Source organism: Azospirillum aestuarii, assembly GCF_016632405.1.
GTDB lineage: Bacteria > Pseudomonadota > Alphaproteobacteria > Azospirillales > Azospirillaceae > Azospirillum > Azospirillum aestuarii.
In genome coordinates, this window is record NZ_JAEPIV010000015.1 from 689 (window position 1) to 57293 (window position 56605).

49 protein-coding genes and 1 pseudogene (1 of these 50 only partly in view) are annotated in these 56605 nt (G+C 67.0%); 26 read left to right on the forward strand and 24 right to left on the reverse strand.

What is annotated here, in order from left to right; genetic code table 11:
* Window positions 1-161: 161 nt before the first annotated feature.
* A complete protein-coding gene (locus JJL56_RS21725) occupies window positions 162-599 on the reverse strand; it encodes a hypothetical protein (RefSeq protein ID WP_200486230.1) in 438 nt (145 codons plus the stop codon).
* A 435-nt stretch (window positions 600-1034) separates the two neighbouring features.
* Here JJL56_RS21725 and JJL56_RS21730 point away from each other — a divergent pair, with 435 nt between their 5' ends.
* The 3 genes from JJL56_RS21730 to JJL56_RS21740 all read left to right on the forward strand — a co-directional run bounded on the left by JJL56_RS21730 (window position 1035) and on the right by JJL56_RS21740 (window position 3515).
* The gene (locus tag JJL56_RS21730) at window positions 1035-1244 is read left to right on the forward strand and encodes a cold-shock protein (protein WP_149222407.1); all 210 of its coding nucleotides are present in this window, start codon (window positions 1035-1037) and stop codon (window positions 1242-1244) included.
* 180 nt (window positions 1245-1424) lie between these two features.
* Window positions 1425-1799, forward strand: coding sequence for a DUF6481 family protein (locus JJL56_RS21735; protein ID WP_247891182.1), 375 nt, complete (start codon window positions 1425-1427; stop codon window positions 1797-1799).
* 423 nt (window positions 1800-2222) lie between these two features.
* A complete protein-coding gene (locus tag JJL56_RS21740; protein WP_247890293.1) occupies window positions 2223-3515 on the forward strand; it encodes a DEAD/DEAH box helicase in 1293 nt (430 codons plus the stop codon).
* Window positions 3516-3539: 24 nt separating this feature from the next.
* Here JJL56_RS21740 and JJL56_RS21745 read toward each other — a convergent pair whose 3' ends face one another.
* The 3 genes from JJL56_RS21745 to JJL56_RS21755 form a co-directional block, all read right to left on the reverse strand.
* A complete protein-coding gene (locus JJL56_RS21745) occupies window positions 3540-3980 on the reverse strand; it encodes a hypothetical protein (protein WP_200486342.1) in 441 nt (146 codons plus the stop codon).
* 91 nt (window positions 3981-4071) lie between these two features.
* Window positions 4072-4479 carry an EF-hand domain-containing protein gene (locus JJL56_RS21750; RefSeq protein WP_200486231.1) on the reverse strand — a complete coding sequence of 136 codons (408 nt, stop codon included), beginning with the start codon at window positions 4477-4479 and terminating at the stop codon, window positions 4072-4074.
* Window positions 4480-4610: 131 nt separating this feature from the next.
* Entirely contained in the window at window positions 4611-6500 is a 1890-nt protein-coding gene (locus JJL56_RS21755) for a tetratricopeptide repeat protein (protein ID WP_200486232.1), read from the reverse strand.
* 494 nt (window positions 6501-6994) lie between these two features.
* On the opposite strand from JJL56_RS21755, the gene JJL56_RS21760 reads away from it, so the two are divergent.
* Complete coding sequence (locus JJL56_RS21760) at window positions 6995-7246, forward strand: hypothetical protein (protein WP_200486233.1); 252 nt, start codon at window positions 6995-6997, stop codon at window positions 7244-7246.
* A gap of 100 nt (window positions 7247-7346) precedes the next feature.
* Window positions 7347-8177 (forward strand): polyphosphate kinase 2, encoded by an 831-nt coding sequence (gene ppk2 / locus JJL56_RS21765; protein WP_200486234.1) that lies wholly within the window; start codon window positions 7347-7349, stop codon window positions 8175-8177.
* Between the two features lie 20 nt (window positions 8178-8197).
* Here ppk2 and JJL56_RS21770 read toward each other — a convergent pair whose 3' ends face one another.
* The 3 genes from JJL56_RS21770 to JJL56_RS21780 form a co-directional block, all read right to left on the reverse strand.
* Window positions 8198-9628: a hypothetical protein gene (locus JJL56_RS21770; protein ID WP_200486235.1), complete on the reverse strand. Its 1431-nt coding sequence runs from the start codon at window positions 9626-9628 to the stop codon at window positions 8198-8200.
* Window positions 9628-11541 carry an esterase/lipase family protein gene (locus JJL56_RS21775; protein ID WP_200486236.1) on the reverse strand — a complete coding sequence of 638 codons (1914 nt, stop codon included), beginning with the start codon at window positions 11539-11541 and terminating at the stop codon, window positions 9628-9630. Before JJL56_RS21775 ends, JJL56_RS21770 begins: the two co-directional genes overlap by 1 nt.
* 120 nt (window positions 11542-11661) lie before the next feature.
* Complete coding sequence (locus JJL56_RS21780) at window positions 11662-12285, reverse strand: hypothetical protein (RefSeq protein ID WP_200486237.1); 624 nt, start codon at window positions 12283-12285, stop codon at window positions 11662-11664.
* A 645-nt stretch (window positions 12286-12930) separates the two neighbouring features.
* On the opposite strand from JJL56_RS21780, the gene JJL56_RS21785 reads away from it, so the two are divergent.
* Window positions 12931-13779, forward strand: coding sequence for a DUF2092 domain-containing protein (locus JJL56_RS21785; RefSeq protein ID WP_200486238.1), 849 nt, complete (start codon window positions 12931-12933; stop codon window positions 13777-13779).
* 275 nt (window positions 13780-14054) lie between these two features.
* The gene (locus JJL56_RS21790; RefSeq protein ID WP_200486239.1) at window positions 14055-14555 is read left to right on the forward strand and encodes a hypothetical protein; all 501 of its coding nucleotides are present in this window, start codon (window positions 14055-14057) and stop codon (window positions 14553-14555) included.
* Window positions 14556-14715: 160 nt separating this feature from the next.
* On the opposite strand, the gene JJL56_RS21795 is transcribed toward JJL56_RS21790, so the two are convergent.
* Entirely contained in the window at window positions 14716-15000 is a 285-nt protein-coding gene (locus JJL56_RS21795) for a glycine zipper family protein (protein WP_200486240.1), read from the reverse strand.
* Window positions 15001-15071: 71 nt separating this feature from the next.
* Entirely contained in the window at window positions 15072-15473 is a 402-nt protein-coding gene (locus tag JJL56_RS21800; RefSeq protein WP_200486241.1) for a Rap1a/Tai family immunity protein, read from the reverse strand.
* A 971-nt stretch (window positions 15474-16444) separates the two neighbouring features.
* Between JJL56_RS21800 and JJL56_RS21805 the strand changes: the two genes are divergently transcribed.
* From JJL56_RS21805 to JJL56_RS21845, 9 genes and pseudogenes are all read left to right on the forward strand, one after another.
* Window positions 16445-18667 (forward strand): DUF3141 domain-containing protein, encoded by a 2223-nt coding sequence (locus JJL56_RS21805; RefSeq protein ID WP_247891183.1) that lies wholly within the window; start codon window positions 16445-16447, stop codon window positions 18665-18667.
* A 62-nt stretch (window positions 18668-18729) separates the two neighbouring features.
* A complete protein-coding gene (locus JJL56_RS21810) occupies window positions 18730-19206 on the forward strand; it encodes a hypothetical protein (RefSeq protein ID WP_200486242.1) in 477 nt (158 codons plus the stop codon).
* 42 nt (window positions 19207-19248) lie between these two features.
* Window positions 19249-20178, forward strand: a pseudogene (locus tag JJL56_RS21815) (bifunctional enoyl-CoA hydratase/phosphate acetyltransferase); the annotation flags it as partial.
* A 7-nt stretch (window positions 20179-20185) separates the two neighbouring features.
* On the forward strand, window positions 20186-21385 hold the full coding sequence (locus JJL56_RS21820; RefSeq protein WP_247891184.1) for an acetate/propionate family kinase: 1200 nt from the start codon (window positions 20186-20188) through the stop codon (window positions 21383-21385).
* A 27-nt stretch (window positions 21386-21412) separates the two neighbouring features.
* A complete protein-coding gene (locus JJL56_RS21825) occupies window positions 21413-22510 on the forward strand; it encodes an efflux RND transporter periplasmic adaptor subunit (protein WP_200486244.1) in 1098 nt (365 codons plus the stop codon).
* On the forward strand, window positions 22507-23658 hold the full coding sequence (locus tag JJL56_RS21830; protein WP_200486245.1) for an efflux RND transporter periplasmic adaptor subunit: 1152 nt from the start codon (window positions 22507-22509) through the stop codon (window positions 23656-23658). Before JJL56_RS21825 ends, JJL56_RS21830 begins: the two co-directional genes overlap by 4 nt.
* Window positions 23655-26780: an efflux RND transporter permease subunit gene (locus JJL56_RS21835; protein ID WP_200486246.1), complete on the forward strand. Its 3126-nt coding sequence runs from the start codon at window positions 23655-23657 to the stop codon at window positions 26778-26780. Before JJL56_RS21830 ends, JJL56_RS21835 begins: the two co-directional genes overlap by 4 nt.
* A gap of 103 nt (window positions 26781-26883) precedes the next feature.
* Window positions 26884-29646, forward strand: coding sequence for an MGH1-like glycoside hydrolase domain-containing protein (locus JJL56_RS21840; RefSeq protein WP_247891185.1), 2763 nt, complete (start codon window positions 26884-26886; stop codon window positions 29644-29646).
* A gap of 130 nt (window positions 29647-29776) precedes the next feature.
* Window positions 29777-30901 (forward strand): AI-2E family transporter, encoded by a 1125-nt coding sequence (locus JJL56_RS21845; RefSeq protein ID WP_200486248.1) that lies wholly within the window; start codon window positions 29777-29779, stop codon window positions 30899-30901.
* Window positions 30902-30950: 49 nt separating this feature from the next.
* Here the strand turns inward: JJL56_RS21845 and JJL56_RS21850 are convergent, their stop codons facing one another.
* The 13 genes from JJL56_RS21850 to JJL56_RS21910 all read right to left on the reverse strand — a co-directional run bounded on the left by JJL56_RS21850 (window position 30951) and on the right by JJL56_RS21910 (window position 44416).
* On the reverse strand, window positions 30951-32060 hold the full coding sequence (locus tag JJL56_RS21850; protein WP_200486249.1) for a LacI family DNA-binding transcriptional regulator: 1110 nt from the start codon (window positions 32058-32060) through the stop codon (window positions 30951-30953).
* A gap of 44 nt (window positions 32061-32104) precedes the next feature.
* On the reverse strand, window positions 32105-33139 hold the full coding sequence (locus JJL56_RS21855; protein ID WP_200486250.1) for a M14 family metallopeptidase: 1035 nt from the start codon (window positions 33137-33139) through the stop codon (window positions 32105-32107).
* A gap of 90 nt (window positions 33140-33229) precedes the next feature.
* Window positions 33230-33574, reverse strand: a complete 345-nt coding sequence (locus JJL56_RS21860) for a RidA family protein (RefSeq protein ID WP_200486251.1) — start codon at window positions 33572-33574, stop codon at window positions 33230-33232.
* 35 nt (window positions 33575-33609) lie between these two features.
* On the reverse strand, window positions 33610-34413 hold the full coding sequence (locus tag JJL56_RS21865) for a transporter substrate-binding domain-containing protein (protein WP_200486252.1): 804 nt from the start codon (window positions 34411-34413) through the stop codon (window positions 33610-33612).
* Window positions 34414-34498: 85 nt separating this feature from the next.
* Window positions 34499-35227, reverse strand: a complete 729-nt coding sequence (locus JJL56_RS21870; RefSeq protein WP_200486253.1) for an amino acid ABC transporter ATP-binding protein — start codon at window positions 35225-35227, stop codon at window positions 34499-34501.
* On the reverse strand, window positions 35214-35864 hold the full coding sequence (locus JJL56_RS21875; RefSeq protein WP_200486254.1) for an amino acid ABC transporter permease: 651 nt from the start codon (window positions 35862-35864) through the stop codon (window positions 35214-35216). The genes JJL56_RS21870 and JJL56_RS21875 overlap by 14 nt, the downstream gene beginning before the upstream one ends.
* Before the next feature lie 14 nt (window positions 35865-35878).
* A complete protein-coding gene (locus tag JJL56_RS21880; RefSeq protein WP_200486255.1) occupies window positions 35879-36547 on the reverse strand; it encodes an amino acid ABC transporter permease in 669 nt (222 codons plus the stop codon).
* 21 nt (window positions 36548-36568) lie between these two features.
* On the reverse strand, window positions 36569-37882 hold the full coding sequence (locus JJL56_RS21885; RefSeq protein ID WP_200486256.1) for an alanine racemase: 1314 nt from the start codon (window positions 37880-37882) through the stop codon (window positions 36569-36571).
* 326 nt (window positions 37883-38208) lie between these two features.
* Window positions 38209-39798, reverse strand: coding sequence for a PepSY-associated TM helix domain-containing protein (locus JJL56_RS21890; protein WP_200486257.1), 1590 nt, complete (start codon window positions 39796-39798; stop codon window positions 38209-38211).
* Window positions 39795-40097 (reverse strand): hypothetical protein, encoded by a 303-nt coding sequence (locus JJL56_RS21895; RefSeq protein ID WP_200486258.1) that lies wholly within the window; start codon window positions 40095-40097, stop codon window positions 39795-39797. The genes JJL56_RS21890 and JJL56_RS21895 overlap by 4 nt, the downstream gene beginning before the upstream one ends.
* Window positions 40094-42580: a TonB-dependent siderophore receptor gene (locus JJL56_RS21900; RefSeq protein WP_247891186.1), complete on the reverse strand. Its 2487-nt coding sequence runs from the start codon at window positions 42578-42580 to the stop codon at window positions 40094-40096. The genes JJL56_RS21895 and JJL56_RS21900 overlap by 4 nt, the downstream gene beginning before the upstream one ends.
* Window positions 42581-42761: 181 nt before the next feature.
* Window positions 42762-43802, reverse strand: coding sequence for a FecR family protein (locus JJL56_RS21905; protein WP_200486260.1), 1041 nt, complete (start codon window positions 43800-43802; stop codon window positions 42762-42764).
* Between the two features lie 68 nt (window positions 43803-43870).
* Window positions 43871-44416 carry an RNA polymerase sigma factor gene (locus tag JJL56_RS21910; protein ID WP_200486261.1) on the reverse strand — a complete coding sequence of 182 codons (546 nt, stop codon included), beginning with the start codon at window positions 44414-44416 and terminating at the stop codon, window positions 43871-43873.
* Between the two features lie 601 nt (window positions 44417-45017).
* Between JJL56_RS21910 and JJL56_RS21915 the strand changes: the two genes are divergently transcribed.
* Window positions 45018-46139: a hypothetical protein gene (locus tag JJL56_RS21915; RefSeq protein ID WP_200486262.1), complete on the forward strand. Its 1122-nt coding sequence runs from the start codon at window positions 45018-45020 to the stop codon at window positions 46137-46139.
* Between the two features lie 322 nt (window positions 46140-46461).
* Here JJL56_RS21915 and JJL56_RS21920 read toward each other — a convergent pair whose 3' ends face one another.
* Window positions 46462-47109 (reverse strand): TetR/AcrR family transcriptional regulator, encoded by a 648-nt coding sequence (locus JJL56_RS21920; protein ID WP_200486263.1) that lies wholly within the window; start codon window positions 47107-47109, stop codon window positions 46462-46464.
* Window positions 47110-47320: 211 nt separating this feature from the next.
* Between JJL56_RS21920 and JJL56_RS21925 the strand changes: the two genes are divergently transcribed.
* The 8 genes from JJL56_RS21925 to JJL56_RS21960 all read left to right on the forward strand — a co-directional run bounded on the left by JJL56_RS21925 (window position 47321) and on the right by JJL56_RS21960 (window position 55637).
* Entirely contained in the window at window positions 47321-48190 is an 870-nt protein-coding gene (locus JJL56_RS21925) for a MaoC family dehydratase (RefSeq protein WP_200486264.1), read from the forward strand.
* Between the two features lie 4 nt (window positions 48191-48194).
* Entirely contained in the window at window positions 48195-49079 is an 885-nt protein-coding gene (locus JJL56_RS21930; protein WP_200486265.1) for a branched-chain amino acid ABC transporter permease, read from the forward strand.
* A gap of 3 nt (window positions 49080-49082) precedes the next feature.
* The gene (locus tag JJL56_RS21935) at window positions 49083-50135 is read left to right on the forward strand and encodes a branched-chain amino acid ABC transporter permease (protein ID WP_200486266.1); all 1053 of its coding nucleotides are present in this window, start codon (window positions 49083-49085) and stop codon (window positions 50133-50135) included.
* Window positions 50128-50850, forward strand: coding sequence for an ABC transporter ATP-binding protein (locus JJL56_RS21940; RefSeq protein ID WP_200486267.1), 723 nt, complete (start codon window positions 50128-50130; stop codon window positions 50848-50850). The genes JJL56_RS21935 and JJL56_RS21940 overlap by 8 nt, the downstream gene beginning before the upstream one ends.
* Window positions 50837-51538: an ABC transporter ATP-binding protein gene (locus JJL56_RS21945; protein WP_109071409.1), complete on the forward strand. Its 702-nt coding sequence runs from the start codon at window positions 50837-50839 to the stop codon at window positions 51536-51538. Before JJL56_RS21940 ends, JJL56_RS21945 begins: the two co-directional genes overlap by 14 nt.
* Before the next feature lie 55 nt (window positions 51539-51593).
* Window positions 51594-52850 carry an ABC transporter substrate-binding protein gene (locus JJL56_RS21950; protein ID WP_200486268.1) on the forward strand — a complete coding sequence of 419 codons (1257 nt, stop codon included), beginning with the start codon at window positions 51594-51596 and terminating at the stop codon, window positions 52848-52850.
* A gap of 111 nt (window positions 52851-52961) precedes the next feature.
* The gene (locus JJL56_RS21955) at window positions 52962-54566 is read left to right on the forward strand and encodes an AMP-binding protein (protein ID WP_247891189.1); all 1605 of its coding nucleotides are present in this window, start codon (window positions 52962-52964) and stop codon (window positions 54564-54566) included.
* A 75-nt stretch (window positions 54567-54641) separates the two neighbouring features.
* The gene (locus tag JJL56_RS21960; RefSeq protein WP_200486269.1) at window positions 54642-55637 is read left to right on the forward strand and encodes an MDR family oxidoreductase; all 996 of its coding nucleotides are present in this window, start codon (window positions 54642-54644) and stop codon (window positions 55635-55637) included.
* Window positions 55638-55842: 205 nt separating this feature from the next.
* Here JJL56_RS21960 and JJL56_RS21965 read toward each other — a convergent pair whose 3' ends face one another.
* Entirely contained in the window at window positions 55843-56238 is a 396-nt protein-coding gene (locus JJL56_RS21965; RefSeq protein WP_200486270.1) for a cupin domain-containing protein, read from the reverse strand.
* 132 nt (window positions 56239-56370) lie between these two features.
* On the opposite strand from JJL56_RS21965, the gene JJL56_RS21970 reads away from it, so the two are divergent.
* Window positions 56371-56605, forward strand: the 5' portion of a protein-coding gene (locus JJL56_RS21970) for a hypothetical protein (protein ID WP_200486271.1). 74 nt of this gene lie beyond the right edge of the window; only the first 235 of its 309 coding nucleotides appear in the window; it begins with the start codon at window positions 56371-56373; its stop codon lies beyond the right edge, outside the window.

A 56605-nucleotide genomic window follows, 5' to 3' on the forward strand; every position in this document is an offset into this window, starting at 1 on the left:
CCACTGCGTCGGCAACCGTCGTCATGCTCGGCATCCTCTCACAGAATGCCAACCTCAACAGCCGCCAACACAGATGATCCCGGCTGTAGTATTAGCGTGCGGCAGCCCTCCTGTTCCGGAAGCGCGTGATTTCGGCACGCCAGATCCAGTGTTCCGAATCACTACCGCCGATACGCACCCTCGAACAGATCCCCCATTGCCCGCCGCAGCAGGATCGTGAGCCGAAACTGCCGGCGATGATGCTCCCGATCATTGAGGATGTGGCATCGCTGGCACCACGCCGCGAGGTTCTTCGGCTTCACGTTGGGCGGATCGTGATCCCGGTGGCAGGCCGCCAGGATCACCCTGGTCTTCCGCATCCGGCAGGCCTCGACCATATCCGGCCAAGCCGTTTCCTTGCCGCGGGCATCCCTCCAGGTGTGCAGGTCCACATCGAACCAGCGCCCATCCGGGAGCACCCGCAGTTCGTGCCCATGGGGGCGCCCGCACCTCCAGCACCGTCCCGCACCATGGGGGCCGGCAACCTCGAAGCGGATGTGCTTAGAGATCAGTGGCCAGTCGATCGGGTACAGCGAGCGGGTTTCACGGCGGATCGGCATCCCGGAAATGTAGCATGACGCGAACCGCTGAGCATCTCTACAATTATCAAGGAATCGGGGCAAAGCGGATAGGCGGACAGCGCGGTTCCGTGACAAGTGGTGTGAATCGGCAGGGGGGGCGACCCCGATCGGCACAATAAGCTGCTGAAAGTATGAGATCCATTGGGACCCCGCCTGCGCGCCGTTTCACAGGCAACGGAGAAAAACCACAAAACCGGCCCCACATTGTGGCGATCGGGCGGCAATCAAATTATGCACAGCCGTCCAAGGGCATTTTCTGCTTGTGATATCTCAGGCCATGCCTTACTTTCGGTTAGTCGACGTTGCTCTGGGCTTTGTTATTCCGATCCCGTCCAAGGATTTGAGTCTCTTCCCGAAGTGAAATTGATGCCCTGCGCAATGTTGTGCGGGCAACGCCAGGAAGGGAACTGACCCATGGCCATCGGAACCGTCAAGTTTTTCAATTCGACCAAGGGCTTCGGCTTCATCCAGCCCGAAGACGGCACGGCGGACGTGTTCGTCCACATTTCCGCCGTCGAGCGCGCCGGGATCAGCAACCTCGGAGAGGGCCAGAAGCTGTCCTTTGATGCGGTTCGCGACCCTCGCCGCGGCAAGGTTGCCGCCGAGAACCTGCGCGCACTCTGAGCCCAGCGGGTTCAGGAAAGAAGGGTGGCTCCGGCCACCCTTTTTTGGTACCGGGAGCCGGGAAGGCTGCTGTCGCCCCCCTTGGCGGGTGCAGCATCGCCGCCTTTGGCGACCGAGACCGATCCTTAGGCTTGTCTGCCGGCCTGCCTGGGCCACGAGCATTTCCAAAAACGAAAATGGATGGACATGAACGGTTTTAAGAACGCCGGGCTTTCGGAGCGTCTGAGCACAGCGGCGGGCGCGAAAAAGGCCCTGCTCGAGAAGTTCAAGGCGCAATCGAATGTGAACGATCTGACCTTTGCGGAGCGGGAAGAAGCTCGGCGGGCCGTGCGTATCGCCCGTGAGGTTCGCGAGGCGGAGCGCAACGCAGCCCGCGAAGCCCGCAAGGCCGCCGAGCAGGAAGCCCTGCAAGCGGAACAGGCGAAGCGCGCCGCCCGCGAGGCGCAGGAGGCTCAGGACGCCGCCGAGCAGGCCGCGCGTCAAGTGGCCATGGCAGCGGAGGCGAAGGCTGCCCGCGACGCCCGATACGCAGCCCGCAAGGCCAGAAATCGGTGATGTTCCGCGGTGTCCAGGCGGCACCGCCAAACCCGCTCAGCCCAAACGTTGAGCGGCTCCGATTTCGATGGCGGGAGATGGAAGCCAGATGATGAAGGGTCTGCCATCATCCCGCTCCAAGTCGTTAACGCCCATGCAGAAAAACCTGAGCATGGCTGACAAGCGTCTGTTTTTGCTCCTGATCGCCGAATAATCTTGATATTACCGCATCATACCTTATTCTATGGATATTGATCGCTGGAGGCTTAACCGTCTCTTGAGAGAGACGCGGTAGGTTTCTTGGCGTGGCACCCTGCCGCGCTCCTCAGCAAGTCGCAACTCCCTCTTTCGACCCCCTCCTGGCGAGATAGCCGGCGCTTGACCGTTCCCCAACCGGGGGTGTGGTCCGCTTTGCGCCGTCATGCTTGTGGAAGGTCCCACTCCTTGTCCGAAGATTTCGTTTCCGAACAGATCGTTTCCGAACAGACTTTCGCTGATCTCGGCATTCATTCCAAAATCGCCCAGGCTCTGGGTGAGCATGGCTACACCACGCCGACGCCCGTTCAGGCGGCGGCCATCCCTCCGGCGTTGGCCGGCCGCGACATCCTGGCCACTGCCGAAACCGGTACCGGCAAGACCGCGGCCTTCATGCTGCCGGCCTTGACCCGCGTGGCCGAGTTGCCCGCTCCCGCCGTCGCCGCGCCGCGCATCCTCGTGCTTGCCCCGACGCGCGAACTGGCCAGCCAGGTCACCCAGGCGGCGCGCAAATACGCCAAGCCGCTGCGCATGAACATCATCGACGTGGTTGGCGGCATGCCGTACGGTGAGCAGCTTCGCATGCTGTCTCGTCCGGTGCACGTCGTGGTTGCGACCCCTGGCCGCCTGATTGACCACATCGAACGCCAGCGCATCGACCTCGGCGCCGTCGAGGTGCTGATTCTCGACGAGGCCGACCGCATGCTGGACATGGGCTTCCTCGATGACGTCGAGCGGATCGCCGACGCCTGCAAAGCCGGCCGCCAGACGTTGCTGTTCACGGCCACGCTGGACCGCCGTATGAGCCAGCTCGCCGGCAAGCTGCTGCGCAACCCGGAGCGGGTTGCTGTGCAAAGCCAGGCGACCGCGATCAACGTGGAACAACGCCTGCACCATACCGACGACATGGACCACAAGCGTCGGCTGCTGATGCACTTTGCCGGCCAGGACGAGGTCGGCAAGGCGATCATCTTCGCCGCGACCAAACGCGATGCCGACGCACTGGCCGAGGAACTGAGCGCTGCCGGCCACGCCGCCGCCGCCCTGCACGGCGACATGGACCAATCCAAGCGCAACCGCACCCTTCAGCGGCTACGCACAGGCCAAGTCCGTCTGCTGGTCGCGACCGACGTTGCAGCACGCGGCATCGACGTGCGCGACATCACCCATGTCATCAATTTCGACCTGCCGCGCTCGGCTGAGGATTATGTCCACCGCATCGGCCGCACGGGCCGGGCCGGGGCCTCGGGCATCGCGGTGTCTTTCGCATCCCGCGCCGACCGTGAGGCGCTGTCCCGCATCGAACGCTTCACCGGGGCGATGCTGGCGATCCATACGATTTCCGGTATGGAGCCCCAACGTTCCTTCTCCGGCGGCACTGGACGGCCGACAGGTCGCCCGGCCGGCAATCGTGGCGGAGCGAGGCCATGGCAGCGTGACGGCGGCCAAGGCAGGCCACAGGCCCGCGCCGGACGCTGGTAAACGCGTTCGAGCGAGACGACCAGATCAGGTGCGGTCCCGAACGGGCATTGGAATAAGGCCGAGCGCGGGAACTTCGGCTTTCCGATGCCGCGCGGCCTCATCCGCCGGCCCTCGGGGGAGATCGTCCAGGATCCCGACGAGCGGGCGCGCGACGGCCTTCAACTCGTCTTCGAGATCTTCGAGCGGCGGCGCAGCATCCACGGCGTGGTGCGGTACTTTTACGCCCACGTCCTCCAACTCCCTGATCGGGTGCGGGGCGGGCCGGCCAAGGGCGCCCTCGTGTGGGCGCCCGTCACCCGGAATGCCGTGCTGAAGTTCGAGAGTCACCGTCGGCGCGTTCCAGGCGGCCTGCAGATCGTCCGCCAGTCCGGCGGAATCCGGAACGTCGGCCACCGAAACGGGAGCCGACACGGACGCGACCTGTTCGCTGACATCGAAGCCCACTACAATCGCCAGCCAATCCATTCGGCTCTCGGCTGCATCACTCCAGAGCAGGCAGAGCTTCGGGCCGCATAACCCGGTGTCCATTCTTCCGGGCGAGGCTCAATCAGTTCATTCATCGGTTCCGCACACGATTCAGCAGCGCGACGAATTCCTGCCGATCGAGGAGTCCGTCGTGATTGGTGTCGGCCTGCTTGAAAGCAGAATCAACAATATCAAGAAACTCAAGAGTGTCTATCTTGCCATCGGTTCCGGATATACTTTTGAATGCATCGGGCTGTAGAAAGGTTTCATCAGCGGTTAAAGAAAGGTCCTTGTTGTGATCCAGAATATAGAACACCAACATTTGATTATTTTTGAACTCTGTCATTGAAACACTGCCATCCTGATCGTCGTCAAGAAGTTCGAAGATCCTGGCGTCGCGTGCGTTTTCCGCGGAAGCCGCCGCCGCGGTCGACACAATGTGCGGGAGCGCCGCCAGAGCCACAATCAATGTGAACGCCATTTCCACCTTCACGGCCATGGCCGATCCCCCCTGTCAGATCGGGATGCTCTGCTTCGCCCTGGTATCGGGCCGCAAGCCGGCGTCGCTTCAGAAGTAGCGTACGGCCGCTTTCAGGAATGCTACGGTAACGCCGCGTTGCATCACGGCGCTCAGAGCCACTCGCCGCCGGCCGTCTGCGACGGCGGAACGGCAAGCCCAGCCTTGCGCAAGCCATCCACGATCCGGACGATGATGTCCGGGTGGATGTTGCGCCGCTCGAATTCGGAAACCGCCTTGATCGGGAAGTTCGGGTCGAGCCGCAGGATCTCGGAAACCGCTTTCGCCGCCTCGGCGCGGTTCCCGGTCTGGCCCTGTATCATCGCCAGCGCGACGTGGCCAAGAATGACCTCCCGCCCCAGATTGGCCCGTCGCATCTCCTCGAGCGCGTCGTCATAGCGACCGTTCACGTAATGATACGTGGCGATCACAATGCGGTACCAGCTCGGCTGCGCCGGGTTGCGCGCGAACGCCTCGCGGATCAGCGGAATTCCGCGCTCCCACTCGCCGGTCAAGCTGTAGCAGCGCCCAAGGTCGGCGAGGATCGCGCTGTCGTTCGGATTGAGCGCGAGCGCCTGCTCGTACGCGGCGATGCTGCGCTGCGGCTCACGGCGCAACCACCAGGCAAGCCCGAGCGCCTGAAGGGACAACGCGCTGTCCGGAGCCAGCGCCACCGCGCGCTCGGCCAATTGCAATCCGTGATCGATCGGGTCGGGGCGCGCCGGACTGGGGTTGAAGCCGAGCCGGGCTTCGTCGATGGTGATCATGGCGAGCGCCGCCCAGGCTTCCGGATAGCCGGGGTCGCTCCTGGTTGTCCGTTCAAGGCAATCCCGCACCTCGGCGTGGAGAGCGACGCTGAGTTGGCGCCAGTACTGGCGGGTTCGCAGAAGGCAGGCGTAGGACGACAGATCCTGTGGCGCATGCTGGCCGCTCAACCGCGCCTCCTCGCGCTCGATCACGCCGTCCGATTGCGCCAGGGTGCGGGCAACCTGAACGGCGATGTCGTGGCGCAGATCCAGCAGCCTCGCCGGCGTGGCGGCGCGTCGGAAACTGTCCGACCACAGGTAGCGATGATCCTTCGCCGCGATCAGCGTGGCCGTGATTTGGATGTAGTCACCGGTTTGAGCGACGCTGCCCTTCAGCAGGTAGTCGACGCGGGTGGTCGGCACGGCCTCGCGCAGGGCCGGCGCCGAAGGGTAGCGGAAGCTGGTGTCGGCGCCGAAGACCAGAAGATCATCGAAGCGGACGAGCGCCGCGACGAGATCCTCGGTGATGCCGTCGGCGACGAGGTCGAGAGCCGGATCGCCGGAGCCGTTGGTGAACGGCAGAACCAACAGGGCCGGACCGCGCATCGCCCGTTGTGGCGCGTCCGGCGCCGCGGCGCGCTCCGGGGCGTTCTTCGACGGGTCGGGAGCGATGCCGCGCCACCCGGCGAAGAGCCCCAGACCGACCACGGCCAGGAGAGTGACCATGGCCGCGACGGCCAGCCAGCGGAGCGGATGGTCGATGCGGCGTCCAAGAAACAGCCGCGCGCGGTGAGGAGCCGACTTTTCATGGGTTGGTGCCGATGCCGGGCCGGAGGCGTTGACTGGAAGGTCGGTCCCGGCCGCGACCGGCACGACGGAGAATTGGGGAACGTAGCCACCCTTGGGAATGGCGATGCGCAGGGGGTCGGCGGCGCCTTCGGTCAGATAATAGTGCTCCAGGGCGCGGCGAAGACGGCCAGCCTGAATGCGGACCACCGGATCGAGCAGCGGGTCGAAGCTGGCGTCACGGTCGAACACATCCATGGCGATGGTGTAGGCCTTGATGCGATTGGCGCGCCCGGCCAGAGCCTCCTGCACAACGAATTGCAGAAAGCGGCGGCCACGGGCGGACCCGCGCAGGCTGCGGCTGGCCAGCACGCGCGCCAGCGCCGCGTCGATGAGCGGCGCCGTGACGGCGGACGCAGGCACATCGGTGGTCTGCGGTTCGCCGGAGGTGTGAAGCACGACGCCCTCCATCCGTTGAGTCCATTCCGCAGCCGCCCCCCATATCGCAAGCGGTTGCAGCAACATTCGGTCCATGCCGGCGCGGCCTGTGCCCGCCAAGCGCCTGACGCTGTGGACGTCATGATCGCGAGGCGCATGACGCAGCATCGGAAATAAATATATCAGTACATAGAAGGTTTTTAAGCGTGACTGGCGCCAATGATCATTGCAATCAATCGCGCCGATCCAAGGATGGAGGGCAGTTTAGTCCGAAGAAGTGGCGGCTGGAACACTCACCGACGATATAGACGCTTCACGCCCACGTTCTGGCTACATTACTTCGTTCGGAATCGTAGAATTTACCTTTTCGTGTAGCGCGCGAAGCCGTTCTGAACACCTGTTACGGTATCAAGGCCAACAGTTTCACGCTTCAAGGTGGCTGACGATTCGGTGCAGGTTATCGAAGGGGCAAAGTCTGGGGCAAGTCAGGCACCCCGGCGCTCTTCCAGGACCGGGGAGACTGGCCCATGTCGGATAAGCTACGGCACGTCGTGGAGCGATTCCCGGACTTGGAAGAGATGATCAAACAAAACAGCGCCGACAACCGTTTCTTTCGCAGCCTCTGTGAAGATTATGGAGAAGCCGTCGAGATTTTGCGCGGATGGGAGGCGTCGAACAGCGGGCGACGCTCGAAACGCACCGCCGCGTGCCGCGCTCTTATCGCGGATCTCGAACAGGAAATCCTGCTCGAACTTCAGAACCGGATCGATGGTGTATGACCATTCGCCAAGCCGGTCGCCTGCCGGTCACTGAGTCTGCCAATGAACCGCCAGTCCCGTTACGGATCACACGGAACACCCGTCCGCGAGGATGATGAGCATGGCAAAAAAACTGAAGACCACGCAGCGCGTGGAGTGCGCGCAACAAAAGCTCAAGCGGCGGGACTACGAACGCTCGCTTGCGGAGCTTCATGTCGAACTGGTGAAGCTGCAACAATGGGTTGTTCACAAAGGCATGAAGGTCTGTGTCGTCTTCGAAGGGCGCGACACCGCCGGCAAGGGCGGAACCATCAAGGCCATCACGGAGCGCGTGAGCCCGCGCGTGTTCCGCGTCATTGCCCTGCCAACGCCAACCGAGCGCGAAAAGTCGCAAATGTACATTCAACGCTACATCCCGCATCTGCCAGCCGCCGGGGAAGTCGTCATCTTCGACCGGAGCTGGTACAACCGCGCCGGAGTCGAGCGGGTGATGGGCTTTTGCACCGAGGAACAGGCGAAGCGGTTCCTCGACGCCGTCCCGAGCGTGGAGAAGGCCATCATCGAGTCCGGGGTGATTCTGCTGAAATATTGGCTCGAAGTCAGCCCGAAAGAGCAAACGCGTCGTCTTGAAGCACGGATCAACGATGGGCGGAAGGTCTGGAAGCTGTCGCCGATGGATTTGAAGTCCTACGGCCGCTGGTATGACTATTCGCGGGCCCGCGACGACATGTTCGCACAGACCGACACCTCCTGGGCGCCGTGGTTCGTCGCGCGGTCGGACGACAAGAAGCGGGCGCGCTTGAACATCATCCGCCACATGCTCGACCGCATCCCCTACGAAGAGCTGCCCAGGGAAGCCGTGAAGCTGCCCAAGCGCCAGGACCCGGACGGCTACAAGGACCCCAACTATCCGTCGAAGGTCATTCCGGAACGGCAATGGCCTGTGGGATGAAGCCGAACGGTCATCCGCGTTCAGCGCCGCCGCCGAACGAGCCACAGACGGATGGACCACAGACCGGCGACGAGGATTCCAGCCGCCACGGCACCCGGAAGGGCGAGGTCGCCGGCACCGGACCGTGAGGGACGGCCGCTCATCAACGCCGCGCGGACCTTCTCCAGATCCTCCCTCAAAGATGGGAGGGGGAGCGTGGAGATATCCTCCACCGGGATGGACCCCAGTATGCGTCGCGGGTCCGCCGCTGCCCGCCACCGGCTGTCCAACGGCAGGCTCTCGGCAAGCCGGCCGACCTCCCTCTCTTCCGTGAAGAATTGCGGATCGAGCGTCAGCGGGAACAGGGTCGTCTCGCCCCGCATGTGCAGCTCGATCATCGCGTTCACGTCGTTGCAGACGCCCAGCGCGTAATAGCCGCCGAACGGAAGCTCCGGATGGCGCTGCTTGATCGCGTCATAGGCGCGCACGATGACGCCGGCGAGGCGGATCGCCTCCATCGCCTCCTCCCCACGGTAGCGGTGCGCCACCCTGCCCATGACCCAGGCCTGATCGCGCGTCACGCTTGGGCGGAACACGGCCTGGCCGTCGATTCCGAAATAGAAGGACAGATCCGCGTTGACCACAGGGCCACGGACGACGAGTTCGTGCTGCGAATGGCTGACCGGAACCAGAAGGGTCCGGTCCGTGCCGGGGACCGGCAGCCGGGTGTCGATCCAGAACGGCGTCAGGACATCGCGGCCATGATAGATAAGGTCGCCGAAATTGGCGAAATACCGCGAATCGCGGACTTCCACGTCGTGGCCGTCCAGCGCCAGCGCGTCCATCAGGGCGTGGGGCGTGTCCAGCGTCCGACCGTCGAGGATGATCCGGTAACGCCGCCCCCCGTCCGGCGCATTCAGGGAGAGGCGGTTGAGCAGCTGGGCCAAACGCAGGCCATCGGCATGGCGTTCGGCCAGCTCGGGATCGACGCGGTCGCCGGCTTCCAGCCCAAAACCCAGCGGGCGCAGATAGGCATCCGGTGCCGGAGGGGTGCCGACGGCGGGAATGCCCAGCTCCTCATCGACAGCCGCCTCGACCGTTGCGGGGGCGGGTGGGAGGTCATCATCGCCGGACCGGTCCAGCATCGCTCCGGCAAGTCGCACGGACCGGCCCATTCCCTGCACGGTCAGCCCGGGAAACCGGTCCAGACCCTCGAAATCCTTGCCGAGGATCATCTCGCGCAGCCGCTTGATCTCATCCGGCCCCAGAATGCCGCCCGCCTTCGGATTGCGCCCCAGGCGCCGGTACAGGGCTTCCACGAAATCCGGATTCCGGGCCAACTCGGACATGACCTGCGAGACGGGCAGCCATGGCGCCTCGTCCGACCGCAGAGACGCGGAGCACAGCAGGATTCCGGACAGAACGAGAGCGGAAACGGCGCGCGCCAGACCCGCCATCATGGGAGCCGCCATCACCGGGTCCGGCTCGCGACGCGCGGGGCGCCAGTGCCCGGCGGCCCACACTCATTGCGTTTCGTGCAGGATTCATCCCAATGGAGGAGAAGGATGCGGCGCACCTCCTCGATGGTGTGCGGATCGGACTGCGTCGAGTGCCCGGAACGCACGACATACTCGGATTCGACCCCGTCGATGTGGGCGCTTTTGTATTCCACGACGCCATCGTCGCCGGTTTCGACGGGTCCGTCGCCGCGCACCGCGATGATCGAGTGCGCCTTGACCCCCTCGGCGATGGGTATGTGCGCCAGGGTCTGGACCAGCAGGCTGCCGGGGGTCATGGCGTGGACGCTGCCAAACCCTGTTTGCCCGGCGAGCGTGGTGCTGGCGCTGTCCAGCTGGCCGATCTCCGAGGTCACTCTCAGGATGCGCCCCGGCAACCGCACGAGGCTTGCGACCAGATGGCTGATCCGGTTGCCGGCGACGTAGCTGCCGCCGTGCGGCGTGGCGATGAAGACGAGGCGCTTGACCGACGGCACCGGCTTCACGAACAGGGCGCGGGTCAGCAGGTCGCGCGTCTCCCGGTCGAGCTGAAGCTGGTCGGGCGGCTTGCGGAACGCCGCGTTCCACAGCCGGGCGCCGGTGTTCACCGCCGCCATCTTGGTCAGCAGGCCACCCTGGCTGTGCCCGATGACGACCATCTCGCGCAGAGCCGGTTCCCGCCCGGACGGGTCCAGGGCGGCCACCGCCTCTTGCAGCGCATCGCGCAGCAACAGGGCGGAGTAGGGAACGGGATTGCCCGTCTCGTAGCTGAAGAACCAGAACTGGAAGCGGTCGCGGATGCGCGGGTCGCTCTTCAGATCGTTCAGCATCTCGGCCCAGCGCACCGGACTCGATGCCGTCCCGTGTACGAAGACGACGGGGATGCGGCCGGACCGGTATGGTTCCAGCGCGACCAGGCGGGACGGCATCTTGTCCAGCAGGCCACCGCGCAGGAAGCCGCCGAACTCGAATTCCCAGACCGGCATTCCGTTCAGCATGTAGGCCAGCGTGGAGGTGTACTCGACCTCCAGCGGCACGGGCTGACGGTCGATCAGCACCGCTTCGGTGTCGGACGAGGGATAGAGTTCGAGTTGCGCGCGCACCTGCCCGCCCGTGATCTGGCGCCGGGGATCGGGGATGCGCAGCAGCGCGGTCACGGGCGTCTTGACGCGCGGGGCGACCTGGAAGCCCTTCGCGAGGGTGTCCTGCGTGGTCCCCGCCGCCAAGGGGGCGCCGATGCCAGGCTGGCGATAGCGGGCGTCGAGGCCATGGACCTGCAACTCGGCGACCGGAAAGAAACTGGTCAGCTGGCGCCCGCCCCACACCAGTTCCCGAGGATCGAAGGCCACATCCAATTCACCGAACGGGAGCGGGTGGCGCGCCTCCCGAATGGCGATGCCGGTTCTGTCCTCCGTCGCCAGTCCGGAGGTCAGGCTACGGTTGTACAGATCGGTGGCCAGCCGGAACCGCGGGTCGTAGGGGCTGGGCGGCTGGTCCATTCCTCCCGGAAAGAGAAAAGCGTAGGCGTAGAGGGCGGACGCCAGATAATAGGGCCGTCCTCCCTGCTCCTCGGCGTGCAGGAACGACATCTCGGCCAAGGCGAAGATCTCGTCGGCGCCGCCATGCCCCTGCGCGACCACCGCGCGGAGGTCGGCCATGGCGTTCTCCGGCTGCGTCAGGAATCGGTCCGCCAACGACCATCGGCGCAGCACGTTGTGGGTCGGATCGCTGAGCGCGTGCGCCGACAGGACATTGTGCGTGAGTTGCCGGTGGACGGTGCCGTGGTCCACGCGCTCGACGCTGACCGCCGACGCACAGCCCCCGACAAGAAGCGTCCCGACCAGCAGGGCCGCGACGGCGAAGCCTTTCGGAAAGGGCGGCCGCCTCATCCCGCAGCCTCCTGCGCCACCTGTCGCCATCGGCCGGGCATCATGGCTTGCGTACACTCCCATGCCCTCCGCCCGTGCTTTCGGCCCATGCTCTTCGGATGCGTTCGCGACCGCCGCCGTTCAGAACCAACTCTTGCGCGCCGGCTCGATCGACACCGCGAGGGCTTCGCTGACGACGGCGGTGATCGTGTCGCCGACCTTCAGCGACGGGAGCTTCGCCTGGCGGGCGGGGTCCGTCACATTGACGGTGTAGACTTCGCCGCCGTTGGGATTGACGAGGTCGATGCTGTTCGCACTGAGGTCGATGCCGACGACCAGCCCGCTGAGCCGTGTCACCTGCACGCCGATGCCGCCCGGCGCCTCGGCCGGGCGCGCGACCGCCTGCTGGACCTCATCCTCGGGCACGGGGGTGCCGGGTTGGGACACCATGAAGGCCACGGAGCGGTAGAACTGCGCATCGACGGTGTCTCCCATCTTCAGCATTTCCAGGCGCACCGCCGGCCCGGCCATGACGGTGACCGGCGTGCCCGACCGACCGGCCAGCGTGACCTTCCGCTTGCCCACATCGATGGCCGTGATCTTCGCGTGGATCGTGACGGCGGCGCTTTCCGGAATGATGTTCGTCAGAACGGGCCTGCTCTGCGCCGACGCCGGATGCGGAACGGTAGCCGCCGCCAAGAGCGCGCCGCAGAGGATGCCCACTGCGGTGGCGGTGACCGTTGGCAAGGTTGCACGACGCTTCATGCTGTCCTCCTGTCTTGCCCGGCATGCCCCACGGCCGCCATTGAGGCGCGACGTTGGAGTGCGGGTCTGGGGCCATCCGGTGTGGGGTGTTGTTTCCCACAGCCAAGTTCTGTAGCCCGAGAGGCCGACGCTGACGAGTATTCTACGGTAGCCTGGCTTTCGCTGATCTCTGCCGTTTGGCCTTGTGTTCAGAACACACCCGGCACGGCGAAGAGTGTGAAGCATGGACGGCTTGGGCAATCTTGGTTACTGTAATGAATGTTACGGTAGCGTACTTGGCACAATGATGGTGTTCCGCCGTTCCTCACCACGGGCAACCGCCATCAGTACCCCCGGTTATGAGGGAGCCGGCGGTCGAACGGTGTTTCTTTCCACCAGGGCCTCGCCCCGTCACGTGCCCCGCCACCTGCGCCCTTCCGCATGGCGAGCCTACGCGCGGGCGCACCGGCAACGCGGGACAGCGTTACCGTAGCGGCCCGCATCGACGGTGGCCGCTACTTTCAATGGCTCCGCTCCATGGTGCTCAATGATCACCGGAGTCGGGCTCGCAGGAGCATGTGAAAGCACGCCAGGGATCACAGAAGCCGTTTTCCCAGGCCTTTCACCGATGCCGCCGGCGCTGCATCCGGGGCAGGAGGGATGTCGATGAACGGACCCAGGTGGCTGATACGGTCGGCGCTGTGCCCGATGCTCTGCGCTTTCGCCCTGGTCGGGCCTGCCTTCGGGGCCGAAGCGCCGCCACCCGACACGTCGCCGCAAGCGGTTGAACAGAACGAGCCGCAGGACGCCCTGATCGACGACGAGGCGATGACCGTCCTGGAGCGCATGGCCGACACGCTCGCTCAGGCCCAGCGCTTCACCGTGACCATCCGGGCCAGCTACGACGTGGTTCAGGACACGGGAGAGAAGATCACGTTCGGCGAGCGACGCGCCGTCACCCTGAACCGTCCCGACGGTCTGCGGGTCGAAGCGCAGGAAAGCGATGGGAGGCGGTCGCTGGTGACGTTCGACGGCAAGGCGATTTCCGTGTTCAACGCGGACGAGAACGTCTATGGCCAGATCGAACGGGCCGGCACCATCGACGACGCCGTGCGCTATCTGGTCCAGGATCTTCGGGTGCGGTTGCCGCTGGCGCTGTTGCTGGTCAGCACGCTGCCGGATGAGTTGGAGCAACGCCTTCAGGCGCTCGACTATGTCGAGCGGGACACGCTCACGGCGGTGCCGACCGATCACCTGGCGGGGCGGACCGAGGATATCGACTTCCAGATCTGGATCGCCACCGAAGGCCCGCCTCTGCCGCAACGGGTCACCATCACCTACAAGGCCGACGAGGGCGAGCCGCAATACCGGGCCGACTTTTCCGATTGGAACCTCAACCCGGACGTCCAGCCGGCGCAACTCGCCTTCCACCCTCCGGACGGCGCGGAACGCATCCCGGTGATGGTCCGTGTCCGCCGGACCGCGGCCGGCAGTTCGGAAGGAGCGCCGAAATGAACACGCCGTCTTCACGGCCATCGTCACGGCCATCGTCACGGATTGCCTTTTCCATCGCCGCATCCCTGCTTCTGGTGGTCGGATCGGTCGCGGACGCCTATGCCCGCGGCGGTGGTCGCGGCGGCGGCGGCGGCGGCCGAGCTGGCGGAGGGGGGTATTCCCGGTCCGGTCCGGCGGCGGGGGGCGGTTTTTCCGCTCAACGATCCACGGCTCAACGATCCACGGCGGGAGTGGGGGCTCGTCAGGCCGGCGCCACCCAGCGGTCGAGCGACCGGATGGCTTCCGCGCAGACGGCGTCCCGGCAGACCGGCGCTACGGAACGTTCCGCGCAGCGCGCCGAGACGAAGCAGACGCGCACGGAATCCCGGGCCGACACGCGCACTTCGGGCCAGCAGGAGCGGACCGAACGGCAGGGACAGCGGCAGCAGGGCCAGACCGAACGCACGGATGCCCGCCAGCAAGGCCAGACCGAACGCACGGAGTCGCGGGCCTACGCGGCGCAGAACATCGCCAACGACTGGGACGGCCATCACTACGACGATGACGACGACGATTGGGGATGGGCTCTTGCGGGTGCGGCGGTTGGAGCGACCGCCGGCTACATCGCCGGCGCCGCCACGGCGGGACCCACTTACGTGACGGTGCTTCCCTGCACCCCCACCGTCGTGCCGTACGGCGGCGTCAGCTACTACGGCTGCGGCGGAACCTGGTACAACCGCAGCTATGTGGATGGAAGCGTCACCTACGTCACCGTCACTGCGCCGCCCGGTTACTGACCGCCGTGAGCGTGATCATGGCGCGGGCCACGCGCGGACCGCCGGATCGGTTCACATTCTCACGGCCTTTTGCGACAGCACCATTCGCGACAGCACCAGGGCGGGTGGCTCCGTCCTGGTGCTGTCTCGTCGATGGGACCGCCGATCGGTCGCCGAACGGTCACTGAGTGCCGCTTCGCTGGGTGGCCCCCTGCTGCACGCCGCGCTGGTAGGCCGAGGCCTCGGTCCGCTTGTGATAGTCGTAGAGCAGACCGCCAGCCAGGCCGGCGCCCGCGCCGATGGCCGCACCCATGCCGGCGTTGCCGGCTATGGCGCCGATCAGCGCTCCGCCGGCGGCGCCTCCGGTCGTGCCGGTGAGCGCGCGCTGCTGGGTCGGCGACATGTCGGCGCAGGCCGCAAGGGGAAGCGCAACGACGGCGACGCGGAAAAACTGTGTGAGTCTCATGGTCTTTCCCATCCTGGTTGGCCCTTGATCAAAGGCCGTGGACCGCATCGGAGAATCGGATGCCGGCGGGATCAGGCGCCGCAGGGATAGCGCTGGGACAGGAAGCGGAACAGCCCATCCACCGGCGGCGTGTCCATCAACCTGGGATTTTGCTTTGCCCAGGCGATGAAAGCGGAAACGGCGTCGTTGCGCGACGGCGGTGGAGTGGGCGCACACACCAGCTGGCGCTTGCCTTCGGCGGCCGCCACGACCTGATGGTATTGATAGGCGCCGACGGCGAAGCCGTGGCAGAAATGGAGAGCCGCAATGCCGGTCGGGTCGTTTGGCGTGGCTTCGCACAGCCGCACGAGGTCGCCCGTGGTCCGGACCTGAAAATTGGTTTCCGTGGCGGTCGGTCCCATCTGCGCGTTCGCAGCGGTGATCACCGTCGCCGATAGGGCAACGGCCAGAGCGACCTTGGTTCGGTGTTTCATGGTTTGCTCCCAGCGCCTTTCATGGACGGCTTTTCATGGACGAGGAGACGACTCCCCCTGACGAACCGGCTGGCCCGATACGAAATCGATGGACAGCCGATTGGATGGACAGTGTGCAGAGGTCGGGGGGGCAATTTAACTTGCAAAACACTGTGCTTTGGAAGGTAGCATTCCTCCAAGCCAAAACGCAGTCATGCTACGGTAACGCCCACCGTATCGATCATGTGAAGAAGTCTGTCTTCTGTCCAAAATGCCAATGAATAGTCAGAATTGATGCCTTTCGTGGGATGCCTTATCTCATAAAGAAAAGAAATGCATCAGATATTTTAAAATAAATCAATTCGATTGAGCTTTCATTGACTCTTTTCAAAATTGAATTTCATTCACGGAAAATCCGAAACCGGGATCTGTGCCGGACGACGGCGCCGCCACCCCATTTGGGGCATGAGCCAGCAAGGGGGCGTGGCTTGATACGGTAACAAGGCCAACAGTTGCATGCTTCAACGCGGCGGGTGGTCTGGTGCAGGGTTTTTCTGCGTCTAAGCCAAGGCCTCAGCCACTTGGCGTTTGCGATAGGGCTCTTGCGATGGGGCGTTTCGGCGCCTCCGGCGATGCGACACCTTCGCGCATGCAAAGAGGCCGGTCAGCACTGCAAACGCACAGCCGATCCAAGAGCGTACAGCCAGAGAGGACATGTGATGAAGACTCGGCGGGAACGCCCCCCGACTGGACAACAGCCTCTGATGCCTTGGCTTTCCGCCTGGACTGCGGCATTCCCCTCCCTTGGCTCCTTTCTCGGCCCCTTCATCGAACCCGCAGGGGGTGGAGCCGCTGCAAAACCGGCTGGGACGAAGCCCGTTGGAGAGACGGCGGCCGGGAAAGGCGCGGATGGTTGGCCAACGCCGACTTTTCCCAACCCGTTCAACCTTCCCAACCCGTTCCAGGACGCCGTCGACTACGGCGTCGATGCCATGCAGCGTTGGGTCCTGTTCCTGGATGTTCTGCGGCGCCGCGGCGACCAGTTCATGGAGCACGCCGATAAAGGAAAGCCGCCCGTCCTGTCCTTCCCGTACGAGGTCGTGATGGAAGGGCGGAAGCTGAAGCGGCCGTGCAACTACATGCTGCTTCGCATCCTGCCGGACCCCGCCGTCGGCACCGACCCGGCCAAGCGTCCGTTCGTGATCGTCGATCCGCGCGCCGGTCACGGGCCGGGCATCGGCGGCTTCAAGCCGGACAGCCAGATCGGCACGGCTCTGCGCGCCGGCCACCCCTGCTACTTCATCGGCTTCCATCCTGAACCGGAGCCGGGCCAGACCCTCGCCGACGTAGGGGAGGCCGAGGCCTTCTTCATCGAGCATGTCGGAAAACTGCACGACAATGCGGGCGGCAAACCGTGCGTCATCGGCAATTGCCAGGCCGGCTGGGCGGTGATGGCGCTGAGCGCGGTGCGGCCCGACCTGATGGGACCGATCATCATCGCGGGCTCCCCGCTGTCCTACTGGGCCGGCGTGAAGGGGCGGAACCCGCTGCGCTACCTCGGCGGGCTGTATGGGGGGGCCTGGCTCGCCGCCCTGGCCAGCGATCTCGGCAACGGCCGCTTCGACGGGGCGCATCTGGTCGGCAACTTCGAGAAGCTCGACCCGGCCAACACCTATTGGAAGAAGGCGTACAACCTGTACGCCTCCATCGACACGGAAGCGGACAGGTACCTTGAGTTCGAAAAGTGGTGGAGCGGCTTCTTCCTGCTGAACGGGGAGGAGATCGAGGCCATCACCGACGAGCTGTTCGTCGGCAACAAGATGACCAGCGGCGGCATCGTTCGGAACGGGCGCCGGCTGGACTTGCGGAACATCCGCTCGCCCATCCTGGTCTTCGCGTCCTTCGGCGACAACATCACGCCGCCGCAACAGGCGCTGGGCTGGATACTCGATCTCTACAGCGACGTCGAGGACATCCGGGCCCACGAGCAGACCATCGTCTACAACCTCCATCACGACATCGGGCATCTGGGCATCTTCGTGTCCGGCCGCGTCGCCCGCAAGGAAACGTCGGAGTTCGTCGAGAACATCGACTTCATCGACCTGCTGCCGCCCGGTCTTTACGAGATGATCCTTCAGCCGAAGGACCCGAACGTTCCCGGCGCCGATCTGGTCGCGGGCGGCTACGTGACGCGGTTCGAGCCGCGCACGCTCGACGACATCCGCGGGCTCGGCGGCAACACGCCGGAGGACGACCGTCGCTTCGCCGCGGTGGCCCGCATCTCGGACATCAACAAGGGCCTGTACGCCACCTTCGCGCGGCCCTCCATCCAGGCCACCGTTACCGAGCCCTTCGCCGAATGGCTGCGGATGATGAACCCGGCGCGCAGCCAGTATTACCTGTTCTCGCACCTTAACCCCTTCATGGCGCCGGTCGGACCCATGGCCGACTGGGTGCGCGAGCACCGCCGCCCGGTGAGCCTGGACAACCCGTACCTGAGCGCGCAGAACCGCGTTTCGGACGAGATCGTGCAGGGGCTCGACCGCTGGCGGGACGCGCGGGACGGCGCCGTCGAGCGCCTGTTCATGGGCCTCTACAACGCTCCGATCCTTCAGGCTCTGGTCGGTCTGGCCGCGCCGGGCGAGGAAGCGCGGCCGCCGCACGTCCGCGACGAGGCGTTCGAAGCCCTGTTCGAGAAGCGGATGGCCGAAATCATGGCCCGTGTGGAGGAGGGCGGGGTGCGGGAGGCGCTGTTCCGCGTCCTGATTCACGCGCGGCGCGGCGAAGGCGCCCTCGACGAGCGCGCCTTCCAGATGCTGCGGAAAATCCGTGAGGAACACCCCGCCACCCAGCACCTGTCCGTGGACGTCGTCCGCGCGGTCTTCCGCGACCAGGTCTTCCTGATGCTGATGGACGAAGCCGCGGCGATGAGCGCGCTGCCCAAGCTCCTGCCCGGCGAGAAGGAGCGCAAGGAGGTGATGGCGCTGGCGGAACGGGTTCTGGAGGCCTCCGGACCGCTGACTCCCGAACAGCGCGCCCGCCTGCGGCAGGTGGACGCCCTTCTGCAGAACAAGGAGCAGCGGATCGAGGCCGAGCGCGAGCCGCCTCTGCGCGTGATGCCCGGAGCCGGCGGATCGCCGCTGGGCAAAGCCGCCTCCGACCTCAGCAGGATGGAGACGCAGCAGGCGCCGATGCGCACCGCAAAGGTCAAGTGAATCCGCTGTCGTCGCACGAGGCTGACAGGAAACAGCTGACAAGAAACAAAGGGGAACCCGTCATGAGCAACGTCGATCAGACCAAGGCGGCCAAGGCCGTCCCCAACATCGGTGACGACCTGATCACGCCCGACGAACTCCGAAAGCTCACCGAGGAGCATGAGATGGCGCTGCTCCAGGAAGCCCTGGAGCGGGAAAAGAAGCACATGAAGGAACAGGACACCGTCCGCGACGCCTTCATGAACCAGCACATCCGCCCCGATGCCAAGGAGCGGTTCACGCGCGCGGTGCGCGACGCCGCCTCGCGCGGCATCAAGGAGATCCAGGTGGCGCGCTTCCCGAGCAGCTACTGCACCGACGGTGGCCGGGCGATCAACAACTTCGAGCCGGACTGGCCGAATTCCCTGACCGGCTACGCCCGCGAAGCCTACGAGGTCTTCGACAAGAATCTGAGGACGAAGGGCTACAAGCTGCGGGCTCAGATCCTGGACTATCCCGGCGGAATGCCGGGGGACGTCGGGCTCTATCTGCGCTGGTGAGGAGGGCGCGTCATGGCCGACAGCCAACCACCTCCCACGCGCCGTCATGAGAAGTACGAACGGCTGGTCGCCGCCTGCCGCGACATCTCCCCCGTCCCCACAGCGGTGGTGCACCCCTGCGACGCCTCGTCCCTGGGCGGCGCCGTCGATGCGGCCCGTCAGGGCTTCATCACCCCGATCCTGATCGGCCCAGCCGCGCGCATCCGGGCGGTGGCGGACGAGTCCGGGCTCGACATTGCCCCGTACGAGATCGTGGACGTGCCACACAGCCACGCCGCCGCCGCCACGGCGGTGGAACTTGTGCGCCAGGGGCGTGCCCAGCTTATCATGAAGGGAAGCCTGCACACGGATGAACTGTTGCGCGAGGTGGCCAGGAAGGACAGCGGGCTGCGGACGGAACGGCGGATCAGCCACATCTTCATCATGGACGTGCCGACCTACGGGAAGCCGCTGTTCATCACCGACGCCGCGGTGAACATCGCGCCGACCCTCGAGGACAAGCGCGACATCATCCAGAACGCCATCGATCTGGCGCGGGCGCTGGGGAATCCCCAGCCGAAGGTGGCGATCCTGTCGGCGGTCGAGACCATCAACCCGAAAATCCCCTCCACCGTGGAGGCCGGCGCGCTGTGCAAGATGGCCGACCGTGGGCAGATCACCGGCGGCCTGCTGGACGGGCCGCTGGCGCTCGACAACGCCATCAGCCCCGAAGCGGTGAGGATCAAGGGTATCGAGTCCCCGGTCGCCGGGCAGGCCGACATTCTCGTCGTGCCGGATCTGGAGGCGGGCAACATGCTCGCCAAGAACCTGACCTTCCTGGCGAACGCCGATGCCGCCGGCATCGTGCTGGGCGCGCGGGTGCCCATCGTGCTAACCAGCCGGGCCGACAGCGTCATGACGCGCATGGCCTCCTGCGCCGTGGCGGCGCTGTACGCGCACCGGCAACGGGTCGAGCAGCCGGTGAAGGGGTGAGGTCGCCATGACCGAGACGATCATGACCGAGACGATCCTGGTCATCAACGCCGGTTCCTCCAGCATCAAGTTCCAGCTGTTCGATGCGGCGGACGGGACGCTGCCGGTGCGCCTGCGCGGCCGGATCGAGGGGATCGGCACGACGCCCCGGCTGGTCGTTCAGGACGGCAGCCAGGACGGCGGCGTCCCCTTGCCGGCGGAGTCCGGTGACGGGGTTCCCGGCGCGCTGGCCTTTCTCGGCGCGTGGCTGCGGGAGCGGCTGGGCGGTGCCATGCCGGTGGCGGTCGGGCATCGGGTGGTTCACGGCGGACCGGCCTACGACACCCATGTGGCGGTGGACGACGCGGTGATCGGGACGCTGGAAACCTATGTCCCGCTCGCCCCGCTCCACCAGCCGAACAATCTGGCGCCGATCCGGACGATCCGGAAACTCTTGCCGGACGTGCTTCAGGTGGCCTGCTTCGACACGGCCTTTCACCGGCACCATTCCGAACTGGCCGACCGCTACGCCATCCCTGACGCCCTCTACCAGGAAGGCGTGCGGCGCTACGGCTTTCACGGCCTGAGCTACGAATACATCGCCGGGCGCCTGCCGGACCTCGCTCCCGAGATCGCCGGCGGGCGGGTCGTCGTCGCGCATCTCGGCAGCGGGGCCAGCATGTGCGCCATCCGGGACGGGCGCAGCGTGGACAGCACGATGGGATTCACCGCGCTGGACGGGCTGCCGATGGGGACGCGGCCAGGGCAGCTGGACCCCGGCGTGGTCCTGTATCTGATGGACAAGGGCATGGACGCCCGCGCCATCGAACGGCTGCTTTACCACGACTGCGGTCTGAAGGGGTTGTCCGGCATCAGCAACGACGTCCGTGACCTGCTGGCCAGCACCGATCCGCGCGCCAGGCTCGCGCTGGAGTGCTTCGCCTACCGGGCGAGCCTCGCCATCGGGTCGCTGGCCGCCGCCATGGGGGGCATCGACGGGCTCGTGTTCACGGCCGGCATCGGCGAACGGGCGCCGGCCATCCGCAAGGCCATCGCGGAGCGGGCGCGCTGGCTCGGTTTCGACCTCGACGAGGCGGCCAACGCCGCGAACGCGCTGTGCATCACGACGCCGGACAGCCGGGTCAAGGGCTGCGTCATCCCGACCGACGAGGAACGGATGATCGCGCTCCACACCCGCAAAATCCTCCGCCGCCACCGCTCCGCGTGACACGGTCCTGGGAAGGAGAGAGGCGCCATGTCCTGGTCAACTGGGTTCGGGTCATCCAGATCGGCAATTTTCGCCGGCCTCCTGCTTCTCGGCTGCGAGCAGCCGGTGCCGCCACCGGCCGAGGCGACGCTGATCCGCGCGCTGCCGGTGCAGGTGAGCCAGTTCGACCGCACCGCCGCGCTGACCGGTGAGATCCAGGCCCGCCACGAGAGCAACCTCGGCTTCCGCGTCGGCGGCAAAGTGGTCGAGCGACTGGTGGACGTCGGGCAGACGGTCACGTCCGGCCAACTGCTGGCGCGGCTGGACAACCAGGACCAGACCAACGCCTTGCGGTCCGCCGAATCCGACGTGGCGGCGGCGCAGGCCGCGGTCGAGCAGAGCCGGACGCAGGAGGAGCGCCAGCGCTCCCTGCTCGCCAACGGCTTCACCACCAGGGTCCAGTACGACAACGCCCAGAAGCGCTACCAGCAGGCGCAGGCCGAGCTGAACTCCGCCGAGGCACAGCTGGGCTCGGCCCGCGACACGCTGTCCTACACCGAACTGCGCGCCGACCGCGACGGGGTCATCACGGCGAAGATGGCGGAGCCCGGCCAGGTGGTCGCCGTCGGCCAGACGGTGCTGCGGCTGGCCGATCCGGGAGAGCGGGAAGCGGTCTTCCAGGTGCCGGGCGCCAGCATCCGGCTGGAAGGACGGGAGGGCCTGCCGACGGTGGAGGTGCGGCTCGTCAACGATGCGAAGACCGTCACCGAGGGAACGATCCGCGAGGTGTCTCCGGGGGTCGATCCGGTGACCCGGACCTACACCGTGAAGGTTTCCCTGCCCAACGCCCCCGACGCCTTCCTGCTGGGCTCCTCCGTCGTCGGGCGGGCCAAGCTGCCGGCGCGGCCGGTGGTCAATCTGCCGTCCTCGGCGCTGTTCCAGACGGAGAATGGACAGCCGGCGGTGTGGGTCGTGGCGCGGCCGGCCGACACGGTGAGCCTGCGCCCCGTCTCCGTCCTGCAATACGACACAGGCACGGTCACCGTCTCCAGCGGCCTCGACAACGGCGATCTGGTGGTGGTCGGCGGCATTCAGAAGCTGCGGCCGGACCAGAAGGTCACCATCAAGCAGGGGAGCGGCGTATGACCCGCATCGCGCGACCAACCACGCGGCCCCCAACCACGAACCCGCTTCTCATCGCGCTGCTGGCCCTGGCCCCGGTGCTGGCGGCCTGTCAGCCGCAGGGCGGCCATCACGCCGACGCGGCGCCGGTGATCCGCCCGGTGCGGACCATCACCGTGGAGCCGGTGACCTTCCGGATGGGCGGCTCCGCCACCGGAACCATTGAGGCGCGGGCCGACGCCGACCTTGGCTTCCGCATCGCCGGAAAGCTGGTCGAGCGCAAGGTCGATGTGGGCAGTCTGGTCAAAGCCGGCGACGTGCTGGCGCGGCTGGACGACCAGGACCAGCGCAACGCGCTGCGGACCGCCGAGGCGAACCTCGCCTCCGCGCAGGCCGATCAGGTGCAGGCGCGCAACGAGGAGTCCCGCAAGCGGGAACTGCTGGCCAACGGCAACGCCCCCCAGGCGCAGTACGACGCGGCGCTGCTGGCGATGCGCACCGCCGACGCCAAGGTCGTCGCGACGCAGGCGGCGCTGCAATCGGCCCGCGACCGGGTCGGCTACACGGAACTGCGGGCGGATCGGGACGGCGTGGTGACCACCATCGGGGCCGAGCCCGGACAGGTGGTCGAAGCCGGCCAGATGGTGGTGCGCGTCGCCCAGCCGGAGGAGCGCGAAGCCGTCTTCAACGTCGCCGAAACCGGCATCCGGGCGGCGCCGAAGGACCCGGTGATCGAGGTCTCGCTGGCCGGCGCACCGGACATCGCGGCGGTGGGCCGCGTCCGCGAGATCTCGCCCCAGGCCGATCCCGTCACCCGGACCCACACCGTCCGGATCGCGCTGGACAACCCGCCCGACGCCCTGCGCCTCGGCGCGACCGTCGTCGGCCGCCTGAAGCAGCCACCCGCCCCGGTGGTCGAGCTGCCGGGAACGGCGCTGTTCGAGGAGGCGGGGCGGAGCTTCGTCTGGGTCGTCGATCCGAAAGCCCAGATCGTCCGGCGCCAGCCGGTCGTGATCAGACCCAGGGACGGCGCCAGGGACACCGATGGCCCGGTCATCGTCACCGAGGGGCTGACCCGCGGCGACATCGTGGTCACCGCCGGGGTGCACAGCCTGAGCGACGGCCAGCGGGTCCGGTACAACCAGAAAATAGAAACGGCGGCTGCACCATGACCGGCTTCAATCTCTCCGAGTGGGCTCTGCGCCACCGTTCCTTCGTCTGGTACCTGATCATCTCGCTGACGGTGGCGGGAGGCATGGCCTACATGCGCCTCGGCCGCGAGGAGGACCCGGCCTTCACGATCAAGACCATGGTGGTACAGGCCAACTGGCCCGGCGCCACCATCGAGGACACCATGAAGCTGGTGACCGACCCGATCGAGAAGAAACTGGAGGAGATCCCCTATCTCGACTACGTCAAGAGCTACACCAAGCCCGGCATCTCGGTCGTCTACGTCAACCTGAAGGATTACACGCCGGCCGAGGCGGTGCCCGACCTGTGGTATCAGGTCCGCAAGAAGATCGCCGACATGAAGGCCACCCTGCCGCAGGGCGTGCAGGGGCCGGCCTTCAACGACGAGTTCGGCGACACCTTCGGCACGGTCTTCGCCTTCACCGCCGACGGCTTCAGCTACCGCGAGTTGAAGGACTACGCGGAGACCGCGCGGGCCGATCTCATGCGCGTGCCGGACGTCGGCAAGATCCAGTTCGTCGGCGTCCAGAACGAGCGGATCTATCTCGACTTCTCGACGCGCAAGCTGGCCGCGATGGGGATCGACCGCGAGCAGGTCATCGCCGAGCTTCAGGCGCAGAACGCCGTGGCCCCGGCCGGCGTGGTGCAGGCGGGCGACGAGAAGATCTCGGTCCGGGTCAGCGGCGCCTTCACGTCGGAGGACAGCCTGCGCGCCATCAGCCTGCGCGCCAACGACAAATTCTACCGGCTGGCCGACCTGGCGGACATCCGGCGCGGCTACGCCGACCCGCCGTCGCCGCTGTTCCGCTACAACGGGCAGCCGGCCATCGGGATGATCATCTCCATGGCGGCCGGCGGCAACGTGCTGACGTTCGGCGAGGGCATCCGCGAGCGGATGCGGCAGGTCGAGGCGAACCTGCCGGTGGGCATCGGCGTCCACCTCGTCGCCAACCAGTCGGTGGTGGTGGAGGAATCGGTCGCCGGTTTCACCAAGGCGCTGAAGGAAGCGGTCGTGATCGTCCTGGTGGTCAGCTTCATCAGCCTGGGCCTGCGCGCCGGGCTGGTGGTGGCGACCTCCATCCCGCTGGTGCTGGGCATGACCTTCATCGGCATGGAGTTCTTTGACATCACGCTCCAGCGCATCTCCCTGGGCGCGCTGATCATCGCGCTCGGCCTGCTGGTGGACGACGCCATGATCACCGTGGAGATGATGATCACCAAGCTGGAGGAGGGCTTCAGCCTGGATAAGGCGGCGACCTTCGCCTACACCTCCACGGCCTTTCCCATGCTGACCGGCACGCTGATCACCGTGGCCGGCTTCATTCCCATCGGCTTCGCCCAGGGCGGTGCGGCGGAATACTGCTTCACGCTGTTCGCCGTGGTGGCGATGGCGCTGCTGTTCTCCTGGATCGTGGCGGTCCTGTTCGCGCCCCTCATCGGGGTGAACGTGCTGCCCAAGACCATGAAATCGAAGCATGGCGGCGAACCGGGGCGCCTGATGCGGATGTTCCGGGGCAGCCTGCGCCTGGCCATGCGGGCGCGCTATCTGGTGATCGTCGCCACGCTGCTGCTGTTCGGCCTGTCGGTCTTCGGCCTGCGCTTCGTCCAGCAGCAATTCTTCCCCGCCTCCGACCGCCCGGAACTGCTGGTCAATCTGACCCTGCCGCAGACGGCCTCGATCCGGGCGACCGAGGAGGTGGTGGATCGCTTCGAGAAGGTGCTGGCGGCTGATCCCGACGTCGAGCGCTGGAGCTTCTACATCGGCCAGGGCGCGGTGCGCTTCTACCTGCCGCTCGACGTGCAGCTGGCCAACGACTACTTCGCGCAGGCCGTGGTGGTGACCAAGGGCTACAAGGTCCGCGAGGACGTTCGCGCCCGGCTGGAGAAGGTGCTGAACGAGAACTTCTCCGATCTGAACACGCGGGTCAGCCCGCTGGAGATGGGGCCGCCGGTCGGCTGGCCGATCCAGTACCGCGTCTCCGGACCCGATGTGGGCGAGGTGCGGGCCATCGCCGCACGGATGGCCGACACCATCGGCACCAACCCCTACACGCTGCTGGTCAACTACGACTGGAACGAGCCGTCGAAGGTGGTGCGGGTCGACGTGGACCAGGACAAGGCCCGCCTGCTGGGGATCAGCTCCAAGTCGCTCAACCAAGCGCTGAACGCCACGGTGTCGGGCGCGGCCTTCACGCAGGTGCGCGACGACATCTACCTGATCGACGTGGTCGCCCAGGCGACCAACGCGGAGCGCAGCTCCATCGAGACGCTCCGCAACCTCCAGATCGCCATTCCGGACGGCCGCACCGTGCCGCTGGGCGAGGTCGCGACCATGCGCTACGACCTGGAGCAGCCGGTGGTCTGGCGGCGGACGCGCCTGCCGACCATCACCGTCCAGGCCGATCTGGTTCCCCCGCTGCAGGCCGCGACGGTGGTGCAGCAGCTGGCCCCGGCGGTGGACGAGCTGCGGCGCAGCCTGCCGCCCGGCTATTCCATCGAAGCGGGCGGCACGGTGGAGAACAGCGCCAAGGGCATGGCCTCGATCACCGCCGTCTTCCCGATCATGATCTTCGTCATGCTGACCATCCTCATGATCCAGCTTCAAAGCTTCCAGAAGCTGTTCCTGGTCATCAGCGTGGCGCCGCTCGGCCTGATCGGCGTCGTCGCGGCGCTGCTGCCGACGGGCACGCCGCTGGGCTTCGTCGCCATTCTGGGCGTGGTCGCGCTGATCGGCATGATCGTCCGCAACTCGGTCATCATGATCGCCCAGATCGACGAGCATCTGGAGGCCGGGGAGCATCCCTGGGATGCCGTCATCAACGCCACCATGCACCGCGTGCGGCCGATCCTGCTGACGGCGGCGGCGGCCAGCCTGGGCATGATCCCCATCGCGCCCGAGGTCTTCTGGGGGCCCATGGCCTACGCGATCATCGGCGGCCTGATCGTGGCGACTCTGCTGACGCTGCTCTTCCTGCCGGCGCTCTACGTCGCCTGGTTCCGTATCCGGGAACCGGCGGCGGAGGAACGCGCCAAGCCGCGGTACGACGAGGCCATGCACCCGCCGGGGCCGGCGCCGACCAAGGGCGTGACGAGCGGTGTGTGACCATCCACCGATCCGCCCCCTGACGCGGCGCGTCTCCGAGAACGTCTCCGTCGGCGCCGGATGAGCGGGAACATCGATGAACGATCCAGCGAGGGAGGGGGAAATGCCTGACCGGGGTGAACGGCTGGAGGGCGGTCGGACCGCCGAGCAGGTGCGGCTCGATCAGGCGCGCGAACAGGGTGTCCCCTGGAAGATGTGGGGTCCCTATCTCAGCGAGCGGCAATGGGGCACCGTGCGCGAGGACTACAGCGAACACGGCGATGCCTGGAACCACTTCCCGCACGACCATGCCCGCTCGCGCGCCTACCGGTGGGGAGAGGATGGCTTGGCCGGCATCTCCGACGACCGCCAGCGGCTCTGCTTCGCGCTGGCGCTGTGGAACGGGCGCGACCCCATCCTCAAGGAACGGCTGTTTGGGCTGACCAACGGCGAAAGCAACCACGGCGAGGATGTGAAGGAATACTACTACTACCTCGACAGCACGCCGACCCACTCCTACATGAAGTATCTCTACAAATATCCGCAGGCGGAATTTCCCTACAACGATCTGGTCGAGACGAGCCGCCGGCGGAGCCGCCAAGACTTGGAATACGAGCTGCTCGACACCGGCGTGTTCGGCCAGGATCGTTATTTCGACGTCTTCGTGGAGTACGCCAAGGCATCTCCCGAACAAATTCTGATCGAGATCACCATCCACAACCGTGGGCCGGAGGCGGCGGACCTGCACGTCCTGCCGACGCTGTGGTGGCGCAACCAGTGGTCACGGGACGACGGTTCCGAGGACACCGCGCGCAAACCCACGCTCCGCGAAGCCGTACCGGGCCGCCGCATCGCCGCCCTCGATCCCGAGGAGGGGGAGAAGGCCCTGCATTGCGACGGCGGTCCGGAGCTGCTGTTCACCGGGAACGAGACCAACCGACAGCGCCTGTACGGTGTTCCGAACCGCACCCCCTACGTCAAGGACGGGATCGACGCCTGCGTCGTGCGCGGGCAGGCGGAGGCGGTGAATCCGGACAAGTCCGGCACGAAGGCCGCCGCCCATTATCGCCTGACCCTCGCCCCCGGCGGGAGCCGGACCATCCGCCTGCGCCTGGACGCGGACAAGATGGCTGGAGAAGCGGCGGGCGACGATGTCTTCGGCACCGCCTTCACCGACCTGTTCGACGCCCGCCGCCGGGAGGCCGACGCCTTCTACGCGTTCCTCACCCCGCCATCGTTCAGCGCGGACGAGGCGCTGGTGTTCCGTCAGGCCCTGGCGGGCATGTTGTGGAGCAAGCAGTATTACGAATACGACGTCGGCACCTGGCTGAAGCAGCACGGAGCGAACCCGTTCGCGGCGGCCCGCCGGATCGGCCCGCGCAACAGCCAGTGGCACCACATGCACAACGCCGACATCGTGTCGATGCCGGACAAGTGGGAATACCCCTGGTACGCGGCCTGGGATCTGGCCTTCCACGTGCTCGCCCTGACGCTGGTCGATCCCGACTTCGGCAAGCAGCAGCTGGAGCTGATGCTGCGCGAACGCTATCTGCACCCCAACGGGCAAATTCCCGCCTACGAGTGGAATTTCGGCGACGTGAACCCGCCGGTCCACGCCTGGGCGACCATCTTCACCTACCGGCTGCTGAAGCCGCGGGGCGACGAGGCGGATCGCCGCTGGCTTGAGCAGACCTTCCACAAGCTGCTCCTGAACTTCACTTGGTGGGTCAACCGCAAGGACCGCGAGGGAAGGAACGTCTTCGAAGGCGGCTTCCTCGGGCTCGACAACATCGGCGTGTTCGATCGCAGCGCGCCGTTGCCGACCGGCGGCTGTCTGGAGCAGGCGGACGGCACGGCCTGGATGGCGCTGTTCTCCCTGAACATGCTGGAAATCGCGGCCGAACTAACGAAGACCGATCCGCTCCATGCTGACATGGCCGTCAAATTCGCGGAACACTTCCTGTGGATCGCCTCGGCGATGACCCGCATCGGCGACGACACCGGCATGTGGGACGAGGAGGACGGCTTCTTCTACGACGTGCTGCGGCTGCCGGACGGACGGACGGAGCGTCTCAAGGTCCGATCCCTGGTGGGTCTGCTGCCGCTGTGCGCCGTTTGCGTCTTCGACGGCGACGTCCTGGCCGAGCACCCGGACATCGCCAGGCGTTTCCACTCCTTCCTGGACGATCGCCCGGAGTTGGTGGGCGCCATGCACGACCCGCGGCAGATCGGGTTCGGCGGGCGCCGGCTTGGCGCCATCCTGAACGAAGGCCGGCTGCGCCGGGTTCTGACGCGCATGTTGGATGAACGGGAGTTCCTCAGCCCCTACGGCATCCGGTCGATGTCCCGGCATCACGCCGACCACCCCTACGTCTTCGTCGTGGGAGGCGAGGAATTCCGCGTTCCCTACCTGCCGGCGGAGTCCGACAGCGGCATGTTCGGCGGCAATTCGAACTGGCGCGGGCCGATCTGGATGCCGATCAACGCGCTGATCGTTCGCGGGCTGCTCCAATACTACGCCTATTTCGGGAACGGCTTCCTCATCGAATGCCCGACCGGGTCGGGGACCATGATGAACCTCTATGAGGTCGCACGGGACATATCGCGGCGCCTGGAGAGTATCTTCCTGCGCGACGAACGCGGCAATCGGCCGGTGTTCGGCGGCGCCCGGACGTTCCAGCAGGACCCGCACTGGAAGGATCACATCCTCTTCTACGAGTACTTCCACGGCGACATCGGCGCCGGCATGGGGGCCAGTCACCAGACCGGCTGGACCGGGGTGGTCGCCCGCCTCATGCATGTCTTCGCAACGACCACGGCGGACGGCTTCCTCGACAGCGCGAAGGGAGCCCACGCCGACAGGGCCGTCCACGAACAGCACGTGTGAGGATGCGCCGGCTCTCCTGCCGTCATGTCCGGTCCAACAGCATGCGTGCGCAGCGGCATCCCCACCCGATGAACGTCTGCAAGATCGACAAGGGTATTTGGGCCATCGCGCCCTGAAGGGATCACAAGCCATGGCGGACTTCATTCACGACCGGCTCATGCCGCACGCCGACGCCTCGGAATCCCCGGAGCGGTACGAGATGAGCTATGTCCGCAAGGCGCTCGTCCTGTCCATGATGCTGATCCTGCTGATCGGCTGCTTCGTGGTGCTGCGCCCCTTCATCGCGGCGATCCTCTGGGCCGTCATTCTCTCCTTCAGCACCTGGCCGCTGCACCGGCGCATCGAGCGAGCGCTCGGCGGCCGCACCACGCTGGCGGCGGCGATCATGACGCTGATGATCATGGCGATCCTCGTCGGCCCCCTCGCGGCGCTTGGAATAAAGCTGTCGGAGAATGTTTTCCGCGTCGTCGAAACGGTTCACGCGGCCATGGACCGGGGACTTCCGCCCTTGCCGGACTGGCTGATCGGCGTTCCGATGCTCGGCGACCGGCTGCAGGAGACGTGGAGCGTGCTGGTGAGCGGCGAGTCCAATCTGCGCACGACGCTCCAGCCCTACATCGGCCAGATCCGCGACTTGGCGCTGGCGAGCGGTGGGCATCTTCTCTCGGGGACGTCGCTGATCGCGCTGAGCGTCCTGATCGCCTTCTTCCTCTACCGGGACGGCCGCACCGCCGTGCGCCGGCTGCGCAGCATCGTGGGGCGGATCGCCGGCGCCCGCGCGCGTCAGTCCCTCGACGTTGCCGCCGAGACGATCAACGGAGTCGTCCATGGCGTGCTCGGCACCGCGCTGGTGCAAGCCATCGCCGCCACCGTGGGCTATTGGATCGCCGGCATTCCCGGCGCCCTGCTCCTCGGCTTCGTCTCCTTCTTCCTGGCGCTGGTGCCGATGGGGCTGGCGCTGATCTGGTTGCCCGCCGCGATCTGGCTGGCCAGCCAGGGCCGCACCGGCATGGCGATCTTTCTGGTGGCCTGGGTCGGCGTGCTGGTCGGCAGCCTCGACAACATCCTGCGCCCGATCCTGATCGGTCGAAGCAGCGATCTTCCCTTCATCATCATTTTCCTGGGAATCGTCGGCGGTCTCGTCGCCTTCGGCCTGATCGGCATTTTTCTCGGCCCGACGCTGCTCGCCGTGGCCTACGGCCTCATTCGGGAATGGAGCGGGGGAAACGAGCCGGGCGACGCCGTGGCGGATTAGGCGCCGGGGAGTCTCACACGAACAGTATCGGCCATTGCTCCCGCGCGCATCAACTGCTGCCGCGACGGGTCAGCGTCAGCTCGACGGCGCGGGTCGGTTCCGGCGGCATCTCGCCGCGCATCCTCTGCAGGATCATCGATCCGGCTTGGCGGCCAAGGTCGCGGCTGTCGATCCCGATGGTGGTCAGGCCGGGCGGCAGCTCTTCGGCGATGTCGTTGTGGCCGAAGCCGAGGACGGCGATGTCGTCGGGCAGGCGCATGCCCAAGCGGCGTGCCTCCAGCAGCGCGCCGGTCGCCAGCAGGTCGTTGGCGCAGAACACCGCCTCGACCGCCGCGTTGCGCGACAGGAGGTCGCCGAGCGCGCGGCGGCCGTCGACCATGCTGCTGACCCCGTCGACCGACAGTTCGGCGACGATGTCGAGCCCGGCGGCGCGGGCGCCCTCGCGGAAGCCGGTGAGGCGAAGGGCGCCGCGGCCGCTGCGGCGGCCGATGAAGCCGACGCGACGGTAGCCGCGCTCGGCGAAATGTTCGGCCGCCAGACGGCCGCTGTCGATGTTGGAGAAGCCGACCAGCATGTCGATCGGGTCGCGGGGATAGGCCCAGGTTTCCATGATCGGGATTCCCAGCGCCCGCAAAGCCCGCCGGTTCTCCTCGATCTCGATGACGCCGGTGAACATGACCGAAGCCGGACGCATCTCGCGCAGCGATTGGATCATCGTCGTCTCCTTGGCGTAGGAGTAGGAGGTCTGCCCGATCATCAGCTGGTAGCCCTGAGGCTCCAGAACCTCGCCGCAGCCCTGCACGGCGAGGCAGAACTGCTGGCTCTGAAGGTTTGAGACGAAGGCGGCGACGATGTTCGACTGACCGGACCTCAGCGCGCGGGCGTGGGGGTTGGTGGCGTAGCCGGTGCGCTCCACGATCTCCAGGATTTTGCGTCGCTTGGCCTCGGCCACCTTCTCCGGCTGGCGCAGGGCGCGCGAGACGGTGATCGGCGAAACCCCGGCAAGCCGGGCGATCTCGACGATGCGCGGCGGAGCCGCCCCCTCGCGGGCCACCCCTTCGACCGGGCTCCCGTCGCTTGAAGGCAACGGTTCCGCTGCCCGGAGGCGGAGGACGTCGTCGATGGTCGGCGGACGCTTTGCCGCACTGGTGTCACTCATGCCGCCCGTCTCCCGTCTGTTGATCCGCGGTTGTCAATCCGCGGTCAGGCCGCGCGCGCCAGGATGCCCGCCTCCTCGACCGGACGCGCCACCTGGATCAGGCAGTCGCCGGCCTCGCTGTCGCTGTGCAGGCGCCGCGAGATGACGATTCCCGCCTCCTGGAAGCGCAGTTCCTCCTCCGGCTGGTCGAGCCGCGTCAGGTCGTGGAACCAGCCGGCGAGGTCGCCGGCGGCGACCCGCGCCCCGACGTCGACCGCCGGTTCGAACCAGCCGCGCCGCAGCGCGTAGATCGCCTGGCGGTGGCTGTCAAGCTGAAGCAGTTGCATGGGGGTGGGTGCGGGTCCGGCAGCCGAGAGAACCGGGGCATCGGTCAACCCGACGGCGATCAGCAGGTTGTCGATCGCGCGGGCGGTGTAGGCCATGGTCTCTGGCGTCACGGTGCCGCCGCCGCCGAACTCGCCGCTGATGCCGATGACGCCGGCCCGCGCCGCGGCCGCCATCGACGTCGGGGCCGTGGCGCCGTTCTCCGCGACGAAGCCGTAGGGCATGCCCAGCGCCTGCATCAGCTCCAGGGCGCGGCCGAGCCGGTCGGGCGTGCCCTGCCGCTCGATCAGGGCGCAGGGCAGGTGGGCCATCGAGGTGCCGCCGGAATGCAGATCGAACACCACGTCGTGGCGCGGAAACAGCTCGTGCTCGAGGAAATGCGCCAGCCGGAAGGTCGGGGCTCCGGCGGGGTCGCCGGGAAAGGCGCGGTTGAGGTTGCCCTCGTCCAGCGGCGACCGGCGCCGCGCCGCCATCACGGCCGGCGCGTTGGTGGCCGGCAGGATCGTCACCTCGCCGCGGATGCGCGCGGGATCGAGCCGGCGGAACAGCCGGCCCAGCAGCAATTCGCCTTCATACTCGTCGCCATGGTTGCCCGCCATCAGCAGCACGCGCGGACCAGCCCCGTTGCGCACGCGGCAGACCGGAACCTTCACCTGATAATAGGGGGAGCGATCCACCGAGAACGGGATGCTGAGGAAATCCAGCGACTTGCCGTCGGCGGCGAAATCGAGCGCGTGGTAGAGGCCAGTGTGCATTCCAAAAACCTTGTGGCGGAGGGGCGCCTCAACAGCGTTTGCCAGGGCAGCGGATGCCCGGCGCCTCCTCCGGTTCGCCTAAGAGGCCCTTCAGAGGGCGGCGACGGCCGTCATCTCGACGCGCAGGTCCGGGTCGGCCAGCCGCGCCTCGGTGCAGGCGCGGGCCGGCGGGTTGGCCGGGTCGATCCAGGCGTCGTAGACCTCGTTCATGGCGTCGAAGTCGGTGATGTGCGGCAGGAAGACGTTGACGGCGACCAGCTTGGACTTGTCGCTGCCGGCTTCCTCCAGCAGGGCGTCGATCTTCGCCAGCACGTCGCGGGTCTGCTCCCGGATCGAGCCGGTGCGGTTGTTGGCGACCTGGCCCGCGATGTGGACCATGCCCTGGCAGACGACGGCCTGGCTCATGCGCGAACCGACCTGGAACCTCGTGATCATCGAACAAAACCTCTCTTGCGATGCCGAACGGTGGATTACATCTGCGGAAGCGTCTGCTTTTCCTTGAACCACTTCATCTGAAGGGCGCTCAGCTTACCGTTCAGGCGGTTGTAGAACAGGAAGGTGTTGATCCAGTTGACCATATCCTGTTCGCCGTGACGGACGACCGCATGGGCCGGCGACTGGCGGATCAGGAACTTCAGCTCGACGTCCTTGCCGGGATTGTCCTCGGAGACCTTCAGCGCGATGGCGCTGTTCTCGGCGAAGGTCTCGACCTGGCCGGCCAGATAGGCGGCGATGGCGCCGGGGGTGTCCTCGAAGCGGACCAGCTTGGCGCCGGGGGCGTTGTCGGTCAGCCAGATGTCGAGCGTCGAGCCCTTGGCGACGCCGATGCTACGGCCCTTCAGTTCGGCCGGATCGGTGGCGGCGGCCATCGCCTTCGGCCCGTAGACGCCGAGATTGACCGCGGCGTAGGGCTGGGAGAAGGTCACCTGCTGGGCGCGCTCCGGCGTCGCGCCGGCGGCGGCGATCAGCACGTCCACCTTGTTGGCGAGCAGGCTGGGGATGCGGTTGGCGCCGGTCACCTGGACCAGATCCAGCTTCACGCCCATGTCGGCGGCCATCAGCTTGGCAAGGTCGATGTCGAGGCCGGCGGCCTCGCCCTTGGCGTCCTTGAAGCCCCAGGGGGCGGCGTCCAGCAGCACGCCGACGCGCAGCTTGCCCGCCGACAGCACGTTCTGCAGGGCATCCGCCTTCGCGGCGGAGGGCAGGGCGGCGGAGGACAGGGCAACGGTGGCGCAGACCGCCACGGCGGCGGCAAGGGTCCGGAAGAGTCTCACGACATTGCTCCTCTGTTCTGGTCGTTGTCCGGCCCTTGTCCTGACCTTGGCAGGCGAATGCGGGGGCCGTTTTGGGGGAATGGGATCAGCGCGCGGAGGCGATGAAGCTCCGCAGTTCGGGGGTGCGCGGGTTGGCGAAGAGTTCCGCCGGCGGACCCTCCTCCCAGACGCGGCCCTGGTGCATGAAGACGATCTTGGAGGCGACGTTGCGGGCGAAGCCCATCTCGTGGGTGACCAGGACCATCGTCATGCCCTGCCGCGCCATGTCCTCCATCACCTTCAGCACCTCGCCGACCAGCTCCGGGTCGAGGGCCGAGGTCACCTCGTCGAACAGCATCAGGTGCGGTCCCATGGCGAGGCAGCGGGCGATGGCGACGCGCTGCTGCTGCCCGCCCGAGAGCTGGGCCGGATAGGCGTCGATCTTGTCGGCCAGCCCGACGCGGGCCAGCACATCCAGCGCCAGCGCCCGGCCCTCCGCCTTGGCGATCCGCTTGTTGAGGACCGGGGCCAGCGTGATGTTGCGCTCCACCGTCAGGTGCGGGAACAGGTTGAAGGCCTGGAAAACGATGCCGACGCGCTGGCGGAAGCCGCGCAGGTTCGGCATGTCGGTGCGCACCGACTGGCCCTCCACCGTGATCTCGCCGCCGTCGATGCGCTCCAGCGCGTTGATGCAACGCAGCAGGGTCGATTTGCCGGAGCCCGACTTGCCGATGATGGTGACGATCTCGCCCTCTTCGATGCTGAGCGAAACCCCCTTGAGCACCTCGATGGAACCGTAGCTCTTGGTAACGTTTCGGATGTCAACGAGCGCCATTGAGACGGGCCTCCAGGGAACGCGCCCACAGGGTGAGCGGCAGGCAGGCGGCGAAGTAGATCGCCGCGACGATCGAGTAGACCAGCAGGGGCTGGAAGGTGGCGGCGCTGACCAGCTGGCCGGCGCGGGCGAGTTCGACGAAGCCGACGATGGAGGCCAGCGACGTGCCCTTGATCAGCTGGACCAGGAAGCCGACGGTCGGCGGCAGCGCCATGCGGAAGGCCTGCGGCGCGATGACGTAGCGGAACTGGTGCCAGGTCGACAGGCCGAGGCAGGCGGCGGCCTCCCATTGCTCGTGCTTCACCGCCTCGATGCCGCCGCGCCAGATCTCGCCGAGGAAGGAGGCGGTGTAGACGGTCATGGCGATGCCGACGGCGACCAGCGGCGGCATCTCCACCCCGAGGAAGACCGGCATGCCGAAGTAGAAGAACATCAGCAGGCCCAGCAGCGGGACGCCCTGGACGATCTGGAGGAAGGCGGTGGCGGTCCAGCGCAGCGCGCGGCGGGCGCTGGTCCGCATCAGGGCGAGCGCCAGCGCCAGCGGAGCGCCGAAGCCGAGCGCGATGAGGACGAGGACGCCCGTCCATTGCAGCGCGCTGAGCAGCGACAGGAAGTCGGCGAGGGAAAAGGAACGCATGGCCGGTGTCTCCGTCAGCGCCGCACCGGCCAGCGGAAGGCGAGGCGCCCCACCGCGGCGAACAGCAGTTTGAAGGTCATCACCAGGGCGAAGTAGATGCCGCAGATCACGGCATAGACCTCGAAGCTGCGGTAGGTGCGCGTCTCGATGAAGCCGCCGGTATGGAACAGCTCCTCCGCCGAGATCTGCGAGGCGAGCGAGGTGCCGAGCAGCAGCAGGACGAACTGGCTGGTGAAGGCGGGATAGACGCTGCGCAGGGCGGGCGGCAGCACGACATGGCGGAACACCTGCCAGGGGGTCAGCCCCAGGCACTGGCCGGCCTCGACCTGGCTTCCGGGAATGGCGTCGAGCCCGGCGCGGACGATCTCGGTGCAGTAGGCGCCGAAATAGAGGCCGAGCGCGATCGCCGCCGCCTCGAAGGCTCCCATCCGCAGCCCGAAGCCCGGCAGCACGAAGAAGACCACGAACAGCTGGATCAGCGACGGCGTGTTGCGGATCAGCTCGACATAGCCGCGAATCGCCCAGCGGACCGGGCGCGGCCCGCCGCGCACCGCCGCCGCCCCGGCGACGCCGATGGCGGTGCCGATCACCGCCGCGATCAGGGTCAGCAGCAGCGTGTGCAGCGTGCCGTCGATCAGCTGGTCCTGGTAGCGCAGGAGTTGCTGGAAATTCAAAGTTTGCATGGCGTGTCTGGCCGCCTTGGATCAGCCGAAGAAGGTGCGGTAGGCGCTGCGAACCCGCCCGTCGGCGCCGAGGCCGAACAGCACCCGCCAGCGGTCGATGCAGGTGCAGGGGTGCGAGATCCCGAATTCGACGATGTCGCCAACCGCGAGATCGGGGCCGGCGAGATCATGGCCGGCCGGCACGGCGACGAAGGCGTGCTGGTCGTTCAGCCGGGTCACCCGCAAGCCTTCCGCGGAGAGCGCGCTGCCGTCGCGGTGGACCCGCAGGGGTCGGGGCAGATCCTGGTCGAAGGAGGCGTCGCGCATGCCGAAGCCGCAGATGGCCAGTTCCGGCTCCGGCCGGGTCAGCACCTCCGCCCACAGGCGCAGGGCCGGGCGGAAATCGGCCGCCGCCGCGCTGCCGCAGGCGAACCCTTGCCGGGCGTCGAGCGCGCCGAGCGCGCGTTCGTAGACGCCGTGGTCGTGGAAGAAGATGGCGCCGCTGCGCAGCACCAGCGTGGCGTTGCCGTCCATCGCTGCGACCGGCGCCAGACCGGTCACCACCATGTCGAAGAAGGCGGAGCCGCCCGCGGTGAGCAGCAGCGGCCGCTCCGGCGCCAGCGAGCGCACCAGCGCGAAGGCCTCCGCCGTGCGCCGCATCAGGGCGGCGATGTTGGCGGCGGTTTCGGCCGGATCGGCGGTGGCGACCGCCCCTTCGTAGGTGGCGACGCCGTCGAGAACCAGCAGGCCGGGATGACGGACGATGGCGGCAAGGATCGCGTCCACCGCCGCCCGGTCGCGGGCGCCGGCGCGGCCGGCGCCGACCTCGACCAGGACGGACAGCGGACGTTCGGGGGGCCGGCCGGCGGCGCGCGCGGCGGCGGCGAGCGTCTCGACCGCGGCGGGGGAGTCGGCGAAGGCGCGCAGGTCGGCGTCGGGATGGGCGGCGAGCAGCGCGCCCAGCCGTTCGCCGCTGGCCCGGCCGCCGATCTCGTTGGCGAGGATCAGCCGGGTCACGCCGGCGCGCAGCAGAACGGCGGCCTGCTGCAGGTTGGCGACGGTCGCACCCCATGCGCCGGCCTCCACCAGGGCGGAGGCGATCTGCGGGGCCATCGGCGTCTTGGCATGGGGCGCCAACGCCACGCCGTGGCGGCGCGCATAGGCGAAGATCAGGTCGCGGTTGGCGGCGAAGGCGTCCTCGTCGAGCGTCAGCACCGGAAGCGCCATGTCGCCCGCGGCCGGCCTCCAGCCCCGGGCGCCGACATCACGCAGCCGCAGCGGCGCCGTCCCAGGCGGCACCCCCCGGATGCTGTCGTCCAAACTGCTGTCGAGCAGGGCATCGAGAAACACGCTCATGAGGGGCAATCCTGATCGGCCAGATGAGGACGAGGCGACGAACGCCGGATGACAACGTTACCATAACGCCGTCCGGTGCAAATGACAACGTTGTCATTGGAGGCTGGCCGCTTTCTTTTTTCGGTGTCCGCTCCGGTCAATTAGCCACCAGGAACGACACGCCGCCGCCGAGGCTCGGCACCGCCTGCCACGTGGCCGCCGGCACGGCCTGCGGGTCCAGGCGATGCTGCCCAACCTGTCCTGCAGCGAACCCGCCGCGCGCTATCGCGTCGCCTTCCGCCTCACCCCCCCCGCCGCCGGCCTATCGGAATTGAACGCCATCGCGCTCAATCGTCACGCCGTCCGGTGATCATGCTTCCAAGGAAAGGGCGGAGACCACGCCGCGCCAGCACCCCCTGCGGTCGATCGACTCGCCGGGGGGCCGCACGGAGACGGCGCCAAGCCAGCAGTGCGAACAGGGCGCCCGTCGCCAGGGCGGTCAGGTCGATGCCGGCGACGCCCCACAGCCCGCGCGCCAGCGTCACCCCGAGATGGGCTTGGCTGGTCAGGGCGTTCATCAGCGGCAGGGCGGCCCACAGCAGCGCCGCCGCCGCCAATTGCTCGCCCCACGCCCGCTGCACGCCGCGCAGCGCCGGGTGCAGGGCCGCCAGAAACCACACGGCGAAGAAGGCGAGCGCCTCCGACGTCTCCCGCCCGGCCAGCCCGGCGGGCAGCAGACGGTTGGCCCAGAAATAGGCGGCGATGGCGACGGGCAGCCCGACCATCACCGCCAGATTGGCGCCGTCGGCCAGACGCAGGCCGAAGGACGGGGTCGCCTCCCGCTTGCGCCGCTTGATGATCCAATAGATCTGCCCGGTGCCGATCATCGCGGTTCCCGCCAGCCCGCACAGGATCATCGCCAGCCGCAGCGGCGTGTCGGCAAAACGCATCAGGTGCAGGCCGTAGGCACCGGCCCGCGTCGCGGCGGCTCCGCCCGTCCCGTCCCAGACCGTCCGCACCGCGCCGGTCGTTCCGTCGAACAGGATGGCCTGCGGCGTGATCACCACCCGGTCGGAATCGGTGCGCTTGAGAAGGATGGTGGCGGCGGCGTCACCTGGATTGTCGATGACGATCCACCCCGGCCGTCCGCCGTCCCAGCGCCGCTCCGCCTCCGCCAGAAGCGGCCCGATGGCGGTGAGGGGGGCGGCCCGTCCCGCGGCGGCCGACGGCGGCGGTTCGGCGTAGACCGCGCTGTTGAATTCGGTCGGCCGGTCGCCGAAAGCCGCCTGCAGCCCCCAGGGCATGTAGAGCAGCATCAGCGGCACCAGCCCGGTCACTGTGATCAGCGCGTGGTAGGGCAGCACGATGATGCCCAGCGCGTTGTGCACGTCCATCCACAGCCGCGTGCGCGAGCGGTTGGGCCGGAAGGCGAAGAAATCCCAGAAGACTCGCCGGTGGATGACGAAGCCGGTGATCAGCGCCACCAGCAGGGCCACCCCGGCGGCGCCGATCAGATAGCGTCCCACCAGGCCGGGAACGCGCAGGTCGAAGTGGAAGTAATAGAGGAAGTCGCCGCCGAAGGTCGCCCGCGCCTGCAGCGGGCGGCCGTCGTCCGGCTCCAGCGCCAGTTTGCGGAAGGCGGGCGGCACTCCCGGCGGGTTGTAGACATAGACCTGGGTCGCGGTCCGCCGCTCGTCGGGCAGCGTGATCAGCCAGCGGCGCGCCTGCGGCGCCTCGCGCGACAGGGTGGCGATCGCCGCCGCCGCCGCGTTGGGGTTGTTGGTCGCTTCGACCCGCTCGGGCTGCATCCAGCGGGTGATCTCGAAGCGGGCGTAGGCGGTGGTTCCGGTCAGGAAGACGCAGAACAGCAGCCAGCCGACCACCAGCCCGCCCCAATTGTGCAGCCACGTCATCGACAGGCGGAAGCTGCCGTTCATGACCCCATCCCCATCACGCGCCCCGACAAGGCCGTCAATCCCCAGACCGCCGCCCAGATTGCCGCCGTCAGGCCGGCGGTCCAGGCCAAGGCGCGCAGGGCGCTGGCCGCGGCGAACACCATCACCACGGTCAGGACGCAGGGCAGCAGCGCCGCCATGGTGGCGGTCAGCACCGCCTCCGACCGGTCCTGCACGGTCGGCAGCGCCAGGGCCAGCGCCGCCGCCGTTCCCGCCGCCAGGGCGTAGCCGCCGCCGACGGCGGTCACGACCCGCAGCGCGATCTCGGTCTTTCGCTTCACCAGGAATACTTCAGCGAACCGATGACGGTGCGGCGCAGGCCGTAATAGCAGTTGGTCGCCCGCGAGCAGGCCGCGACATACTCCTTGTCGAAGAGGTTGCTGGCGTTGACCGCCGCCTGAACGCCTTGAAGCTGCGGGTTCAGATAGGACAGGTCGTAGCGCAGGGCGGCGTCGACCAGCGTGTGGGACGGCACCTTGAAGCTGTTGGCCGGATCGCCGTAGGTGAAGCCGACATAGCGCAGGCCGACCCCGCCGCCCAAGCCGGCCAGCGGGCCGTCCTGCACCGTGTAGTCGCCCCAGGCGGAGGCCGAATGGGTCGGCACGGCGACCGGCCGCTTGCCGCGGTCGACGCCGTTGCTCCTGGTCACCTCGGCGTCGAGGAAGGTGTAGCTGGCCACCGCGTTCAGCCCGGCGGCGAGGCTGACGCGCGCCTCCGCCTCGAAACCGCGCGAGCGGATCTCGCCGGTCTGTACGTTGAAGTTGGTGTGGAGCGGGTCGGCGGTGGTGACGTTCTGTTGGGTGATGGTGAAGGCCGACAGGGTGAACAAGCTGCCGGACCCCGGCGGTCCGTACTTCAGCCCGGCTTCGTACTGCTGGCCGGTGGTGGGCTCGAAGGGGTTGCCGTAGAAATCGCTGCCGGAGGTCGGCTCGAAGGACTCCGAATAGCTGGCGTAGGGCGCCAGTCCGTTGTCGAACAGGTAGAGCGCCCCGACGCGGCCGGTGAAGGCGTCGTCCTGCTGCGACGTCCGCCCCTGGGTCAGCCGGTTGCGCTGCTGCGTCTCGGCCCAGTCCTTGCGCCCGCCCAGCAGGACGGCGAGCCCGCCCCACCTGATCTGGTCCTGGGCGTAGACGCCGGTCTGGGTGATGCGGGTGGCGGTGCTCTGGTAGATCGGCGGGGCGGCGATCGGCAGCCCGTAGACCGGGTTGAACAGGTCGAGATTCGGTCCTGCCGCCTGTCCGCGCAGCGTGTCGCTCCTCAGTCGCTGGTGATCGACGCCGGCCAGCACGGTGTGGCGCAGCGGTCCGGTGTCGACCGTCACCTGGAGCTGGTTGTCGACGGTCAGGTCGTCGGCGCGCTCGCGGGCGGAGAAGGTGGTCCGCCGCGTGGTGCGCAGGTCGGGCAGCAGACCGGATGCGTAGACCTGCTTGAGGGTGAGGTCGTTGTGCAGGTAGCGGGCGTTCTGCCGCACTGTCCAGCGTTCGTCGAAGCGGTGTTCGAACCGATAGCCGACGCTCATGGTCCTGCGGTCCCAGGTGCTGAAGTTGGGATCGCCCGTGAAGAGGCTGGTCGGCAGCGTGCCGTTGGGGTTGGGCAGCACCGTGCCCTGGGCCGGCAGGTAGTTCAGCGGCGAATCGTCGAAGTCGTCGCGCTGGAAGAGGCCGATCAGGGTCAGGCTGGTGTCGTCGGTCGGCCGGATGGTCACGGTCGGGGCGGCGGCCAGCCGGCGGCGCTCCGCGATGTCGGTCTGGGTGTCGGTGTCCAGCGCGACGCCGGCGAAGCGGTAGGAGAGCCGACCGTCGCCGGCCACGTCGCCGCCGATGTCCAGCGCGGCCTGCTTGCGGCCCTGGTTGCCGGTCTGCAGCAGGATTTCATGCCGGGCGTCGGGGGAGGGCTGCTTGGTCACCATGTTGACCAGACCGCCAGGGCTGGTCTGGCCGAACAGCACCGAGGCCGGGCCCTTCAGCACCTCGACCCGCTCGAACAGGTACGGGTCGATGCCGGAGGTCAGGAAGCCGCTGCCCTTCAGCCGCAGCCCGTCGAGATACTCGTTGAAGGACACGCCGGTGGTGCCGTTGCCGCCGAAGCCGCGCACCGAGATGCCATCGCCGCCGAAGGAGGAGGAACCGCCGTTGCGGGCGGTCGTGACACCGGAGGTGTAGTTCAGAACGTCGGCCAGACTCCGCGCCGCCTGGGCGTCCATCTGGTCACGGGTAACGACGGAAATCGACTGCGGCGTTTCCAGGATCGGCGTGTCGGTCTTGGTGGCGGTGGCGCTCTGGCGGGCGGCGTAGCCCATGACCGGGCCGGTCGCCCACTCGCGCGTGCCCTCGACGGTCACCGGGTCCAGCACCGTCTCGCCGGCTTGCTGCCGCGACAGCACGGCGCGGCCCGGTCCGGTCATCTGGAACGACACGCCGGTGCCGGACAGCAGGCGGCGCAGCGCTTCGTCGGCGCTCATGGTTCCCGACACGCCGGGCGAGGACAGGCCGCGCGCCACCTCGGCCGGGAAACCGACCTCCCAGCCGCTGGCCGTGCTGAAGGCGTTGAGGGCCGTGACCAGCCCCTGCGGGGCGATGTCGAAGCGCTGCCCCGCCGTTCGACCTCCCGCCTGACCGGTGGCCTGGGCCACCTGTCCGCTGGTCTTCGCCGGTGCAGCCAGGGCGGAGCCCGCCGCCGCCATGCCCATGCCGGCCACCGCCGAAGACAGCAGCACCGCCCTCAGCAGGGCCGTCCCCCGACGCCCCCGCGCACCCCTGTCCATGATCCCCGCACCCATCGTAACGCATTCCCCATGATCGCGACGTCTCAACCGGCCGGACCGGCGCCACAAATTGCAATTGCGACGCATTCCCAAGTGCCGTGCCGACCTGACGTTCGGGGATCGCGAAAAGCGGAAATTATTTTTTGGCGCTTGGTGCGGGTGGAGGAAAAAGGCCGGCGGATCAGGGGCGCGGGCGCAGGATCAGCAGGGCGTCGGCCACCCGCAAGGTCTCGGCCCGCACCAGCCCCGCCAGGGCTGTCGCCGTCCGCACCGGATCGTCCAGCCGGTAATTCCCGGTGATCCGCCGGTCGGCGAGGGAATCGGGAACCACGATCAGGCCCGGATGGTAGCGGTCCAACTCATCCATGACCTCGCGCAGGGGGCGGTCCTCAAAGACCAGCCGGCCATCGACCCAGCCGAGCGCGGTCGACAGATCGGCGGGGTGTTGCGGGCCGATGTCCGACGCGGTGACCACCACCTCCTCGCCCGCGCGCAGGCGGACGCCGGGGCCGCCGGGGTGCGCCACGTCCACGGTGCCGTGGCGCACCGTCACCGTCACCCGGTCGTCCAGATAACGGACGGCGAAGGCGGTGCCGACCACGGTCACGACGGCGGGACCGGCGGAAACCCGGAAGGGACGGGCGGAGTCGGACGCCACCTCGAAGAAGGCGGCCCCGCGCAGCAGCCGGGTCCGTCGCTCGGTGCCCACGATGTCGGTGGACAATGCCGTCCCGGTGTCCATCAGCACCCGCGATCCGTCGGCCAGCGTCACGTGGTCCTGAACGCCGGTCGCGGTGCGATGGTCGGCCTGCAGGCGCAGCGGCAGGTCGGCGGCCCAGCCCAGCCCGATCGCCACCATCACCGCCGCCGCCCACGCCATTGTGCGACGTCGCACCGGATGGCGGGGCCGGGGGCGCGATCGGGTTCGTTCGCGCGATGGCGCTGCGGCGGTGGGCCACCGAGCCATGTCCGGTGGTTTGGGAGCTGGTGCGTGGGGTCCCGGCGCAACGTCCGGAGCCGCGGTTGCCGCCAGCGCGTCGGTCAGGAGCGGCGAGGCCCACATGGCCTGCGCCAAGTCCCAGGCGCGGGCGTTGCGGGGGTCGGCGGCGCACCAGGCGGCGCAGGCTTGGCGGCACTCCTCGTCCGCGTCCTCCGCCTGCAGGCGGATGAACCAGTCGAGCGCTTGCTCCAGCGGCAGGGAAGGGGAAGTGTCGTCAGGCATGGGGCCCGCGTGTGGTGCCGTCACGGTCTTTCACCTTGTAAGACGTTCGAGCCGGCGGAAATCCGCAATCATTCACGATCAATCCGGCCTCCTCGATCAAGCCGGGCGAAGACCTCCAGGCAGGCGAGCAGGGCGGTCTTCAGGTCCTTCTGCACCGTGCTGACCGAGACGTCGAGCCGTTCGGCGATCTGAGCGTGGGACAAACCCTCCATCCGGTTCAGCAAAAGGATGCGGCGCTGCCGCTCGCTCAAAGCTGTCAGCGCGGTCTCCATGCGGGCCAGCCGCTGACGGTCGCCGGCCTCGGTCTCCGGGGAGGGCAGGGGGGCCGCGACCGCCTCCATGCCCTCAGCGGTGATGTCCTGCGTCACGATGACGGCGTTCCGGCGCTCCCGCCGCAAATGGTCGAGGGCCAGATTGCGCGCCGTCTGGAACAGAAAGGGCGCCGGGTACTCCACCGGCCGGTCGCGTTCCGCCGCCCGCACCTTGAGATAGGCCTCCTGGGCCAGATCCTCGGCGGTGGCGGCACTGCCGACCATGCGGGACAGCAGCCGGACGAGCGCTCCCCGATGTCCGATGAAAACGGCGTCGAGCGTCGGCTTGGCGGTGTCACCCATGCGTCACCGGACAGGGAACCGTTGCGACCGTGCGATGCTGATCGGGCATGGCCAGCCCCGTTCCTCCACAGACAAGCGGCTTGACCGCGTCATGACCAGCGCAAGACGGCCCATTATAGTTAGAATGCGTATCATTCGCAACAACCCTCCGCTTTGCCGTCTCCTGGCCATGTTTGACGATGAGCGCAGAGAGCTGGAGCGGAAGCGCTTTCAGTGTTGTTCAGGTGTTTGCGTTGCCGCGGCCGGGTGAAGCGCCACCGTTGTCGTGCCGTCGAGTGTGAAGCCTGATCCGTAAGGACCTGCGCTCGATAACATGAGACCCAAAGAACGCCGTTTTCCCACCGGTGAGACCCTTCCATCGGCCTCAACTCGCGCTCCAGGCCGGATGATCGAGGTGTTCTTTTGCAGAAGTGGTGAGTTTGTGAACGTTTTGGTCCTAACTGGAGGCAATTCCTCTTCCGCGGTTTGCATCGGGACATCACCATGCTGGTATAGCCGTCTTCCCGACTGGGCGACGCCTTGCGTGCAAAGGGAATTTTTCTCCCGGACAGCACCGTTGAATCTTGGTCTTGCAGCATTTTGCAGTGGGAGGATGGGCAGCATGGCGGACCAGTCGGTAAAGTTCTCCTATGACTACGGAAAATACAAATATTTTGAGTTTGCCGGAAACAATAACAAGGTGGAGGTCGAGTTTTCCTGGGACCTTCCGAAAACTGATCCATCGGGAAAGCCGATGCCCAAGAAGGTGACCGATCTTTTCAATAAGAATGTGCGTGACGCCATTCAGGAATTGATGAAGTCTGAGGATAAGACAGTATCCGAAATAAAAAAGCAAATTCAAACGTGGGATCAAAAAATCGCCAAGCACGAAATCGACGGCCGCAACCTGTTTCTGTTTATTAATACGATCAACGACACGATGGAGAAGCGGGCCGCTGACCGCTTCGGGGGAATTGCCGGCGGTATCGCGACGGTCATGAAGCTGATCGTGAAGAAGGCCTTTGCCGGCCTGGACGCGGCCGTGCGCAAGATGCTCGAAGACATGAAGTGGAAGGTGTACGCCAAGACGGTGGGGAAGATCGCTCTCGCTCTGACGGCGACGGCCCTCGCGATCACGGCCACGGTGCTGACCGGAGGAGCGGCGCTGCCGCTGGTCGTGGCGGGTGCCAAGATCACACTCGACGTGGTCAAGGAAGGGAAGGCGGCCTACGACAGCTTCAACGACGGCGCGGACGAGATGGTCGCCTTGCAAAGCGCCGTGAAGAAACACCGAAGCGGTGCGCAGGAGGCGATGAAGGCTGTCGAGCGAGCTGAAAGCCGACGCTATCTCATGCTGGAGTCTTTGAACAAGCTGGAGCGGCAGATCCGGGCGGCGGAGGCCAAATACGTGGACGTGGAGCGAATTCTCAATCAGAAGAAGATTGACGGAATCGCCATCACCGATGATGCCTCCATCCTGGATCTCGTCAGGAAGGTGAAGCAATACAAGGATCTGATCAACCGCCTCACCCCTCTGGTGAACGCGGCCCGCGCCGACCTGAAGCGTCTTGACGCCCTGATCGACGGAGCGCGACGGGCGTTCGACCCATCCACCTACGAGGCGATTCCGAACGCCGACTGGAAGACGATTCTCAAGAAATACGCGGATGAGTACGGTTCGACGGTCAAGACGCTGGGTGACCTTGGCTCCAACATCGCGACCGTCGTCCAGAAGCTGGCCTGATCCGCCCGGTGAGAGCGACCCCGCTTCCCGATCCTCCCGCACTGTGCGTGGATCGGGCTGCGAGGAGGACGCGGCGGTGCAGGGCCGTCGTGCGCCGGCTCACCCGCGACCGGTGACGTCGGCCCGCCCTTGCGCGCCGCCGAGCCGCCGGGGGCGGCGCACCCGCGGGGGCAAAAGGTCCGGCGCGGGCAGGCTGGGTTCCGGCAATGGAAACGACGAACTCTCCCGATCGCCACCAGTCCGGATTTTTGCACTACCGTCGTCTTGGTCCGCCAATGCGCCGAACCATGCGCCAAAACCCCTGCGGTGCTGATCAACAGCGTTACGGTTGGTCTCCGTACAGGCGATTGCTCGGGTAACCCGGTACGGGGCCGGCCGCCAGCCCGCGGCACAGGAGAGCCGCCGACGCCTGCGCGATCTCGTCGATGGTCCAGGCTCCCTCGGGCCGATGCCATTTCGTCACCCAGTTTGCGGCACCCAGGACGGAGAAGACGGCGAATTTCGGATCGCAGCGCAGGATGCTGCCGTCCGTGACCCCGGCGCGCACGACATCCTGCAAGCGGCGTTCGAAGGCATCGCGCTTCTCGATCACCACCCGCAACTGTTCGTCGCTGAGCGACCGTTCTTCCAGGATGACGACGCTGAAGCTGTCCTCGCCGATGATCGAGATGACATAAGCGACAAGGCTGCGCCGCAACCGCTCAAGACCATTCAGTGACGGGTCGGTGCAAATGGTCTCCAGCGCTTGCTCGGCTGCGGCCAGATGGCATTGAAAAAGAAGATCCTGCTTGTTCTTGACGTAATAATAGAGCGTGGCCTTGGATACTCCGAGAATATCGGCGATATCGACCAAGGATGTTCCGTGATAACCGTTGCGACGGAAGGCGGCGGCAGCAACTTTATAAAGAACCTCAAGCTTGAGGCTTCTTTGCTGCTCAGGGTTGAGGACAGATTTGTTCCAGCGTGCCATGTCGTCCGTTGCCTCAGCCTTCGCGATGTACCGTGACCCGCTCCACCAGCGTCCTTCCCTTGGAACACAACCGGGCGTTCCGATCAAGCCCCGATCAACCCCCGGGGCGTCGATTTGACTTTCAAGTTGAAAAGCCGTCTTAGGAGTTGACACATCGATCCGCGAATCTGATTATTGACCCAACAATCATGAATCGGGATTGGGGGAGAGCATGGACAACGCGACGAACAGGTCGCCGCGTGCCGAGCGTGCGCGTTGGGCGCCGCCGGGATACAAATACCCGTCGCGCAGCGTCGCCCATTCCGCGGCCTATCAGGCGGAACGCCTGACCGCAGCCGACGTCGATCCCGCTCTTTACGGCGACCGGTACGAAGCCGGCCTGTTCGGGCTGGACTGCTTCGACTCGATGGTTGCCAGCGGCCTCGACATCGACGGCTACGTGTTCTTCTCGCAGGTCTATCGCCAGCTCCGGCCGTCCAGGCTCGGGGAACCGCTGACCGTGTCCGGCTGGGTCCGCGACCTGCATCAAGTGAGAAAGGGCCACAGCGTCACCGAGCTCTACCACCTGACCGACGGCGAGGGCCGCATCTGCATCGAGACGGAACTGACCGGCCTCCTCGCCGATCCGCCGGAACGGGCATCGCAGGACTCCGGCGACGCACCGCCGATGCCGCGACGGGCGGAGAGCCCGGCCGATGGCTGGACCCTGTTGCGCGAGAAGCAGGTGACGCCCGACAAGGTCCGTGTCTTCTCCCAGGACGTCGGCAACGAGATCCACTTCGACGAGGAGTTCGCGCGCCGCCATGGGTTCCGCGCGCCGCTGGCACAGGGAATCATGACGGCAGTCTGGCTGTTGTCCGTGCTGGCGGACGAGCGCCCGCCGGCCGCCTTCGACGTCGAGGTGCGTTACCTGCGCCCGGTCTTCTGGGACTCCCGCGCCAGCCTGTGGGTCCGCCGCTCCGCAGACGGTGCCCTGGAGATGGTGCAGAGCCGCAACGACGAGGGCAAGGTCACGGCGGACATGCGGGTGAGGTCGGTGTCCTACGACCCGGCGCCATTCCAGATTCCGGCGGGGGGATGACGCCATGTCGGCCATCATCGTCCAGCTCGTGGTGTCCGGCCTCCTGCTCGGCGGCATTTACGCGCTGATCTCGATCGGGCTGACGCTGATCTTCGGCGTCTCCCGAATCAAGAACTTCGCCCATGGCGATTTCGTCATGGTCGGCATGTACCTGACCTATGTGCTGAACAGCTGGAGCGGCCTGGACTCCTACCTCGTCCTGCTGATCGTGACGCCGCTGATGTTCCTGTTCGGCCTGTTCCTGTCCTGGGCGATCATCCGGCCGATCCAAGGGGCGCCGCAGGTGGCGCAGATCTTCGCCACCGTTGGGCTGGGGCTGGTCCTGCAGAACGTCACGCTGATGATCTTCGGCGGCGATTTCCGCACCACCGCGTCGGTGTTCGCCGGCAAGGTGCTGCGGATCGGCGACATCGCCCTGCCGGCGCCGCTGCTGATCGCCTTCGCGGTCGCGATGGCGGTGGTCGCCATCATCTATCTGTTCCTGAAGACGTCCTACACCGGCAAGGCCATGCGCGCGGTCGCGCAGGACCGGCGGTCGGCGTCGCTGATGAGCATCGACGTGAAGGGGATCGACCTGTTCACCTTCGGCCTCGGCACCGCCTGCGCCGGGCTGACCGGCGCCCTGCTGGCGCCGATGTTCCCGGTCTATCCGACGGTCGGCATCAACCTCGTGCTGATCGCCTTCGTGGTGGTCGTGCTCGGCGGTCTGGGCAGCATCGCGGGCGCCCTGATCGGTGGCCTGGCGATCGGCCTGATCGAGACGCTGAGCGGTTTCTTCATCGGTTCCGAGATGCGCCAGATGGCTTACTTTCTCGTCTTCCTGGCCGTGCTTCTGCTCCGTCCCGCCGGGCTGTTCGGTCAGCGCGGCTCCGAAAAGCTGGGGGCCTGACCCATGACGCTGACGTCCCTCCTGGCCCCCTACCGGCCGACCCGCAAGGGCCTTCTGCTGTCCCTGGCGATGGTCGCGGTCCTGGTGGCGCTGCCGTTGATCGCCGCCGATTCCTACACGCTGCACTTCCTCTGGAAAGTCCTCTTCTGGGCGCTGGCCGCCGCCGCCTGGAACATCGCCGGCGGCTACGCCGGGCAGTTCTCGCTGGGCCATGCCGCGTTCTTCGGGCTCGGCGCCTACGGGTCGACGCTGCTTTACATGCATTTCGGCCTGTCGCCCTGGATCGGCATGTTCGTCGGGGCGGCTGCCGCCGTGGCCTTCGCGACGCTGATCGGCGCGCTGACCCTGCGCCTTCAGGGGCCGTTCTTCGCACTGGCCTCCATCGCCTTCGCCGAGGTGCTGCGCATCGCCATCGTCAACTGGCGCTCCTTCACCGGAGGGGCGGAAGGGCTGTCCCTGCCGTTCGACCCGAGCTTCGCGAACATGATGTTTTCCGACCGGCTCTGGTACGTCTACATCATGATGGCGGCGCTTCTGGTCGTGCTTCTGATCACCTATGTGCTGGAGCGCTCCTGGATCGGCTACGCCCTGGCGGCCATGCGCGAGAACGAGGAGGCGGCCGAGGCGCTGGGCGTCGACACCGTGCGGACCAAGCTGTTCTCCATTGGCCTGTCGGCCTTCCTCAGCGCCATCGCCGGCACGCTCTACGCCAACTACATCCTGCTGATCGAGCCGTCCACCGTGCTCAGCATCGGCTTCTCGGTGGAGATCGCGCTGATCGCCATCATCGGCGGCATGGGCACGCCGCTCGGCCCCGTCCTGGGCGCGGTTCTCATCGTTCCGCTCAGCGAGTATCTCCGTGCGGAGTTCGCCGGCAGCCTTCAGGGCCTGTACCTGCTCGTCTACGGCGCGCTCCTCATCGTGATGGTCATCGTCCTGCCGCAGGGCCTGATGAGCGCCATCCGCGCGCCGCGCGCCACCGCCCGGCGCCTGCGCGGGGCGTTCGGCGGGTCCACCCGTCGCCGCCCGGTCCGCGAGGAGAGCCGCCATGCTTGAAGTCCGGGGTATCAGCAAGCAGTTCGGCGGCCTCCGCGCCGTCAACGACGTCCATCTCCGCATTGGAGAGGGTGAGATCGTCGGCCTGATCGGTCCCAACGGAGCCGGCAAGACGACGCTGTTCAACTGCATCGCCGGGGCCTTTCCGCCGACGGAGGGGCAGGTGCTGCTGGAGGGCAGGAGCATCACCGGCCTGAAGGCGCACCAGGTCTGCCGCGCCGGGCTGGCCCGCACCTATCAGATCGTGAAGCCGTTCGGCGGGCTGTCGGTGCTCGACAACGTGGTGGTCGGCGCGATCAACCAGACGCACAACATCGCCGAGGCCCGCCGCATCGCCGAGGAGGCGCTGGTCCTGACCGGGCTGGCCGACCGCCGCGACGTGCCGGCCGCGAGCCTGCCGCTGCCCGGCCGCAAGCGCCTGGAAATCTCCCGCGCGCTGGCGACCCGGCCGAAGGTGCTGCTGCTGGACGAGGTCATGGCGGGCCTCAATCCGTCGGAAGTGGAGAAGGCCATCCTGCTGATCGAGGCCATCCGCGCGCACGGCGTCAGCATCCTGATCATCGAACATCTGATGCGCGTCATCACGGCGGTCAGCGACCGGATCGTGGTCATGAACCACGGCAGCAAGCTGGCCGAGGGGCTGCCGGCCGACGTGCTGAACGACAAGGCGGTGATCCAAGCCTATCTGGGGGAGGACTTCGGTGCTCACGGTTAGAAAGCTCGATGCCTTCTATGGCGAGATCCAAACGCTCCATGGAATCGACCTGGACGTCCGGGAAGGCGAGGTGGTCTCGGTCGTCGGCGCCAACGCGGCGGGAAAGACCACGCTGCTGAACGCCATTTCCGGGACGGTCGAACGGTACGGACGGGTGTCCTTCTTCGACCAGGACATCGGTTCCCTGCCGCCGCACGCGATCGCCCGGCGCGGACTGGTCCAGGTGCCGGAGGGCCGGCGGCTGTTCCCCTTCATGACGGTGCGGGAGAATCTGGAACTCGGCGCCTTCGCTCCGCACGCCCGCGCCCACCGCGCGGAGAGTTTGGAGAAGGTCTTCGACCTGATGCCCCGGCTGCGGGAGCGCTCCGGCCAGCTCGCCGGGTCGATGAGCGGTGGCGAGCAGCAGATGTGCGCCATCGGCCGCGCGCTGATGGCGAAGCCGCGCGCGATCATGTTCGACGAGCCGACGCTGGGCCTCGCCCCGATCATGGTCGATGTCGTCTTCAAGCTGGTCCGCAGCATCAAGGAGACCGGCATCACCATCCTGCTGGTCGAACAGAACGTGAAGCATTCGCTCGCCATGTCGGACCGGGGCTATGTGCTTGAGAACGGCCACATCGTCCTGTCCGGCCCGGCGGCCGACCTGCTGACCGACCCGCGCCTGAAGGAAGCCTATCTCGGCGGCTGATCCGCGAGAGGGCAACGGCGCGACGATACAAAACACATAGGGAGGAAAAACCATCATGAGCTTGAAATCCATCCTCGCCGCCGCGGCGATCGCCGCGGCGGCGGCCGGTGCCGCCGTTCCGTCCCAGGCCGCCGATCCGCTGAAGATCGGCGTCCTCTTCCCGCTGTCCGGCCCGATGGCGCTGATCGGCAACGAGGCCTATCAGGCCGCCGAGGTCGCCCGCGACATGATCAACAAGCGCGGCGGCGTGCTCGGCCGGCCGGTGACCTACGCCGTCGCCGACGCGCCGGCCCCGACCGCCGCCAACGCCGAGGCGACCCGGCTGATCGTGCGCGAGAAGGTTCCGGTGATCGCCGGCAGCTACGCCAGTTCGCTGGCCCTGGCCGCCAGCGAGGTGGCGGAGCGCGAGGGCGCCCTGTACTGGGAGACCATCGCCGTCGCCGACAAGATCACCCAGCGCAAGTACAAGAACACCATCCGCCTGACCTTCAACGCATCGATGATGGGCCAGACGGCGGCGGACTTCGCCAAGGACATCGCCGGCAAGCTGGGCAAGGACCCGAAGGATCTGCGCATCGCCGTGATCTCCGAGGATTCGGAGTTCGGCCAGTCGGTCGGCGACGCGGCGGCAAACCAGACGAAGACCCTCGGCATGCAGCTGGTCGCCAACGAGCGCTACAGCCGCACCGTGAACGATCTGTCGTCGCTGGTGCTCAGCCTGAAGGCGGCCAAGCCCGACGCGGTCATCGCGACCTCCTACCTGAACGACGCCGCCCTGTTCTGGCGCCAGGTCCGCGAACTGGACCTCCACATTCCGGCCATGATCGGCATCGGCACCGGCTACGCCCTGCCCGACTTCCTCGCCGCGACGGGCGCCAGCGCCGACGGCATCTTCGACGTGGACGCCCCGGCCTCGCCGAACGTCTCCAATCTCCCGGAGGCGACGCAGAAGCTGTACGCGGAGTTCATCGAGGGCTTCCGCGCCAAGGAGAAGCGCGATCCGGGCCCGCTGGGCCTGATCGCCTTCGGCGGCTTCTGGACCCTGTTCACGGACGTCATCCCGCGCGCGGGCTCGACCGATCTGGCGGCGCTGCGCAAGGCCGCCTACGCCACCGACCTGCCGGACGGCAGCCTGCTGACCGGTGCCGGGGTGAAGCTGAACCAGGTCGGCGAGAAGGAAGCGGGGCAGAACAGCCGGGCGCTGATCTCGGTCATGCAGTGGCAGGACGGCAAGCTGCAGGTCGTCTGGCCGCAGAGCGCCGCCAATGCCGAGATGCGCAAGGTTCCCCTGCCCAAGTGGAGCGACCGGTAACGGCGCCGGGCCATCGGCCCGACGGGGCGCCCCCTCTCCCAGATTCGGGGGAGGGGACGTCCTTCCTTCCCCCTCCTTTCCAACGGCTCACCGGATGCCGACAGGACCGTGATGACGCACATGGCCTCCCCCTTCACCGTCACTCCCATCGACCAGTTGCGCCACGCCGCCGCGACGGCGCCCGGCGCGCGCATCCGATGGAACGGGCACTCCCTGTCCTACGGGGATCTGCTGGACCGCAGCCTGCGCTGCGCGTCGGCGCTCCGGGGGCTTGGCGTCGGTCCGGGCGACCGGGTCGCCTTCTGGCTGCCGAACGGCATCCCGTATCTCGACCTGTTCTTCGCCTGCCTGCACATCGGCGCGATCGCCGTGTCGGTGAACACGCGCTTCCGCCGGGCCGAAGTCGAATCCATCGTCAGCCGCACCGGTGCGTCGGCCATCGTCGTCTGGCCCGGCTTCAAGAACATCCCCTTCCTGACCATGCTGGGCGAACTCGATCCGGCGGCGATGGCGTCGCTGCGTCTGGCGGTCCTGTGCGAAGACGATGGGCGGTCCGGCTTCCCGCTGCCGGGTGTGCGGGTTGTTCATCACCGCGACCTGCTGGCCGAGACGGCCGGCGAAAGCGCCGCCGCACCGGAGCTGCCCTGCATCATCTTCCCGACCTCGGGCACCACCGGTCTTCCCAAATTCGCCCTGCACCGCCAGGGCGCCGTCGCCCACCACGCCGCGCAGGTGGCGACCGCCTTCGGCTATGACGCCCCCGACGCCCATCTGCTGCAAGCCATCCCGTTCTGCGGCGTGTTCGGCTTCTCGCAGTTTGCCGCCACCCTGGCCGGCGCGGCGTCCGTCACGCTGATGAGCCTGTTCGAGCCGGTGGAGGCCCGCGACCTGATCCGGTCGCGGTCGATCACCCACCTGAACGGACCGGATGACCTCTTCAAGCGCCTGCTCGACGTCTGCCCGGAAGACAAGCCGTTTCCGTCCCTGCGCGACTGTCTGATCGCCTCGTTCAACCCGACCCTGGCCCTGTTCCCCGAGGAGGCGGAGCGGCGCGGCGTGCCGATGACCAACGGTTTCGGGATGAGCGAGATCTTTTCGTTCTTCTCACGACAGGCCCCGAACGCCCCGATCGGCCTGCGCAAGCTGTCCGGCGGCCATCCGGTCAATCCCAAGGCGCGGGTGCGAGTGCGTGACACCGCGACCGGGCACGTCCTGCCGCCGGGCGGGATCGGCAGCCTGGAGATCGCGTCGGACACGCTGTTCTGCGCGTATTTCGGCAATCCCGAAGCGACCCGCGACGCCTTCACCGAGGACGGATTCTTCATCACCGGCGATCTGGCGACGATGCGGGTGGATGGCGGCTTCATCTTCAAGGGCCGCAGCGGCGACGTCCTCCGTCTCGGTGGCTTCCTCGTCGATCCGGCTGAGATCGAGGCGGTGCTGCAACGCGACGGCAGCGTGGAGACCGCGGTGGTCGTCGAGGCGGCGACGGAGCGCGGCAACAAGCCCGTGGCCTTCCTGCGCCTGCGCGAGGGCGCCGTCCTCGACGAGGCCGCCCTGCGCGAGCGTGTCGGCGCGGCGCTTGCCGATTTCAAGATTCCGGCGCGTTTCGTCGTGGTGGACCAGTTCCCGACGGCGATGAGCCCCAACGGAGAGAAAATCCAGCGCGGCAAGCTGAAGGAGCGGGCGCAGCTGACGTTTTCCGCAGGCGGCTGAAGCGCGGCCCGCAACGCCCCCGGCATTCAACAATTCCCGCAACAATTCCCGTCGTCGCAAAACAAGGACCCAACCATGGCCGAAACTTTCAAAGCCTTCGTGATCGAAGACGCCGACGGCAAGTCCAAGGGCGGCTTCAGGCAACTCACTCTCGCCGACCTGCCGGACAACGACGTGCTGGTCGAGGTTGCCTATTCCACCGTCAACTACAAGGACGGGCTCGCGGTCAGCGGCAAGGGGCGAATCGCCCGCAAGCTGCCGATGGTCGCGGGCATCGATCTGGCCGGCACGGTGGTCGAATCCCGCTCCCCCGCCTGGAAGACCGGCGACAAGGTGGTCGCCAACGGCTGGGGCATGTCGGAAACGCAGTGGGGCGGCTACACCCGTTTCCAGCGCCTGAAGCCCGAATGGCTGACCCGTCTGCCGGACGCCTTCTCGTTCGAAGAGGCGATGGGCATCGGCACCGCCGGCTACACGGCGGCGCTCTGCGTCGAAGCCCTGGAGACATGGGGCGCGGTCCAGCCGGGCGGCAAGGAGGTTCTGGTCACCGGAGCCGCCGGCGGTGTCGGTTCGGTCGCGGTGGCGCTGCTCGCCAAGCGCGGCTATCCGGTGGTCGCCTCCACCGGCCGACCGGAGACGCATGACTACCTGCGCGGCCTCGGTGCCGGCGGATTCATCGACCGCGCCGCTCTCCAGGAGAAGGGCGCCCCCTTGCAGAAGGAGCGCTGGGCCGGCGGCGTCGACTCGGTGGGCGGGCAGACGCTGGTCAACGCGCTGTCGCAGACCGCGTGGGGCGGCGCCATCGCCGCTTGCGGTTTGGCCGGCTCCTCCGATCTGCCGGGGACGGTCCTGCCGCACATCCTGCGCAGCGTGGCGCTGCTGGGCGTCGATTCCGTCATGGCTCCGCAGGACCGCCGGAACGCCGCCTGGACACGGCTGGCCCGCGATTTGGACAAAGGCCTGCTGAAGACGATGTATGAGGTGCAGCCCTTCGACGCGCTGCCGGATCTGGCAAGCCGGATACTGGCCGGTCGGATTCGTGGTCGCGTCGTCGTCGACGTTCGCGGCTGAGGAGGCACCGCCTCCCCGTGGTGGCCACCCTCTTGCTCCGGGTGGCCACTGAGCCTCCTCCGCGCATCCACACCGTACATCTGCGGGCGAGCCAATCCGTTCACGGCCGTTACCATCGGCATCCCGTTGACCTTCCAGATCTGGGGAACAGCGTCCACATCGCCCTTCTCGTTCATCGCTTCCATTGCCGCAAAGCGCTGCAAAGCTAAAAGGTCGGCGGCGAGTTTAGCCAGAGGACGGCTGCCGGGATGCCACCCGGATTGGAGTAGCCGTGAGGAACTTCCGATGCGAAGAAGGCGGAATCCCCCGCGCACATCCGGGTGACCTCGTCGCCCAGGATCAGATCGATTTCACCCGCCAGCACATAGACGAACTCCTCGCCCGGATGGGTGATGCAGCCGTCGGAGCGTCCGCCGACGGCCACATGATGGATGTTCACCTGGAAGGAACTGCCTGGGGCAGTGTGTGGGGCCATCGGCGTCGCATTGCCACCAATTTCAACGAAAGGCGGTATTTCGGGATGACTTCCTCTTTTAGATGAAGCTGGAAAAATCGGTCCACCCGTCCACCTCCAGCGCAGACCATGGTCGACCAGTCCCACACTTGAATTCCAAAACGCACCCATCGGTGCTGAACGAGGATTTGGAATCAATAGTCAGCCGTATTCCCTAGAGCGGATTGACTGAAATCTGATAGGTTGAGCGAGGCTTCAACCGGCGAAGGGGTGTCTTGGGTGCCGCTGACGGAAAGGACCGCCCAAGGTCATCAGTATGTCCTTCCCGGTGCGGAGCGCCGGACCGAGCCCGGCTTGCCCTACGCCGCCGAACCCGACGGCCAGCTCGCCCTGCATTTCTACGAGCCTCCCCGTGCCGACGAGCGGAACCCTGGAAAGCCGCCCCCATTGCCGCGTCCACTCCCCCGTCCCACGCCAATCAGTGAAGGGCCGCTTGCCGGCCGCGTTGCGTTCT

What these genes read in the sequence shown, in the direction of transcription:
- JJL56_RS21725 (WP_200486230.1), bottom strand. Translation starts at nt 599, where the DNA reads ATGCCGATCCGCCGTGAAACCCGCTCGCTGTACCCGATCGACTGGCCA.
- JJL56_RS21730 (WP_149222407.1), top strand. Translation starts at nt 1,035, where the DNA reads ATGGCCATCGGAACCGTCAAGTTTTTCAATTCGACCAAGGGCTTCGGC.
- JJL56_RS21735 (WP_247891182.1), top strand. Translation starts at nt 1,425, where the DNA reads ATGGACATGAACGGTTTTAAGAACGCCGGGCTTTCGGAGCGTCTGAGC.
- JJL56_RS21745 (WP_200486342.1), bottom strand. Translation starts at nt 3,980, where the DNA reads ATGGATTGGCTGGCGATTGTAGTGGGCTTCGATGTCAGCGAACAGGTC.
- JJL56_RS21750 (WP_200486231.1), bottom strand. Translation starts at nt 4,479, where the DNA reads ATGGCCGTGAAGGTGGAAATGGCGTTCACATTGATTGTGGCTCTGGCG.
- JJL56_RS21755 (WP_200486232.1), bottom strand. Translation starts at nt 6,500, where the DNA reads ATGGAGGGCGTCGTGCTTCACACCTCCGGCGAACCGCAGACCACCGAT.
- JJL56_RS21760 (WP_200486233.1), top strand. Translation starts at nt 6,995, where the DNA reads ATGTCGGATAAGCTACGGCACGTCGTGGAGCGATTCCCGGACTTGGAA.
- ppk2 (WP_200486234.1), top strand. Translation starts at nt 7,347, where the DNA reads ATGGCAAAAAAACTGAAGACCACGCAGCGCGTGGAGTGCGCGCAACAA.
- JJL56_RS21770 (WP_200486235.1), bottom strand. Translation starts at nt 9,628, where the DNA reads ATGGCGGCTCCCATGATGGCGGGTCTGGCGCGCGCCGTTTCCGCTCTC.
- JJL56_RS21775 (WP_200486236.1), bottom strand. Translation starts at nt 11,541, where the DNA reads ATGAGGCGGCCGCCCTTTCCGAAAGGCTTCGCCGTCGCGGCCCTGCTG.
- JJL56_RS21780 (WP_200486237.1), bottom strand. Translation starts at nt 12,285, where the DNA reads ATGAAGCGTCGTGCAACCTTGCCAACGGTCACCGCCACCGCAGTGGGC.
- JJL56_RS21785 (WP_200486238.1), top strand. Translation starts at nt 12,931, where the DNA reads ATGAACGGACCCAGGTGGCTGATACGGTCGGCGCTGTGCCCGATGCTC.
- JJL56_RS21790 (WP_200486239.1), top strand. Translation starts at nt 14,055, where the DNA reads ATGGCTTCCGCGCAGACGGCGTCCCGGCAGACCGGCGCTACGGAACGT.
- JJL56_RS21795 (WP_200486240.1), bottom strand. Translation starts at nt 15,000, where the DNA reads ATGAGACTCACACAGTTTTTCCGCGTCGCCGTCGTTGCGCTTCCCCTT.
- JJL56_RS21800 (WP_200486241.1), bottom strand. Translation starts at nt 15,473, where the DNA reads ATGAAACACCGAACCAAGGTCGCTCTGGCCGTTGCCCTATCGGCGACG.
- JJL56_RS21805 (WP_247891183.1), top strand. Translation starts at nt 16,445, where the DNA reads ATGCAGCGTTGGGTCCTGTTCCTGGATGTTCTGCGGCGCCGCGGCGAC.
- JJL56_RS21810 (WP_200486242.1), top strand. Translation starts at nt 18,730, where the DNA reads ATGAGCAACGTCGATCAGACCAAGGCGGCCAAGGCCGTCCCCAACATC.
- JJL56_RS21820 (WP_247891184.1), top strand. Translation starts at nt 20,186, where the DNA reads ATGACCGAGACGATCATGACCGAGACGATCCTGGTCATCAACGCCGGT.
- JJL56_RS21825 (WP_200486244.1), top strand. Translation starts at nt 21,413, where the DNA reads ATGTCCTGGTCAACTGGGTTCGGGTCATCCAGATCGGCAATTTTCGCC.
- JJL56_RS21830 (WP_200486245.1), top strand. Translation starts at nt 22,507, where the DNA reads ATGACCCGCATCGCGCGACCAACCACGCGGCCCCCAACCACGAACCCG.
- JJL56_RS21835 (WP_200486246.1), top strand. Translation starts at nt 23,655, where the DNA reads ATGACCGGCTTCAATCTCTCCGAGTGGGCTCTGCGCCACCGTTCCTTC.
- JJL56_RS21840 (WP_247891185.1), top strand. Translation starts at nt 26,884, where the DNA reads ATGCCTGACCGGGGTGAACGGCTGGAGGGCGGTCGGACCGCCGAGCAG.
- JJL56_RS21845 (WP_200486248.1), top strand. Translation starts at nt 29,777, where the DNA reads ATGGCGGACTTCATTCACGACCGGCTCATGCCGCACGCCGACGCCTCG.
- JJL56_RS21850 (WP_200486249.1), bottom strand. Translation starts at nt 32,060, where the DNA reads ATGAGTGACACCAGTGCGGCAAAGCGTCCGCCGACCATCGACGACGTC.
- JJL56_RS21855 (WP_200486250.1), bottom strand. Translation starts at nt 33,139, where the DNA reads ATGCACACTGGCCTCTACCACGCGCTCGATTTCGCCGCCGACGGCAAG.
- JJL56_RS21860 (WP_200486251.1), bottom strand. Translation starts at nt 33,574, where the DNA reads ATGATCACGAGGTTCCAGGTCGGTTCGCGCATGAGCCAGGCCGTCGTC.
- JJL56_RS21870 (WP_200486253.1), bottom strand. Translation starts at nt 35,227, where the DNA reads ATGGCGCTCGTTGACATCCGAAACGTTACCAAGAGCTACGGTTCCATC.
- JJL56_RS21875 (WP_200486254.1), bottom strand. Translation starts at nt 35,864, where the DNA reads ATGCGTTCCTTTTCCCTCGCCGACTTCCTGTCGCTGCTCAGCGCGCTG.
- JJL56_RS21880 (WP_200486255.1), bottom strand. Translation starts at nt 36,547, where the DNA reads ATGCAAACTTTGAATTTCCAGCAACTCCTGCGCTACCAGGACCAGCTG.
- JJL56_RS21885 (WP_200486256.1), bottom strand. Translation starts at nt 37,882, where the DNA reads ATGAGCGTGTTTCTCGATGCCCTGCTCGACAGCAGTTTGGACGACAGC.
- JJL56_RS21890 (WP_200486257.1), bottom strand. Translation starts at nt 39,798, where the DNA reads ATGAACGGCAGCTTCCGCCTGTCGATGACGTGGCTGCACAATTGGGGC.
- JJL56_RS21900 (WP_247891186.1), bottom strand. Translation starts at nt 42,580, where the DNA reads ATGGACAGGGGTGCGCGGGGGCGTCGGGGGACGGCCCTGCTGAGGGCG.
- JJL56_RS21905 (WP_200486260.1), bottom strand. Translation starts at nt 43,802, where the DNA reads ATGCCTGACGACACTTCCCCTTCCCTGCCGCTGGAGCAAGCGCTCGAC.
- JJL56_RS21910 (WP_200486261.1), bottom strand. Translation starts at nt 44,416, where the DNA reads ATGGGTGACACCGCCAAGCCGACGCTCGACGCCGTTTTCATCGGACAT.
- JJL56_RS21915 (WP_200486262.1), top strand. Translation starts at nt 45,018, where the DNA reads ATGGCGGACCAGTCGGTAAAGTTCTCCTATGACTACGGAAAATACAAA.
- JJL56_RS21920 (WP_200486263.1), bottom strand. Translation starts at nt 47,109, where the DNA reads ATGGCACGCTGGAACAAATCTGTCCTCAACCCTGAGCAGCAAAGAAGC.
- JJL56_RS21925 (WP_200486264.1), top strand. Translation starts at nt 47,321, where the DNA reads ATGGACAACGCGACGAACAGGTCGCCGCGTGCCGAGCGTGCGCGTTGG.
- JJL56_RS21930 (WP_200486265.1), top strand. Translation starts at nt 48,195, where the DNA reads ATGTCGGCCATCATCGTCCAGCTCGTGGTGTCCGGCCTCCTGCTCGGC.
- JJL56_RS21935 (WP_200486266.1), top strand. Translation starts at nt 49,083, where the DNA reads ATGACGCTGACGTCCCTCCTGGCCCCCTACCGGCCGACCCGCAAGGGC.
- JJL56_RS21940 (WP_200486267.1), top strand. Translation starts at nt 50,128, where the DNA reads ATGCTTGAAGTCCGGGGTATCAGCAAGCAGTTCGGCGGCCTCCGCGCC.
- JJL56_RS21950 (WP_200486268.1), top strand. Translation starts at nt 51,594, where the DNA reads ATGAGCTTGAAATCCATCCTCGCCGCCGCGGCGATCGCCGCGGCGGCG.
- JJL56_RS21955 (WP_247891189.1), top strand. Translation starts at nt 52,962, where the DNA reads ATGACGCACATGGCCTCCCCCTTCACCGTCACTCCCATCGACCAGTTG.
- JJL56_RS21960 (WP_200486269.1), top strand. Translation starts at nt 54,642, where the DNA reads ATGGCCGAAACTTTCAAAGCCTTCGTGATCGAAGACGCCGACGGCAAG.